We start from the raw sequence: 57035 nt of genomic DNA, 5'->3' as shown, positions 1-57035 counted from the left end.
GCCTGTCGCTCGACGAGGTCAAGGAGATGGCGGAATCGCTCGACCCGGGCACGGCCGCGGCCTTCGTCCTCCTGGAGCACGTCTGGGCGAAGTACCTGCGCACGGCGATCCGCGACGCGGGCGGGGTGCCCGTGGCCGAGGGTTTCCTCACCGAGGAGGCGCTCGCCCCCGTGGCGCTGGAGATCGCGGCGGCGGCCGAGCGGCTCGGCGAACCCGCCGCGCCCGCGTCCCCGCCGGACAACACGCCACGCAACCACCGGAGGAGTACCTGATGGCCGATCTCGTCGTGCTCGGATTCTCGGACAAGGAGAAGGCGGAGAGCGTGCTGCGGCTCGCCAAGGACCTGTCCAAGCAGGAACTGCTCGACCTGGAGGACGCCGCGCTCGCCTGGCGCACCATGGACGGCAAACTCCACATCCACCAGACGTACAACACCACGGCGACCGGCGCGGCGGGCGGCGCCCTGTGGGGCTCGCTGTTCGGGCTGCTCTTCCTGATGCCGGTGTTCGGCGCGGCCGTCGGCGCGGCGACCGGCGCCGTCGCGGGCAAGCTCACCGACATCGGCATCAACGACGCGTTCGTCAAGGAGACCGCGGCCACCCTGGAACCCGGCCGCGCCGCCGTCTTCGCCCTCGTACGCCGCTCCACCCCCGACCGCGTCCGGGAGGCCGTGCGCCCCTTCAACCCCACCGTGATCCGCACCTCGCTCACCAAGGACCGCGAGGAAGAACTGGTCGCGGCCCTGCACTCGGCCTGAGCACCCGCCGGGGGGCCGGAACCGCGCCCCCCCGCAACGCGCCGTCTCACCCCGCAACTTCACCCGGGTGAGATGGCGCCGCCGCGTGCGCCACCCGCGCGCCCCCGGCCCACACTGGCCTGGCACCCGTCCCCGCGGCATCCCACATCCGGGGCGGGTCGCACCCGGCCGCCCGTGCTGTTCCCGGTCCCCGAGCGGGGCGAGCGCCGCCGCAGGCCGTCCTGCCGGGCCCCGCGACCGCGGCACGCATCTGTCCAGCCGGGCCCTGAGCCGCACCACCGTGCCCCGAAGCGAGGTGCCGTGATGGCCCAGCAGGCCCAGCCCCGCTCCCGCCCACCGCGGGCCGCTCCCGCGCCGCCGCCGGCGCCGACCGTCCCGGCCCTGCCCAGCTGGCTCGTGCCGCGCCCCCGCCTGACCGACCGCCTCGCCCGGGGGGTACGCGGGCCGCTGACCGTGGTCCTCGGCCCCGTCGGCGCGGGCAAGACGGCCGTCGCCCTGGAGTGGGCGCACACCCGGCCGCCGCCGGGGCCCGTCGCCTGGGTGACCTGCGACGGACCCACCGAACAGCCCGGCGTGTTCTGGCCCCGGGTGACCGGGGCGCTGCACGACGCGGGCGTGGAGGTGCCCGAGGCCGTCGCGACCGGCGAGGGCCCCCTGCTCGTGGCCGCGCTCGCCGCCGCCCTCAACAAGCGGGCGGAGCCCGTCGTGCTCGTCCTCGACGACTTCCAGCCCGCCCCCGGCTCCCCGCTCGCCGACGGCGTCGGCAGCCTGCTGCGGCACGCGCCCGGCGTCCTGCGCCTGGTCGTCCTCGCCCGCCGCGATCCGCCCCTGCACCTCCGCCGGAACCGTCTGACCAGCGAGGTCACCGAACTGCGCACCGCCGACCTCGCGTTCGACGACCGCGAGACCGCGGCCCTCCTCGCCCAGCACGGCGTCGACGTGCCCCGGCAGACCGTCAGCGTCCTTCGCCGGCGCACCGACGGCTGGGCGGCCGGGCTCCGGCTCGCCGCGATGTCCATGGAGAAGCGGCGTGAACCCGAGCGCTTCGTCGCCGACTTCGCCGGGGACGACGAGGCGATCGCCAGCTACCTCGTCGAGGAGGTCCTGGACCTGCAACCGCCCGGTATGCGCCGCCTGCTGCTCATGACGAGCGTCCTTGACCGGCTCAACGCCGAACTGGCCGTCGAGATCGCGGGCGAGGACGTGGGCCGCCACTTCGCCGACCTCGTCCGCGAGAACTCCTTCCTGCAGCCCGAGGGCCAGGGCTGGTACCGCTGCCACCAGATGTTCGCCGACGTGCTGCGGATGCGGCTGCGCCACGAGTCCCCTGGCCTTGTCGCCCCGCTGCACCGCCGCGCCGCCGGCTGGCTCGACGCCCACGGCCACCTCGCCGACGCCGTCCGCCATCTGCTCGCCGCCGACGACTGGGAACCCGCGGGCGCCCTCGTCGTCCGCCGCCTCGCCATCGGCCAGGTCCTCGGCCTCACCCGCGAACGGCTGCCCGCCGAACTCGTCCGCGGCCTCCCCGAGGAACCGGCGGGCGACAGCCCCGAACCCGCGCTGCTCGCCGCCGCCGTCGCCCGCCTGCGCGGCGACGACCCCGCCTGCCGCCGCCACCTGGACCGCGCGCACCGGCTGCTCGCCGAACTCCCGCCCGAGCAGCACGAACGCGCCGCCCGCAGCCGCTGCGCCCACGCCATGATCCGCATGGACCGGCTGCGCTCCCGCGACCTCGCCCAGGCGCACGCCGCCGCCCTGGACGCCGAGGAGGTCATGCCGCTGCTCCCGCACGCCCTGCTCGCCCAGCACCCCGAGATCGCCGCCCTCACCCTGTCGGTGCGGGGCAGCCGCGAGGTGCAGACCGGCAACCTCAAAGGCGCCGAGGCGCTCCTCACGGGCGCGCTCAAGGCCGCGGGCGCCGCCGGGAACGGCGCCCTGCGCCGGGACTGCCTCGTCGAACTCGCGCTGCTCGAAGCGGTCCGGGGGCGGTTCCGCGCCGCCGACGAACTCGCCGCGCACGCCACCCAGCCGCCCCTGCCCAGCTGGAGCGCCGCCGAACGCTCGCAGGCGACGCTGCACCTCGTACGGGCCTGGGTCGAACTGGCCCGCGGCGGACCGGGCCGCGCCCGGCACGAACTGGCGCGCGCCGACGCCGTGCTGCGCGGCCGCCCCGACGTCTTCCTCGCCGAGCTGCGGGCCGTGGCGGCGAGCCTCGCGACCGCCCTGGAGCAGGGCAGCCCGGCGACGACCGCCGACGACCTGACGCGCGGCTCACGCCTGCCGCGCCCGGTCCTGCGGGCGGTCGGCCCCGCCTGCGCCGCCGTCCTCGGCGCGTCCCGGCACGGCCGGATCGCCGTGACCGCGACCCCCGACCACACCGGCGGCCGCCCGGCCCCCACCGAGCAGCTGAGCGCCCGCGAACGCGACGTGCTCGCGCGCCTCGCCCAGATGATGACCACCGAGGAGATCGCGACGGAGCTGTACCTCTCGGTGAACACGGTGAAGACCCACCTGAAGAGCGTCTACCGGAAACTCGCCGTGACCCGCCGCTCGGCGGCGGTCCGCAGGGCCCGCGAGCTGGAACTGCTGTGACGTGTCAGTGCGGGGTGGCGGGCAGCCGCCTGACCTCCAGGAGTTCGAGCCCGAGGGACTGGATCCGGTCGAGGATCGCGTAGAGGGCGGCCTGGTCGAGGCCCGAGCCGAGCAGCACCGTCTCGGCGGGCCGCAGCACCACCGTCAGCTCCCCGAACGCCGAACGGAAGGCCTCGCCGATCCTGCCGCGTACCCGGATCTCGAAGTCGCCCATGGCGACACCTCCTGTGCGACGGCTCGGCCACCGTCCGCACCCTCCCGCCGCCGGACCCGGCCGACATCACCTCATGCGGGTGACGGTGCCGTCCCCGGACGGCGGGATGCTCCGGACCCACCCAGAACAGGAGGAGGTGCGGGATGGCGGACCCGAGCTCGCGGCAACAACCCCGCCCCGGCGCACAGGAACCGGAGCCGCAGGTCAACCCGGTAGCCCTCGGCGGAGTCGTCTTCGCCGTGTGCCTCCTGGTGATCGTCGGCGCGTACCACACGATCGCGGGCCTCTCCGCGATCCTCGGCGAGAACTACTACCAGCAACAGAGCGACTACGCCTTCGACTTCGACGTCAACGCGCGCGGCTGGATCGAACTGGGCACGGGCTTCCTCGTCCTCCTGGCGGCCCTCAACCTCTTCGCGGGGCGCGTCTGGGCCCGCACCATCGGCATCCTGGTCGCCATGTTCAGCGCGATGCAGAACTTCTTCTTCACCCCGTACCAGCCGGTGTGGTCGGCCATCATCATCGCGCTCGACGTCCTGGTGATCTGGTCCCTGGCGATGTACGGGCACCGCGTGGCCCACAAGGTGTACGGGGCATAGCGCCTCTTCCCGGGATCAGCTCCGGCTGGTCAGGCCGAGGCGGCCGATCACGCGCCAGTCGAGCGCGGGACGCTCCCGGTAGGCGCCCGGCCGCTGCCGGGGCACGAGGACCCGCAGCGCCCCCGGCCGGATCTCGCACCGGACCGGTACGGGCAGCCGCACCGCCTCGCCGTCGATACCGGCCGGGACCGTGTCCTGGTCGGCGTCGACGCGTACCGTGGCGGCCGTCGTCCGGTGCAGGCCCGTGGCCCGGCTGCCGCGCAGCAGCCCGGTCGCCTGCGCGGCGCTCGTCACCCGGACCCCGACGCAGCCGAGCACCCCGGTGTCGAGGCGGGTGCGGCGGCCGAGCCCGGCGATGTCCCGTTCCCCGTACGGGTTGCTGCTGACGAGGAGCGCCTGCGGGTCGGCGAAGGTCTGCCGGCCCGCCCGCGCCGTGAGGCGGGCCCCCTTGTGGCCCATGAGGAGGTCCGGCAGCAGCCCGAGCGTGGTGCGCGTCTTGCCGTCGCGGTACGCGGGGCTCTGCACGACCTCGGCGTACGCCCCGAACGACACGTTGTTGACGAACGGGCGCCCCGCCGCGAATCCGAGATCCACCCGCAGCTCCCTGCCGTCGCGCAGGGCGTCCAGGGCCTTCGCCGGGTCGTCGCGGTCCAGGCCGAGATCGAGGGCGAAGTGGTTGCGGGTGCCCGCCGGGATCACCAGGAACGGCAGATCGAGGTCGGCCGCCACCTCGGCGACCAGCGCCTGTGTGCCGTCGCCGCCCGCGACACCGAGCAGATCCGCGCCGTCCCGCGCGCACGCGCGTGCCAGCGCCGACACGTCCGTCTCGCCGGGCCCCTCCAGGAGCACCACCCGGGCGCCGAGCGCCTCGGCCCGCTCCGGCAGGGTGAACCGGCGGACCTTCCCGCCGCCGGAGCGCGGGTTCATGATCAGGACGGCGCGGTGGAACACCGGCGCCGGGCGCTCCTCCACCGGCGCCGGGGCGGTGCGCCGGGCGAGCGCCGCGCGCCCCGCCCCCGCCGCCAGGAGCCACAGCGCGCACGAGACGAGGACGACCCAGGTGAGCCGCGCCCTGGTGAACGTCACCAGGACCCAGACGGGCGCGGCGAGCGCGAGCAGCACGGCCAGATACCGGGTCACCCCGCGCCGGCTGACGACCCACCAGACGGCGGCGACCGTCACCAGGAGCCCCGCGATCCCCACCGCGAGCAGCGCGAAGGTCTTCAGGCCCGCGAACACGCCGAGCACGACGACCGCGGCCGACGCGGCGGCCAGCGAGGCGCGCGCCAGCCATCGTTGTCCGCGCAGCGCGTCGGCCGGTGTCCGCGTCATCGGTTCCATGGACGGGAGTCTGTGACCTCCGCGCACCCCGGGTCCTCACCCCTGGAAGGGGATCCGCGCGGCGGCTCACACCGGCGGGGTGACGCCGTGGCCGCGTCGCCCGGCGCACAGTTCCCGCACCGGGAAGGAGCCCGCCATGACCGACACCACGTCCCCCGAGGGGATGCCGCCGCGCGACGGGAGCCCGCGCGAACGGGCGGACCTGGGCAGGGCGGCCCGCGCCCGCGTACGCCGCTCCGCCCACGCCGAGTACACACCGTCGGCGGACCGCCCCGACCCCGTCGGCATCCTCGAACGGCAGTCGGCGAGCAGGGTCTCCGACCTCGTCCCGATCCGCTACGGGCGGATGCTGGAGTCCCCGTTCCGCTTCTACCGCGGCGCCGCGGCGATCATGGCCGCGGACCTCGCGGCCGCCACCCCTGCGACCGGACTGCGGGCCCAACTGTGCGGCGACGCCCACCTGTTGAACTTCCGTCTGCTCGCCTCGCCGGAGCGGCGCCTGATGTTCGACGTCAACGACTTCGACGAGACCCTCCCGGGCCCCTGGGAGTGGGACGTCAAACGCCTCGCCGCGTCCCTGGTGATCGCCGGGCGCGGCAACGGCTTCCGGGACGTGGAGCGCGCCCGCGTGGTGCGGGCCACCGTCGCCGCGTACCGCACGTCGATGGCGAGCTTCGCCGCGATGCGCACTCTCGACGTCTGGTACGCGCGCATCGAGGCACAGGAACTGTTCGCCACCCTCTCCGAACGGCTCGACGCGTCCACCCGCCGCAGGATGTCCCGCGCCCTCGACAAGGCCCGCACCCGCGACCACCTCCAGGCACTGTCCAAGCTGGCGTACACGGTCGACGACGCGCTGCGCCTCGCCCCCGACCCGCCGCTGATCACACCCCTGGACGAGTTCCTGCCGGACGTCGAGCGCAAGCACCTGGAGGAGCAGCTGCGCGAACTCATCGAGCGGTACGCGCGCACGCTGCCCGCCGACCGGCAGGCGCTGCTCGCCCAGTACCGGGTGGTCGACATGGCCCGCAAGGTCGTCGGCGTCGGCAGCGTCGGAACCCGGTGCTGGATCGTCCTCCTGCTCGGCCGGGACAACGACGACCCGCTGCTGCTCCAGGCGAAGGAGGCGCAGCGCTCGGTCCTGGAACCGGCCGCGGGCCCGAGCCTCCACGACAACCAGGGGGAACGCGTCGTCGCCGGACAGCGCCTGATGCAGGCGGCCGGCGACATGTTCCTGGGATGGGAGCGCGTCGAGGGGTTCGACGGACTGCAACGCGACTTCTACGTCCGGCAGTTGCGCGACTGGAAGGCCATCCCGCAGGCCGAACTCATGGCGCCCGACGTCATGGCCCTCTTCGGCCGCACGTGCGGCGCCACCCTCGCCCGCGCGCACGCGCGCTCCGGCGACCGCATCGCGATCTCCGCCTACCTGGGCCGCTCCGACACCTTCGACAAGGCCCTCGCGCGGTTCGCGGAGTCCTACGCGGACCAGAACGAGCGGGACCACCGGGCGCTCGCCGAGGCGGTCCGCGGCGGACGGGTGATCGCGACGTCAGCGTGAGGGCGCCGGCACCGTGTCCATGTCCGCGTCCGCTTCCACGCCGCCGAGCCGGTGGCGCAGGAACTCCTCCTGGGCGAGGGTGCGGCCCACCGCGATGGCGAACACCAGGACCGTGAAGTACACGATGAGCCAGGACAGCAGCGTGAACACCGAGCCGAGCGTCCCGTACCGGTCCATGCTCATGCGCAGGGCGCGCGGCAGATAGAGCTGCGAGACCAGGGTGAGGCCGACCACGCCCACCCCGGCGAGGACCGCGCCCGGCAGCAGCGGCGGCCAGGGCACGCGGCCGACGAGCAGCAGGTGCTGCGTCCACCAGCAGATCAGCGTCGCCGTCAGCCACTGCAACGCGATGCCGAGACCGGGGCCGAGACCGAACGCATGGTGCACCGCGCCCTGCGCGAGCAGCAGCCCGATCCACGCGAGCAGCCAGATCGCCCACCGCCAGGCCGTGAGCCGGACGGCCGCCCGCGGCAGATGCCAGGCGCGCTCGCACAGCCGTTGCAGGGCGCGGGTGAAGGACGTGGCGGAGAGGAGGGCGACCAGGAGGCCCACGGCGCCCCAGTTGTGCAGGGTGCTGTCCCCGCCGTCGGTCAGCTGCGTCGCCTGGGCGACGAAGGGCCCTTTCGTGCCGGCCAGGCTGTGCATCGAGCGCAGCAGCTCGCGCCGCACCGGCTGCGGGCAGAACGACGCCACGGCGATGAGCATCGGCAGCGCGGCGAGGAACGCCTGCGCCGCGAGCCGGGTCGCCATGTCGAGCAGGTTGACGTGCACGAGCTGCTGGAGGACGCGCCCGATGAACGGCGGGACGGCACGGACGATCGCCATGACGCGGTCCTCTCGCGGCGGGACACCTTCGTGCCCGCCACCGTGCGACCGGCCCGGCCGCGGCACGTCACCCGGGGCGGGCGACGTGCCCCGCGCTCACGTCAGCGGCGCGCGAGCCGCCGTTCGCCGCGCGCGCCCGGCTCGAACGGCAGCTTGTAGTGGTCGAAGACGGCCCACTCCTGGTCGGCGAGCAGCTCGCCGTCGGTGTCGATCGACGGGGCGTCCTTGACCTGGTCCTTGCCGTAGTTGAGCTTGAGGTGCCCCGGGCCCACCGTCGCCCCCATCAGCGGCGCGAAGACGAGACGCTTCCTGGTGGGCAGGCCGACGGTGACGGTGACGAAGAAGGGCGCGTCGGAGACGGTGTCGACGTAGACGGACTCGAGGGTGCCGATCTTGTGACCCTCCTCGTCCACCACGTCGTGTCCGCGCCAGTCCCGGATGTTCTCTGCGGCGATCATGGGTGACCTCTCGTGGTGCGTGGCCGTGTCCGGCACGTCGAACGTCTTTCTGTCCTACCCGTACCCGGTCCGGCCGCGATCACGTGCGCCGGGCGGGGGATCGGCGTCAGGCCCTAAGCTGGCGGTCATGCGCACCCGCCCCACGCTGACCTGGGAACCCGTCGAAGGACTGCCCCCGGCCTCGACCGACCTCGCGCCCGTCGCCGACGCCCTGCGGGCGGGTGGCGTCCTCGTGCTGAGCGGCGCGGGCCTCTCCACCGAGTCGGGCATCCCGGACTACCGCGGGGAGCACGGTTCGCTGCGCCGCCACACCCCGATGACGTACCAGGAGTTCACGGCCGACGCGTGGGCGCGGCGGCGCTACTGGGCGCGCAGCCAGGTGGGCTACCGGGCCATGACACGGGCGCGGCCGAACACCGGGCACCGGGCCGTCGCGACGCTCGCCGGGGCCGGGCTCGTCACGGGCGTGATCACGCAGAACGTGGACGGGCTCCAGCAGGCGGCGGGCCTCGCGGACGTCGTCGAGCTGCACGGCAGCCTGCGCCGGGTGATCTGCCTCGACTGCGGCGACCTCAGCGACCGCGACGCCCTCGACCGGCGCCTGCGCGCGGCCAACCCGGCGTTCGAGGAGGCGGCCGAGCGGCACGCGGCGGCGGCCCGCGTGAACCCGGACGGCGATGTGGAGCTGCCCGACGAGGCGGTCCGGGAGTTCCAGCTCGTCCCCTGCCACGTCTGCGGCGGGGTGCTCAAGCCGGACGTGGTCTTCTTCGGCGAGAACGTGCCGCAGGACCGGGTCGCGGCCTGCCGCGCCCTCGTGGCGGCGGCCTCGTCCGTCCTGGTCCTCGGCTCCTCGCTCACGGTCATGTCGGGCCTGCGCTTCGTCCGCCAGGCGGCTCAGGCGGACATCCCGGTCCTGATCGTCAACCAGGGCGCGGGCCGCGGCGACGCGCTGGCCACGCACCGGGTCGCCCTGCCGCTGGGCGAGGCGCTGACCGACGTGGTGGCGCGGCTCGGTCTCTGACCTCGCAGGGTCGAGAGGGCGGGAAGGAGCCGGGAGGGCGGGAAAACACCTGCGGGAGCGCTCCCACCGCTGGAATCATGCCCGGCATGACAGCCACGCCCCAGGCCCCCTTCATCCGCCCCTACCGGCCCTCCGACCGCGCGGCCCTGGCGGACATCTGTGTGCGCACGGCGGACGCCGGCGCCGACGCGTCGTCCCTGTACCCGGACCCCGACGTGCTCCCGACGCTCTTCGCCTACCCGTATGTGGAACTGGCCCCGGAATGCGCGTTCGTCCTGGACGACGGGGCCGGGCAGGCGGTCGGTTACGTCCTGGGCGTGCCGGACACGGAGACGTTCGTCAAGCGGTTCCGCGCCGAGTGGCTGCCGAAGGCGGGGGAGCGCTACCCGGCCCCGCCCGGTGAGCCGGGCACACCGGCCGAGGAGATGGCGGTCCTCCTGCACACCCCGGAGCGCATGGTCCGCGCGGAGCTGCGGGACTTCCCCGCCCACCTGCACATCGACCTGCTGCCGCCGTGGCAGGGCAAGGGACACGGCCGCGCCCTGATGCGCACGCTCCTCGACGCCCTGCGCCGGGCGGGCGTCCCCGGCGTCCATCTGTGCATGCTCCAGGCGAACACCGCCGCCAGGGCGTTCTACGACCGCCTCGGCTTCGAGCCGCTGCCCGTGCCGGACCCGGGCCCGGTCTGGTACCTGGGCCGTTCGACGGCGCAGCCGCTCTGAACGGGCCGTGACACCGCTCAGGCGTGGGTGAACTCCCGCAGGGCGCGGGCCAGCGCGGCGGGCTGGTCGAGCGGCACCAGCGTGTAGGAGTCCGGCACCTCCACGAGCCGCCCCTGGGGCAGGGCCCCGGCCAGGCGCCGCCCGTGCGCCGGAGGCATGACGCGGTCGTCCTTCGCCCAGACGACCAGGGCGGGCCGGTCGAAGGAGGGCAGCCGCGCGGCGGCCTCGGTGAGGGCCGTGCGGTGGGCGGAGATGCCGCGCAGCACCTTGACCGTGTCGCGGCGGACCGGCGGCAGCTTCAGGACGGGGCGCAGCCAGGCGGCGGTCACGGCGTCGCCGCGCTTGGTCAGCCGCCCGAACGCGAACGGCAGGCGGCGGGCCGGTTTGAGGCGCAGCTGCTGCATGAACGCGCCGAACAACGCGGGCGGCAGCTTGCCCGTGCGGACGACGGTCCTCCCGGTCAGCCCTGGCGGGAAGTTGTCGTAGGCGTCGCAGGAGACGAGGACGATCGCGCCGAGCCGGTCGTCGAGTCCGCCGAGCATGAGCTGCACGAGGGCGCCGCCGGTGTCGTTGCCGACCAGCGTCACGTCCCTGAGGCCGAGGTGGTCGAGGAACTCGGCGACGAGCCGCGCGAGCCCGCGCGGCGAGAGGTCGGCGTCCTCGGGCATGGCCAGGGTGTGCGCGCCGAGCGGAAGGACGGGCACCACGCAGCGGTGATCGGCGCGCAGTTCGCCGACGACGTCCGTCCACAGCGTGGCGTCCATCAGCAGCCCGTGCAGCAGGACGAGGACCGGGCCCTCCCCTCCGGTGTCCTCGTAGACGAGGGTCCCGGACGGCAGTTCGGCCGTGTGCGTCGCCATGGCGCTCCTGCTCCTCCTCCCGCGGCCTACCCCTTCACCGCGGGTCCGGTGCGGCCGAGCGGGTCCCGCCCGCCCCAGCGCCCCTCGCTCGCGTAGGGGCGCAACCGCACGAACATGGTCTCGTGGTGGAACTCCTTCTCCTGGTGCTTCCTCATCGCCTCCGCGTGGCCGCCGGGACAGGAACCGACGGTGTACTGGCGCATCTCGCGGGCGGTGCGCCACAGGGAGAGCGTGGCGACGCTTCCGGGCGGGCGCAACAGGGAGGTTCCGGCCAGGAACGCCGGATGGCGCCGGGCCTCGCGCTCGGCGGGCCCGGCGGCCGCGGCGAACGGGCCCCAGCGGTGCAGCCGTATCCGCGCCATGGTGAGGACGGCGACCGGGTCGTCGTCGGTCGGCTTCTCCTGGCGCGGCAGATCGGGCAGTCCGGGCCAGGCGCCCACGGTGCGCACGATCTCGCAGCGGGCGTTCCATCCCTCCCGGTAGACGCGCGCGCTCGGATGCCCCAGATACCGGTCGAGGGACCGCTCGTCGTCCCAGGCCGCGATCAGGGCCACCCCGGTGACCTTGGCCGAGGGCAGGGCGCCGGCGCGCAGCGGGCTCGTCAGCCAGGTCTGCGCGTAGCGCAGCCCCTGGAGCTCGGCCGGACCGGGCGCCGAGCGCACCGCCCTCAGCGCCTGGACGGGGGAGGCCTCGGCGAGGTGCAGCGACATCAGCGCGGGCCGGTCGTACACGGGGAACCGGGGTACTTCGTGCATCGGTTGACGCCTTTCGTACGGGCTCAGGCGCCGTCGCGCAGGACGACCTCGGCGGGCAGGGGAGCGGGGCGGCCGTTCTTGATCATCTCGGTGAGGAGGTAGCGCCGGGCCTTGACCGTCGCGGTCCTGCGCAGCTCCTGCGGCGAGACCTCGAAGGGCGCGCCGAGCCCGGTCAGGCCGGCCGCGGCGGTCTTCCATGCGACAGGGTCGAGGGCCTTGCCGTCGCGCATGCACACCACCGGCACCGGACGGCCCTCCCCGTCCGGCACGACGACGATCTCCTCGGCGTCGGGGATCCGCGTCATGAGCACGTCCTCCAGCCACAGGCAGCTGTCCACGCCGTCGATGCGGTCGGCGACCCGGTCCAGGATCTCCAACTGCCCCCAGCGGCCCCGGCGCCCCCAGTCCCCGGTGTCGAACCACCGGCCGTGGCGCCGCTCGGAGAACTTCTCCGGGGCGCCGACGAACGAGAGCGCCCGTGCGCGCGTACGGGCCTGGATCATCCCCGGCTCGGACTGCGAGCCGCGCCGCTTCCCGGTGTCCGGATCGGCGATGCGGGCGCGCACGCCGGGGATCTCCCAGCCGACGCTGCGCGAGTCCCGCTCGCCGAGCCGGGCCGCGGAGCGCCGCGTGTACGGGCGTACGGAGACCGCCTGGGTCTCGGTCATGCCGTAGCACTGCCACCACACCGGCATCGTGCGCGTCGAGGCGTTCAGGAAGCGGCGCACGGTGCGCGGGTGGATGGCGTCGAAGGTGTTGATGAAGACGCGGACCCCGGCGAACGGCCGCGCCGGGTCGTCGATGAGCCGCTCCCAGCCGACGTAGGCGTTCGGGTGCGCCTCCAGGATCGTCGGCCGGTGCTCGCGCAGCAGCCGGAGCATCGTCTCGTCGTCGGCGCGGCCGATGCCGAGCAGCGGGGTGCCGCGCGAGAACGCGGCCTGCTGGGTGATCGCCCCGCGCACGTGCACATGGGAGATGGCGCTGGCGAACAGCTCGTTGCCGCCGTGCACGAACGGGAAGACGGACTCCAGGAACGCGGAGAACGACACCGCCCGCGCGGACGTCTCCGCCAGCTTCGACACGCCCGTCGTGCTCGACGTGTGCGTGATCATCATGGGGTCCTCGTCCTTGAGCGGCGCCGGTGCGGGCACCGCCGCGCCCCACAGGTCCTCGACGGGGACACCGCCGTCGATGTCGGCGATCGCCCGGATGCCGAGCGCGTCGAGGCGGGCCCGGTCCAGACGCGCGTACGCGGCCGTCCGCGCGTCGGTGATCAGATACCGGGCCTGGAGGCGCTCCAGGAGGACGTTCAGGATGTCGGGGTCCAGGCCCGCGGAGAGCAGCGCGGGGATCGCGCCGATCCGGGCGGCGGCCCAGGCGAGCGCCTGCACATCGTAGTTGGGGGTCTTGAGGATGACGACGCGGTCCCAGCGGCGCACCCCCGCCGCCGCGAGCACGGCGGAGAACTGCTCGACGAGCCGGGCGAATTCGACGTAGTCCGTCTCGGTGCGCTGCTGCGGGTCCCAGGCGAAGGGCCTGTCGAGGTGGATCGGGACGGGCCCGTGCCGCTCGGCGGCCAGCTCGGCCATCAGACCGACGTTGACCGGCTTGTTCAGGGCGACGCGGCGCGGCTCGAACTGGCCGCGCAGCACCTTGCCGAAGGTGGTGCGCCGGACGGGGCGGCCCGGCTGCGCGCCGGGCCCCCCGGAGCTCGGGATGTGGGGCATGACTGGTCAGTCCTTCCTCGCGGGTTCGGCGCGTTGGGAGGTGCGTTGGTAGGCGCGTTGGGAGGTGCGTCAGGAGGTGCGTCAGGAGGTGCGTTCAGCGGTGCGTTCGGCCTTCATGAGGCGTTCGTACTCGTGCGGGTCCACCAGGAGGTGCCCGGAGGAGTCGTAGAAGCGTTTGTCCTGGCGGCGCCGCTCCTGGCGGACCCTGGCCCACATCCGCTCGCGCGACGGGAGCCGGACCGCGCCGGTGAGCAGGTCACCGACCCATTCGGACTGCGCCTCGGCGAGCGGCATGAGCGCGGTCATCGAGTGCAGCAGGCCGATGAAGTACAGGCCCTCGGTCTGCGGGGGCACGACCTGGTGGTAGAGCGGGGGCGCGTCGTCGCCGTCGCCGACGTGTTCCCGGTCGAGGAACGGGACGGCGATCCGGTACCCCGTGCAGTGGATGACCGCGTCCGCCTCCGCGCTGCTCCCGTCGGCGAAGCGCAGCGTGCGCTCCTCGGCGGAGACGACCACCGGCCGGGGCGTGATCCGCCCGTGCACGATCGCCGGGAGCAACTCGCTGCTGGCCACGAACGGGCCCTGACCCACCTTGTACGGGGGCGCGGGCAGCCCGTAATCGGTCATGTCCCCGTGGACCAGCTTGAGCATCAACTTCACCAGGGGACGCCGCTGTTCGACGGAGAGCCGCCGCATCAGCGGCGAGAGCCGGTCGATGGGCCGCCCTTCGAGGATCTTGGGGACGACGTAGTGCCCCGTGCGCACGGACAGGTACGTCGTCTCGGCGACCCGCGACACCTCCGTGGCGATGTCGGCGGCGGTCGCCCCGAGACCGAGGACGACGACCCGCTTCCCGGCGAAGCCGTAGGGGCCGCGGTACTCCATGGAGTGCAGTTGCTCGCCGGTGAACTTCCCCTCGAACCGGCCGTGCACGGGCTCGCCGTGGCGGCCCCCGGAGGCGACGAGGACGGCGCGGTAGCGGTGCGCGGAGCCGTCGGCGAGCGTCACGTCCCAGCCGCTGTCCGGGGCGGGCGCGGCGCGGGTCACCTCGGTGCCGAAGCGGATGTGCTCGCGCAGGCCGTGGTGGTCGGCGTAGGCGTCCAGGTAGCGGGCCACCTCGGTGTGGTGGGGGTAGTCCGGGCAGTCGTCCGGCATCGGGAAGCTCGGGTACTGCATGACCGTCTTCGACGTGTTCGCGTGCAAGGAGGCGTAGGCACAACCGCGGTCACCGGCCGACGGGTCCGGGGGGAAGCGCCACAGGCCGCCGATCGCCGGGCCGCGCTCGTAGCAGTCGAACGGGATGCCGCGCACGACCAGGGCGCGGGCCATGGCGATGCCCGCGGCGCCCGCCCCGATGACGCAGACCCGCTCGCTCACCGTCCGCTCTCCCCGCGCGCGGAGCGGGCACCGGCCACACCGATCGCGGTGGCGGTCAGCGCGGCGAGGGTGTGCACCGCCGCCCCCGACGCCTTCTTGCCGGTGCGCAGCGCGTCGAGCCCGGCGGCCGTGTCAAGCGCGTCGCAGACGGCGCCCGCCTGGAACCACAGGCGCCGCGCCGGGCCCTTGCTGAGCAGCAGGCCGCCGGCCACGGCGAGGTTGCGGGCCGCGAACAGCCGCACCAGGTAGACGCCTTCGGCGTCGTCCTTGATGCCGAAGTTCTTCGTGCCGAGCGTCGGGGCGAGGAAGGCGGCGCCGCCGACGGTGCGCAGGGCGGCCAGGAGCAGGGCGGCGGTCCGGCCGTCGGCCGGCTTCTTGTCCATCATGTGCGGTTCCTTTCGTGGGCGGGGTCAGGGTGCGTGGGTGAAGCCGGTCGTGCGGACCTGGACGAGGGCCTGGCGCAGCAGGTCGAAGTCGGCCTTGGGGTGCGCCGACTGCTCCGGGTAGGAGACGCCGGGCGGCAGAGCGGCGCCGAGGACCCGCTCGGCGGCCAGGGCCGCGCCCACGGCGCTGAGATGCGCCTGGCCGCGCGGGTCGAGGAGGTCGACGGCGACGCCGCGCCCCGAGCCGCGCGCGGTGACCGTGAGCCCGGCGAAGTCCCCGGCGCCCGGCCGCTCCAGGAGCGCGGAGCGGACGCCGTGCAGGGCGGGCCGGGCGAGGGCGCGCAGCGTCCCGGACCGTTTCAGGGCGACCAGGGCGCGCAGCGACGCGGGGCTCTGCAACGCGAGCCGCGTCTGGACCGTCGGCACGCCGAGCGTGACCGGCAGCGTCGTCTGCTCCAGGGTGCCGATCAGCGCGGCGGGCCGTACGGCGCCGTCCGCGCACCGCGCCGGGCGCGGGTCCGTCATGGGCTGCGCGGGGACCCGGCGGCCGTCGCGCATCGGGTGGAAGGGCCAGGCGAGCCGCTCGGCGAAGCCCCAGGAGTCGGGGCCCACCCGGTCGTCCGACGAGGCGAGCACGGTGAGGTCCACCCGGTCGGCGGCGCCCCCGAGTTCCCCCACCGTCGCGGCGGCCATGAGCGCGGCGAGCCCGCCGAACCAGCTGCCCGCGAGGAGCACGGCCGCCGTGGGCCGTGCGCGGGCCGCGCCCACGCACACGTCCAGGACGTCGGCGTGCCCGGCCCGGTGGATGTCCGCGACCGGGACGCCGCGCCGCATCGCGTCGGCGACGAGGTGCCCCCACCCGTCGCTGACGACCCCGAGCACCGCGGCGGGCCGCTCGTCCAGCGCGCCGAGCGGCGCGGGCCGCCCGACGTCGACGGCGACGGCCCGCGCCCCGATCGACCGGGCGAACTCCGCGGCCCGCTCCGGGTGGCGGCCGCCGATGAGCAACCGCAGCCCCGGATCACGCTGCCGCAGCAGCCGCGCCGCTTGCGCGCCGACGAGCCCGTAGCCGCCGACGACGAGGAGGGCGCCCGGGGGCGTGGCACGGTCAGCCACGGCCCACCATCCCCAGGATCGCCACCCGCGGGTCCCGGTCGCCCACCGCGCGGGCGAAGACCTCCCGCGCCGCCCGGACGCCCGAGTCGACCGCGCCGCCCATCGAGCCCATCTGGTGGACGCCCGTCTCGGTGCCCGCCCAGTGGATGCGGCCGATGGGGGCGCGCAGGGCGGGGCCGTACGACGTGTAGACGCCGGGCGGGGCGAAGCCGTGGTAGCAGCCCCGGGTGAACTCCTCGTCGAGCCAATTCTGTTCGACGAAGTCGGCGGGGCGGGCGGCGCGCGGGCCCAGGGCGCGGGCCAGGGCGCCGAGGACGGCCGTACGGCGTTCCGGTGCGGCGAGGCGCGTCAGGCGGCGCGCCGCCGAGCCCGTGACGAACGCGGAGAGCACGCCCGGCCTCCCGTCGGGCGGCGACGTGTCCAGGGCCACCCGGAACGGGCCGTCGCTCGTGGTCACCTGCCCGCTGAACCCGTCGGCGCGCCAGAACGGCTCGTCGTAGACCGCCAGGCACTTGAGCGCGGCCCCGGCGGGCATCCGCTGGGTGAGCTGGTCGCGGTAGCCGGGCAGGGCGGGCGCGTATTCGATACGGCCCGTGAGGGTCAGCGGGACGGCGACGATCACCCAGCGGGCCCGAACCGTGAAGCCGGCCCCCGAGACCGTCACCGAGTCGGCGCGCTGCTCGATCCGGCGGACGACCGCGCCGAGCCGGATCTCGTCCGTCAGGCCCTGCGCGAGCTTCTCCGGGATGCTGTGCGCGCCGCCCTCGAAGCGGTAGCGCTGGATACCGCGGCTGATCTCCAGGAGGTAGCGGAACCCGCCCGAGGCGTTGGCGTAGTACAGGACGTGCAGCATCGACAGGTCGGCGGGCGATGCGCAGTACGCCGCCTCCGTCACCATCGCCAGGAACTCCCGGGCCGTCGGCGTCGCCACATTGCGGCGGCACCAGGACCAGAACGTCTGGCTGTCCAGCTCCTTCGCGTGCGGCGCCTGCCACGGCGCCTCCGGCGGGACGGTCCGCGCGAGCCGCTCGACGCGCAGCACGGCCTGCCCGAAGTCGGCGAGCGTGGTCGGCGCGAGCTTCCACGGGAACAGGCCGGAGTACGCGTGGCGGCGGCCGCCCACGAAGCTGAGGCGGCGCCCCTCGTCGTACGTCCGGAAGCCGCGCACCCCCAGCGAGCGGCCGGTCTCCGCGATCAGCGTGCTCTTGTCGCCGAAGTACTCGCCGCCGAGGTCGGCCGTCTTCCCGTCGCCCAGGTCGAGACCCTTGAGCCGGCCGCCGACCCGGTCACGGGCCTCCAGGACGCGTACGGTCCACCCCGCCGACGTCAGTTCGCGGGCGGCGGTCAGTCCGGCGAGACCGGCCCCGACGACGACGATGTCGGCCTCCGCCCGGGGCTCATCCGTTATGTGCCGCATCCGCGGTCTCCCTCCGGTCCTCATGGGTGGTGCGTGGGGTACGGGCGGCCGGCGGGGCCGTCAGGTCGGACGTGGCGAACGCCGGGCGGCGGTTGATCCACCGGCGGCGCGGCTCCCGGGCGAGGAGCCCGAGCGTCTCCTTGAGCAGCGGCCCGCGCGGCTGCGCGCCGGACAGGAAGCGGCGCGCGGTCGCCAGGCCCATGTCGCGCAGCGGGAACACGTCGTAGTAGTCCGAGCGGTGCGCGTAGAGGTCGAAGAACCGGTCGAGCCGCCCGCGTTCGTCGAGCCGCCGCAGCGCCTCGGGGACGGCGCCGGGCAGCGGCCCCGCCTCGCCGAGGATCGTCGCGAGCCAGTAGTGGCCCTCGAAGCGGCGGTCGCGCCACACGCCCCAGCGGCGCATCGCCTCGTCGGCGCCGCCCCGGGCCGTACCGTCGAGGGCGCCGACGATCGCCGGGACGAGCGCCTCGACCTGGAGGAACGCGTCGCCGATGCCGCGCCCGGCCGCCGGGTCCTTGAAGTGCCCCGCGTCGCCGACGAGGACCCAGCCCGGCCCGGAGGCCTGGCGGAGGTAGCCGTCGAACTTGACGATGCCGGAGATCTTCTGCGCGATCCGGGCCCCGTCGAGCGCGGCCGCGGTGGGCTCGCACGCCCGCAGATGGGCCCAGAGCCCGGCCTCGGTCTCGCCGCGGAAGTACTCCCGTTCGTGCTCCTCGGGCGAGACGCCGCACAGGTACAGGCCGTTGTCGGCGGGGCCGGCCCACACCATGCGGTCGCCCCAGCGGTGGAAGACGAACAGGTCGTCGTAGGCGGGGTCGGCGTTCTCGAAGAAGGTGAAGTAGTAGGAGCGCTGGTTGGGGTTGACGTTGTACTTGTGCGAGCCGCACGCGTAGGCGACGGTCGAGGCGCGGCCGTCCGCGCCGACGACCAGCGGCGCGTGCAGCCGTGTCGTGACGCCCTTGCGTTCGGCGCGCACCCCGCACACCCGCCCCCGGTGCCACAGGATTTCGACGACCCGGGTGCCCATCCGCAGGTCCGCGCCGGACGCGGCGGCCTCGTCGGCGAGGATCGCGTCGAGGAGGTGGCGCTGGAGGAACGCGGCGCCGCCGAGGTCGTCGAAGGCCAGCGGGAAGCGGGTGCGGACCCGGAAGTCGCCGAGCCGGGTGTCGGTGTGCTTCATGAACCGCACCCCGGTCCGCTCGACCGGCCCGAGCACGCCGAGCCGGTCGAGGAACTTCAGCCCGTCCGCCTCGAGGAGGTGCGAGGAGAGGGTGGGCCGGGGAAAGGTCGCCTGCTCCAGCACGGCCACCTTCAGCCCGGCGCGCGCGAGCAGCGTGGCGAGCGGCGAGCCGGCGCAGCGGGCGCCCACGATGATGACGTCGAAGCGTTCGACGGCCGTGGGGCCGCCCGTGGTGGTCGAGCCGTTGACGGCCATGGAGTCAGCCCTGTGCCCTTTCTCCCGCGGCGAGGACCCGCGGGTCAAGCGGCCTCGGATCACCGTCGCCCCACGAGATGCCTTGCAGGTGGGAGGTGCGAAGCCCGGCGTAGTTCAGTTCGCCGTAGGGGCCGCCGGTGCGGCCGGTGCCGCCGTGCGTGGACAGCACCGAGTTGAAGCCGATGTGCGAGTCGTTGATCTTCAGCGTCCCGCCGTTGGTGGCGCTCTCGGCGAAGTGCCGGGCCAGGTCGGGGTCGCCGGTCCACATCGAGTTGCGCAGCCCGTAGAGGTTGTCGTTCACGAAGTCGACGACCCGCTCGAAGAGCTGCTCGTCCGGCGCGGCCTCGGGCACGACCAGGGGCAGGAGCGGGAAGAACGTCTCCTCCCGGACGATCGAGAGGCCGCCCGCCCGCTCCAGGCCGTCGACGCGGACCACGGTCGGCTCGCAGAACATGCCGCGCGTCGACGGTTCGCCGTCCACGTCCACCCGGTTGCCGCCGCACAGCACCGCGCCGCCGGCCTCGCGGGCCTCGGCGATGAAGTCGAAGAACTTGTCGACCTTCAGGACGGGGCTGAGCAGCGTCTCCGGGTCCTCGGGATAGCCGGGCCGCAGCGTGCGGACGCGTTTGAGGAAGATCTCGGTGAACTCCTCGGCGATCTCCGGGTGCAGGACCGCGTACTTGGGGACCATGCAGATCTGGCTGGAGCCGTAGAAGCACTCCTCCAGGGCGCGGGCGGCGGCGTCGAGGTCGGCGTCGCGCCAGACGACGAAGCCGTCGTTGCCCGCGAGTTCGAGGATCGCCTTCTTGCCGTGGGACAGGCACTCCTCGCCGAGTTTGAGCCCCGCCTCGCTGTCGCCGAAGAACAGGATGTCGTCGACGAGCGGGCTGGTGACCCAGGAGCGCAGGATGCCGCCCGCGTTGCCGCAGACCACGTTGAGGGTGCCGGGCGGGGCGCCGTGCCGCTCCAGGATCGGGGCGAGCACGTCACGGAAGACGAACATCACGCCGAGCGGCGACGAACGCGGCGCCTTCACGACGACCGCGTTGCCGACGAGCAGCGCGAACACGGCCATCGTCGAGTTCGAACCGGCCGCGTTCTGCGGCGGGTTGACACAGACGACACCGTCCGGCTTGCGGACGAGTTCGAGCTGTTTGCCCTCCACCTCGAAGGACTGCCGCAGCTGGCTCTCGTACCAGCGGATCGTCGCCTCGTCGGTGCCCCGCAGCATCCCGCTGACCTCCCACTGGGCGAGGCGGCGCGGGTGGCCCTCGGCGATCAGGAGGTCGATCAGCTCGTCGGCGCGGGCGGTCAGGGCCTCGTTGAACTCCAGCATGATCCGGCTGCGGGTCTCCTGCGGGAGCAGCCGGTAGGCGCGGCTCGCCCGGCGGGCCGCCTCCAGGGCGCGGTCGCTGTCGGCGACGGTGCCGACGGCGCAGCGCGCGACGACGTCGTCGGTGACTTCCGTGGTGCGGCCCAGCTCCAGGCCCCGCTTGAGGTTGAAGGCGCTGTCGACGTCGCGAAGGAGCGCGGAGGCGCGCACGACGTACGTCCAGCGCTGCCCCTCCACGTCCTTGCCGTCGATGTACTGGGTGTAGGAGATCATGACGCCCGCCCCTGCAGTACGGGGGCGAGGCTCGGGGCGGAGAAGTCCTCCTCCTCGACGTCGCGCAGCAGGCCCGCGTTGTACCGGCCGTACGCCTCCAGGTCGAGCAGGCCGTGGCCGCTGTAGTTGAAGACGATGGTGGCCTCGCGCCCCGTGCGCCGGCACTCCAGGGCCTTGTCGATGACCGCGCGGATCGCGTGCGCGCTCTCGGGCGCGGGCAGATAGCCCTGGAGCCGCGCGAAGGTCGTCGCGGCGTCGAACACCTGCGTCTGCGGATAGGCGGCTGCCTCAAGGAGGCCCTCGTGGCGCATGAGTCCGACCAGGGGTGCGCAGCCGTGGTAGCGCAGGCCGCCCGCGTGGATGGGCGGCGGCACGAAGTCGTGGCCGAGCGTGTACGTGTAGACGCCGGGCCCGCGACCGCCCGCGTCGGCCCAGTCGAGGCGGTACTCGCCGTGCGTGAGCGGCGCGCACGCCTCGGGCTCGGCGGCGAGGATCTCGATGTCCGCGCCGTTCAGCTTGTCCTCCAGGAACGGCATCGCGAAGCCGCCCAGGTTGGAGCCGCAGCCCACGGACGCGATCAGGTAGTCGGGGCTGCGGCCGATCAGGGCGAGCTGCTCGCGCAGCTCCTGGCCGATGACGGTGTGGTGCAGCAGGCAGTGGTTGGAGAAGGCGCCGACGGCGAGCCGGGTGCCCGGGTCCGCGTCGACGAGTTCCAGCGCCTCGCTGACGGCGGTGGCCTCGCTGCCCGGGTGGTTCGGGTCCTCGGCGAGCAGCTTGCGGCCGAAGGCCGTGGTGTCGCCGGGGCTGGGCAGGACCGTGGCGCCGTAGGTCTCGATCAGGTGGCGGCGGTAGGGCTTCTGGTGGTAGCTGGCCCGCACCATGAAGACGGTCAGGTCGATGCCCATCAACTGGCAGGCGAGCGCGAGGGCGCTGCCCCACTGGCCCGCGCCGGTGTCGGTGACGAGCCGGGTGTGACCGTCCCGCTTGGCGTAATAGGCCTGTGCGATGGCCGAGTTGAGCTTGTGGCTGCCGGTCGGCGAGGTCGCCTCGTACTTGAACCAGATCTGCGCCGGGGTGTCCAGCTCCCGCTCCAGGGCGACGGCGCGCACCAGCGGGGTGGGGCGCCACAGCTTGTACGCGTCGCGCACCGGCTCGGGGATCTTGATCCAGCGTTCGAGGGAGCTCTCCTGCGCGGCCATCGCCTTGACGAAGAGCCGCTCGAGCCACTCCTGCGTCACCGGCTTCCCGGTGGCGTTGTCGATGTAGCGGTCCGGAATCCGGGGCAGATCCGGAATCACGTTGTACCAGCGGGTCGGGATGCGGTCGATCGGCAGGTCGACGCGCTCGGATATGCCCTGGTGCTTCATGCGGGGTTCCCCCAGAGAACGTGGTGCACGTGGATGGACGGTCTGGTGCTGATGGAGCGTCAGGAAATGCCTGATGGAGCGTCAGGAAAGGCTGTGGGTGCCGGTGCTGCCGCGCTCGTCCGCGGCGGCGTCCTCGTCGGGCAGGTCGGGCGGTACGCCGGTGAGGGCGCTCTCGTGCAGGTCCTTCTGGCGCAGGAAGCCGAACGCGATGACCGCGGCGGCGAAGGCGAGGGCCGCGCACAGGGTCATGGCCTGGTGGAACCCCTCGGTGAACGCCGCGCGCCCGTCCACCAGGACCTGGTCGCGCAGGGCCGGGCCCGCCGAGCGCGCGGCGGGTTCGATGGCGCCCGCGCTGATCGCCGACGCGACCTCGTGGCTCTTGTCGCCGATGCTCGCGGCGGCGTCGGAGCGGGCGAAGGTGTCGGCCACCCGGTTCTCGAAGAACGCCCCGGCGACCGCGATCCCGAGCGCGACCCCGACCTGCTGGAACGTCTCGTTGATCCCGGACGCCACCCCCGCCTTCGCGGGTTCGGCGACCCCGATGGCGAGCGCCGCCCTCGTCGGCTGGAAGAGGCCGAACGCCGCGCCGGTCACGAGCAGGCTGGGCAGCAGCGCCGTCCACGAGTCGCCGGGGCCGCTGCGGTGGGTGAGCAGCAGCGCGCCGGCGAGGGCCAGTTGTGAGACGCCCATGATGATCCGGAAGGGCACCTTGTTCGTCAGCGCGCCGGTCACCGCGCCGAAGACGAACATGCCGAGGGACAGCGGCAGGAACCGCAGACCCGCTTCCCAGGCCGAGTTGCCGAGGACGCTTTGCAGGTACGAGGTCTCGATGAAGATCGCCGGGAGTCCGGCGGCGTTGGCGAGGAAGGTCACCGCGCACAGCGCGACGAAGGTCCGGTTGCGGAACATCCGCAGGTCCATCATCGCGTTCTCGCCGCGGGCCCGCGCCAGGACCAGGAAGACGACCAGGCCGACGGCCGCGACGGCGTACAGCGCGATGTTGCTCCCCGAGAACCAGCCGTCGGTGTTGCCCCGCACGATCGCCAGGACGAGCGCGGCGAGCGCGACGGTGAACACGGCCATCCCCGCGAAGTCCGGGGCGGCGCTGTGTGCCAGCCGCGACTCGCGCAGCCGCCGCACGGCGACCAGCAGGGTGGCGATGCCGACCGGCACGTTCAGGAAGAAGATCCAGCGCCAGCCGGGCCCGCTGGTCAGGGCGCCGCCGATGAGCGGCCCCGTGGCGGCGGCGATACCGACCGCGGCGCCGAAGACGCTGAACGCGGCGGCCCGCTCCTTGCCGTGGAACTCGTGCCCGAGCAGCGCGGGCCCCACCGCGAACATGATCGCCGCGCCGACGCCCTGCACACCCCTGCTGATGTTGAGCACCTCGATGGAGCCCGCGAGACCGCAGGCCAGCGAGGCGACGGTGAAGACGACGAGGCCGACGACGAACACGACCTTGCGGCCCCGCCGGTCGGCGATCGAGCCGGAGATGACGAGGAAGGCGGCGAGGGTCAGCGCGTAGGCGTCGAACACCCACTGCATCTCGCTGAAACTCGCGTGCAGATCACCGCGGATACCGGGGAGCGCCACGGCGACGACGCTCAGGTCGAGCATGAGCATGAACGTGCCGACGGACACGACTGCGAGGGTCCACCAGCGCAGTGCGCCCGGTGGGCGGAGCATGGTCATGCTTCCTCCAGAAAGAGGGTTCACGGATAGAGAGCGGAAAGGGCGCCGGCATACTCCTCGCGATCACGCCCCTTCTCGTGTCGGGGGCCGGATCCGTCCGGCCGCGCGGTGGCGGGCGAGGACCAGATCGACCAACTCGCCTGCCGCGCCCGTGTAGTCGGCCGGATCGCACCAGGCCCGCAACTGCCGTGCGTCGTGGCGGCCGGCGAGTTCGGGGGCCTCGGCGAGGACGTCCGCGAGGTGCCGGCCCTCCCCGGCCGCCCGCGCGGACGCCCGGGAGACCAGACCCTTCGCGGCGCTGCGGCCCAGCGCGGGCGACAGCAGTGCGGCGAGCCGCTCGGACACCACCAGGCCGTGGGTGAGGTCGAGGTTGGCGTACATCCGCCCGGGGTGGACCACAAGCCCCTCGGCGAGTTCCGCGGCCGTGTGCGCGGCGCCGCCGACAAGGCGCAGACACGCCCGCAACGGCTCCCACTCGGCGTGCCAGGCGCCCGCGGGCCGCTCGTCGTCGACGACCGCCGCCTGGGCGAGCCCCGCCACGAGCCCCGGCACCTGGAAGCTGGCGGAGCGGATCAGGGCGGCCAGCGCAGGGTTCCGCTTGTGCGGCATGGCGGACGAGGCGCCCCGCCCCGCCGCACCCGGCTCGGAGACCTCCGCGCACTCGGTACGGGACAGGAGCTGGACGTCGGCCGCGAAGGTACCGAGCCCGGCGGCCGTGAGGGAGAGCGCGGCGGCGAGGTCGGCGAGCGGCGTACGGACGGTGTGCCAGGGGACGCCGGAGTCATCGAGGCCCAGCTCATCGGCGAAGGCGGCGGACAGACTCCGGGCGTAGTCGCCGACCGCCGCCTCGTCCGGCCCGTACAGACGGGCGTACGTGACATACCCGGCCAACGTGCCCGCCGCGCCGCCGAGTTGCACCGGCAGACCTCCCGCGCGGACCCGGCCGAGCCGCTCCCGGGCGTCCAGGACGGCGTGCAGCCAGCCCGCCGCCTTCAGCCCGAACGTGGTCGGCACCGCGTGCTGCCCCAGCGTCCTGGCGGCCATCGGGGTCGCGCGGTGGACCTCCGCAAGGCGGGCCAGGGCGGCCGCCACCCGGTCCAGATCGCCCAGGACGAGATCGGCGGTCCGCGCGCCGACCAGCATCAGGGCGGTGTCGAGCACGTCCTGGCTGGTCGAACCCTGATGCACGTAATGCGCGGCCTCCGGGTCGGCGCGCCCTACGGCCTCGGCGACCATGCCCACCAGGGCGACGACCGGGTTGGCCGCCGCGCGGGCCCGCAGCGCCACCTCCCGCAGGTCGAAGCGTTCGGCCCGCGCGGTGTCGGTGATCAGCGCGGCCGCAGGCGCGGGCACGGTGCCGAGCCGCGCCTGCGCCCGCGCCAGCCCCGCCTCCGCGTCGAGCATGGCCTGAAGGAACGCGACGTCGGAGGTCGCACCCTCGGCCGGGGTACCGGCCCGCACGGGGGAGAAGAGCCCGGCGTCCGTCAGCTCCACCGGTGGGAGGGCGCGGGCAGGCGGAACGAACTCGCTCATGAGGTGTTCCTCTCGGGGGCGGGGGCGGCTGACGCCGGGCTGGGCGGGGGCGAGGTGGCCAGGGCCGAGATGGTGGACGCCGCCGTGCCGGGCACCGGGGTGGCCGACGCCGACGCCGACGACGTGCCCGGCGTGGGTGTGGTCGGTGCGGCCGTGTCGGGCGCCGAGCTGGTGGGCGCTGAGGTGGTTGCTGCCGCAGTACCGGGCGTCGAGGTGGCCGACGTAGACGAGACCGGCGCCGCGGTGCCCGGCGCCGTGGTGCCCGGTGCCGACGTGGCCGGTGCCGACGTGGCCGGTGCCGACGGGGGCGACCCCGTAGCACCCGGCGCTGCCATGCCCGTTGCCGCGGTGCCCGGCGCCGACGTGGGTGACCCCGCCGCGCCCCGCGCCGACGTGCCCGGCGCCGCCGTATCCGGCCCCGCAGAGGTGGACCCCAGAGCCAGAGCGGCCAGCGCTATCGCGTCGGAGTCGCCCAGGGTTACCGAGTTCACGCCCGGGCGGATGCCGGCGGCCGTCACCCAGTGCACCGACTCGGTGGGGACGCCGTAGGCGAAGCGGCGCGGGTGGGGCGTGCCGGCGGCGGTGATCACGCGGTAGGGGCGGCCGGTCACCGCGAGGCCGCCGGTCTCGTAGTCCCCGTGTTCGGCGTCGCGGATCACGTACGGCCTGCACTGGCCGGTCGCCAGGAGATGGCGGAGCAGGGGGTCCGCGGTGCGCCGCAGGTCGGGCTCGGGGAGCCGGGCCTCCACGAGGCCGGTCGCCGCGACCCGGTGCCCCGGCACGTCGGCGGACTCGGCGACGAAGACCCCCTCCCGCTCGTCGGCGCGCACGGTCATACCCGGGCCGATCAGATGCAGCACCCCGGCCTCGACGAGCGCGATCATCTCCTCGACGCGTTGCGGCGGCGGCCCGATGGACAGGAACGCGTTGAGCGGGGTGTACCAGCGCCGCAGGTCGTCGCGGTGCGAGCGGCCCGCGAGACCGCCGTGGTCGACGACGAGCCGGATCTCGTTGCGCAGGTCGCGCAGTACGTCGAGGGCCGCCTTCAGCGGGCTGTCCACGTTCCCGGCCGCCGCCTCGGCGAGGTCGCGGCGGAGCGTGCGCAGCAGCCAGGCCCGGTGGGCGACCGGGGTGGGGAAGCCCTCCTCCCCGTAAGGGCGTTGGACGCGCTGCCAGTCCCACCGCTCGCTCTCGGCGATCCCGAACTCGGCGAGCAGCGCGGCCTCCTGGGGCGAACGCCAGGGCGTGCTCAGGGTGCGTGCGGTGAACCGGCGGGCGGCCCGCGCGCTCCCGCCGCGGGTGAGCAGGGCCACGTAATAGACCGTCTCGACCTCCTTGGCGATCAGCGGCCACAGGTCGCGCGTGAAGTCGAGGCCGCGCCGGTCCGCGGCGCGCCGCAGCTCGGCCAGTTTCGCGGGGGTCAGCAGGAGGGGGCGGTGCCGGCCGTGCGCGCCCTTCTGGTTGTGGCCGCGCGCGTGGTACGGGACGCCGCGCCGGGACCCCGCGTACAGGACGGGCTCCTGGCCGGAGGGCCGGTAGCCGAGGCGGCCGGTGGCGGCGTCCCGCTCGAAGACACCGCCGCGGCCGACGGTGAACAGCGCCACGTGGTCGAAGAAGTTGAGGCCGAGCCCCCGCAGCAGGACGGGGGAGCGGGGGAGTATCGCCCGCAGATCGAGGTCGGCCGGGTTGGCGGGCGGCAGGTAGACGAGGCCGTGCCGCGCGGCGAACCCCGCGAACCGGCTCTGCGCCGGGTCGGCGCGCAACGGCAGATGCCCCTGGGCGAGGACGACCGCGTCGAGGTCACCGATCCGGGTGCCGTCGGCGAGGGTGACGCTCTGCAGCCCGCCGGGACCGTCCTGGAGCCGGACGGCGCGCCGCCGGTGGACGACGACCCGCACGCCGGGCGGCGCGCCCCGCACCACACGCCGGAACACCCACTCCAGGTAGTGGCCGTAGAAGGCGCGGGTCGGATACGAGTCCGGGGTCAGCGCCCGCGCCTGCGCCCGTACGTCCTCGTCGACGGGGCCCGCGTACGCCGGGGACGCCAGGTGCCGGGCCCACTCGTACAGACTCGGGCCGGGCGCGATCTCCCCGGCCATTTCCACGCTCTGGTCCGTGAACAGGGTGACCTGCGAGGCGACCGTGTTCATCAGCAGGTGGCGGGACTGTCCGGTGCGCCAGACGCGGCCGGGCCCCGGCCGGTCCGGATCGACGACGTGCACGGTCACGGCGACCCCGGCGGCATGTGTACGGGCGTCGGCGCACAGCCGCTCGAGGACGCTGAGGCCGCGCGGCCCGGCCCCGACGACGCAGACCCGGAGCCGTCGCCCGCCCGTGTCCGGATCCGCGGCGTCCTCGGCGGGGACCGGCGCCCCGGCCCCGTCGGCGGCGGAGTGGAACGCGCCGGTGCCCATCAGTTCGGCACTGGCGGCGCACCGGCCGCGGCGACGGCCTGCCCTCCCGTGCCGTCCTCGGCATCGGTGACCGCGGCGACCGTCTCGACGGCGCGGAGCCCGAGGTGCTGTGCCAACCGGGCGCGGATCGCCTCACCGAGCGCGGCGGCGGCGTCCGCGTCGGGTTTCGTCTCCCAGCTCACGACGACGCACTCCTTTCCGGTAATCAAAGGCCGACAGGGAATAAGAGCCGCCGCGGCGCGTGCACACTCCACCGCGGCCGGGGAAAATTTCGGAATTCTGATCGGCGCGGAGTGCGGCATGAAGTGAATGCGCGTGAAGCATGGGGCGGCAGCGTTCGGAATTACCGGAAGTTTTTTGCCTGGGCTTGACCGCTCACCATGAGGGTGCGAATCTCGTGCACACGACACAGAGGGGGACGGAATCATGACGGGTGCCGCGCGTGACGGCTGGCCGACAGCCGATCTCGACCCGCTGCGAAGACTGCGGGTACTGGCGTCGGCCGCCGCCCGTCCCGCCTACGCCGAGCGTCACTTCGACGTCCCCTTCGACACCCTGTGGTCGGTCGTCTCAGACCTGGAGCGCGAACTCCCGCACCTGCTGCCGGAGGTGCGCTCCTTCACGCTCACCTCCGCGCCCGGGGGCGGCGACGGCGGGCGTCTCACGGGGGAGGCGGCCGGCGCCCTCGGCCGCCGCGAGCGCTTCGAGGTGGTGCTGCGCCCGGGGTGGTGCCTGCTGCAGAGCAAGGCGCTGGTGAGCGGAGTGGCCGCCGTGCCGGACGGGACCGGCTGCACGGTCGCCGTCTTCACCAGCCCCCGTGTCCCGGGCGCGGAACCGGCCGGAGAGTTGGGCGGCCCCGCGGCCGAACGGTGCGCGAGCCGGCTCCTCGACCGGCTCGCGCGACGCCTCGCGGCCCGGTCAGTCCCAGGCGGTCCGGAAGGACTGCCGTGCCCGGAACAGCCGTGACCGCACGGTCCCGACCGGTATCCCCAGCACCTCGGCGACCTCCAGCTCGCTGAGCCCCTCCACGTGCCGCAGCGTCAGCACCACGCGGTGCTCCGGCGCGAGCCGCCCCAGGGCGTCGGCGATGTCGGAGGCGAGGAGCGTGTCCCCGGGGAGCGCCCGGTCCTCGAACTCCACCGGCACGGTCGGCCGCCCCTGGCGGCGCTTGGCGAACTTCACCGCCTCCCGCGCCGCGATCACCCGCACCCAGCCGAACAGCGCGGCGGGGGACTTGAGCTGCCGGATGCTGCAGAAGACGGCGATGAGCGCCTCCTGCGCCGCGTCCGGCCCGTCCTGCAGCGCGACGGGGCCGCAGATGCGGCCCACGTACGGTTCGAGCACGCCGAGCAGCTCGTCCATCGCCAGGAGGTCGCCGCGCTGCGCGCCCTCCACCAGACCGGCCAGGACCTCCGGGTCCCGGTCCGTCGCGTACACCCTCTCCGCTTCCGTCACAGCGCCTCCGTGGCCCTCATGTGGGGATGCACGAATGGGCTGCGCGCAACTGAAGAAAAATCCGTGTCCGCGAAATCCGATGCCGCATGTTCCACATGATCTGCGTTGTCCGCTTGTGCAAGATCTGCGTTTGTGTCGAATTCGCGGGTCCCGCCATCGTGAGGAGACCTTCGCTCCACGATATCGACCCCCGTCGATGCCCCCGTTGACGGCGAATACCTCTCGATACACGCCGCAACGAACCCTATCAGCAGGGTGAAGATTCCCGAGGCAATTCCCGCCCTTTCCCGGCGGCCGAGGAGTATCGGCCGCCAGCGCCCCCTCTATCAATCCACCTGAGGCACTGCCTCGGGCCACGGGGGCTTGCAGACAGGTTCTTGGACCACACCGTCCGATGCCGAAGGGCGTGAGCACGATGACCGACTGGCCCGTCACCGCACTCGACCCCGTGCGCCGCCTGCGCGTCCTGGCGCGGGCGCTCAACACGACGCTGTACGCCGACGCCCACGTGGACCTGCCGTTCGCCGACGCGTGGGCGGAGGCCAGCCGCCTCCTGCCCGGCCCGCTCGACCACCGCGAAGGCTTCGACATCGTGCTGCGCCCCGGCTGGTGCCTGCTGCGGTGCGGTCACGTCCTGGGCGGCATGGCCGCCGCCCCGGAGGGCACCGGCACCCGCTTCGCGGTCCTGGGCGGCCTGCGCGCCGCCACCGCGACGTAGCCCACCGCCGCGTCGTCCGACTCCGTCGACGAGGCTCACCTGCTCGACCTGCTCATGCCCGTGTTCCGGGAGAAAGGCTTCGAGGGAGCCCTGATCGGCGACCTCTCGGCGACCTCTCGGCGGTCTCGGGGCTGCAACGGGCAAGCCTCTACCACCGGTACCCCGCGGGCAAAGAAGGGATCGCGGAAGCGGTGCTCACCAAGGTGGGCGAGCGCTTCCTGTGGATCCTGGAGCCGATGAGGACGGACACCGACATCGCGCGGGGCACGGCCGAGACCGCTCGCCGGCTCAGCGATTTCTACGGTGCGGGGACATTGTCGTGCGTCCTCGACACGATGACGCTGGCAGGCGCCCCCAAAAAGGTCCGCGAACACGCCCGCTCGCTCGCCCAGGAGTGGATCGAGGCGATGGCCGAGACCGCGCGCCGCGCGGGCCGGCGCCCCGAGGACGCGCTGCGCGCCGCCAAGGACGTCTTCCCGCGGATTGAGGGGGCGTTGGCGCTGGCCCGCGTGCTGGGTGACACCGAACCGTTCGCGGAAGCCGTCGCCCTGATGCCGGGCCTGCTGGCGGCCGAGCAGGACTAGGAAACCCGGGGCTCCCCCTCGAGGAGCATCCGAGATGAGCAGCAAGACCGCAGTCGTGGTTCTGTCCGACCCGTCGACCGGCAGCGACGAGGCGCTGGGGCGCGTCTTCGACGCCCTCGCCACCGCCTGGGAGTTCGCCCAGGGGGACAGCGAGGCCCTGGTCCTCTTCCAGGGGACCGGCACCCGCTGGCCCGCCGTCCTCGCCGACCCGGGCCACCCCGCCCACGAGCTGTACACGGCCGTGAAGGAGCAGGTCGCCACGGTGGCCTCGTCCGGCTGCACCACCGTCTTCGGCGCGAACAAGGGCATCGAGGACGAGGGGATCAAGCAGATCGGCCAGAACCAGGCGCCGGGCACCCCGGGGGTCGCGAGCATCCGCGAGCTGGTGGAGTCCGGCTACCGGGTCCTCACCTTCTAAGTTCCGGCCTTCCGACGCCACCGCGTTCCGGCCGACCGCACGCCCGGCCGGTTTCCGGCGGCCGCCCCCGTGAAAGTCGCGGGCGGCCGCCGGAGCGGGCCTCGTCAGCCTCCGGCCGCGCCCTCCAGGAGTTTCGATGTCAGTCTCTGATCTGTTCGAACCGCTCACCCTCGCGCACGGCCCGGCCATGCGAAACCGCTTCATGCTGGCGCCGCTCACCAATCAGCAGAGCGAGCGGGACGGTACCGCGTCCACCTTCGACCAGGAGTGGTTCAGGCAACTCGCGCAGGGCGACTGGGCCTTGCTCCAGACCTGCGCCGCCACCGTCGAGGCCACCGGCATAGCGTTCGACCGCCAACTGGGCATCCACGGTGAGGAACACCTCCCCGGCCTGACCGAGATAGCCGCTTCGGTACGCGAGGGAGGGGGCCTTTCGGCGGTGCAGCTGCATCACGCCGGCCACCGCGCCCGCCCCGAACTGGGAGGCGTCCCCGCACCGGCTTCCGGTGCCACGGTCCCGGGTATCAAAGCGCTCTCGACGGAACAGGTCGAAGGAGTCCGCGACAGCTTCGTCGCGGCCGCCGTGAGGGCCGAGCGCGCCGGGTTCGACGGTGTCTCCGTGCACGGCGCGTTCGGCTGGATCCTGTCGGAGTTCCTGTCACCGATGCTCAACGACCGCACGGACAGATACGGCGGGAGCACCGAGAACCGCGCCCGCCTCACCCTCGAGGTGATCGAGGGGATCCGCGCGGCGTGCGGCCCCGACTTCCAGATCGGCTGGCGTCTGTCCGTCGAACGCTACGGCCTGCGCCTGGCGGAACTGCGCGAGATCGTCGCCGACGTCCTCGCCCGGGAGCTGATCGACTACCTCGACCTGGCCCTGCGGGACTCCGCGCAGATCGTCCAGGAGGGAGAGTTCCGCGCTGGAGGAGGGCTGTGACTTCGTGCTGATCGGCCGGGCCGGCATCCTCCAGCGTGATTTCCCGCGGCGAGTGAGGGCCGATCCGCTGTACGAGAGCGCGAAACTCCCCGTGACGGCGCAGTATCTGCGAGCGGGAGGACTGAGTGAGCGGTTCATCAACTACGTGAAGGGGTGGCAGACCTTTGTCTACTGACATCAACTTCTACTTCGATCCCGTCTGTCCCTTCGCGTGGATGACGAGCAAGTGGGTCCGCATCGTCCAGACGCAGCGCGACTACACCGTCGACTGGCGGTTCATCTCCCTGCGCCTCATCAACGCGCACCTCGACTACGACACCCACTTCCCCCCGGAGTACGAGGCCCAGCACGCCGCCGGCCTGCGGCTCCTCCGCATGGCTTCGGCGGCCCGGGAGGCGCATGGGCGCGCAGCGGTCGGCCCGCTCTACGCGGCGCTCGGCGCGCGCATCATGGAGGCCGGACCCGACGAGGGCCGGGCTCCGGGGTGGCAGGCCGACCCGGCCCTCGCCGCCGATGCCCTCGCCGAAGCCGGTCTGCCGGCCTCGCTCGTCGGCGCCCTCGACGACGCGAGCCGTGATGCGGGGATCCAGGCCGAGTCCGACGAGGCGCTGTCCCTGACGGGCAAGGACGTCGGCACGCCGATCGTGCACTTCGAGCCGCCCGGGGGCGTCGCGTTCTTCGGCCCCGTGATCAGCCGGCTGCCCGACGAGGAGCAGGCGGGCGTCCTCTGGGACCACGTCATCGGCCTCGCCCGCTTCCCCGGCTTCGCCGAACTCAAGCGCAGCCTGCGCGAGCGTCCGCAGCTCGCGTCGTTCGGTGTCACCGCGCAGGCGACGGGCAAGACGGAGGACTGGCACGCAGGGAGCCGCAGGCTCAAGAAATAGCCGCGCGAAGGGGCGGCCGGAGTCCCGGAGTGAGCCAGCGAACAGTCCCCGGCGACGCGCCGCGTTGTAAGCTGTCGGGACCGCCCTTGACCTGCAAAAACGCAGGCAGGGAGCCGTCTTTCGGGAGTCCGACATGCTGCGCACCATGTTCAAGTCCAAAATTCACCGCGCCACCGTCACCCAGGCCGACCTGCACTACGTCGGCTCGGTCACCATCGACGCCGATCTGCTGGACGCCGCCGACCTGCTGCCCGGGGAGCTCGTCCACATCGTCGACATCGACAACGGGGCGCGGCTGGAGACGTACGTGATCGAGGGGGAGCGCGGCTCCGGTGTCATCGGGATCAACGGGGCCGCCGCCCACCTCGTGCACCCCGGCGACCTCGTGATCATCATCAGTTACGCTCAGGTCGACGACGCCGAGGCGCGGTCGCTGCGGCCCAAGGTCGTGCACGTCGACCGGGACAACAAGATCGTGGCGCTCGGCGCCGACCCGTCGGAACCGGCCCCCGGCGGGGACACCGAGCGGAGCCCGCACTCCGTACCCGCCTGATCAGCGCAGTCAGCCCAGCGAGGAGCGCCCCGTGAGCGACATCGACATCCGCGACGACCGCGAACGGGGCCTTCTGTCGGCCCGGCTGGACGGGGAGACCGTCGGCCGTATCCAGTACTTCGTCCTCGACCACGGCTCACGCGGCGCCCTCGTCGCCGTGCACACCGTGGTCGAGCCCGCCCACGAGGGCAAGGGCATCGCCGGGTCCCTCGCCCGCGAGCTGTACGCGATGGCGGCCCGCGAGAGTCTGGCCGTCGTGCCGCTGTGCTCGTTCGTCGCGCGGTGGGCCGAGCGGCACCCGGGGGAGGCCCCGGCCGCGCCGGAGGACCTGGTGGAGGCGGCCAGGGAGGCCCTTGCCGCCGACCCCGAGAAGTGGTGAACCCCGGACCGCTCCGCCGCCGTCGCTAGGGTGCCGGGCATGATCCTCGCCCTGCTCCACACCTCACCCGCGCACATCCCCGTCTTCGACGCCCTGCGCGACGCCGCTCACCCCGGCCTCGCCTTGCGCCACGTCGTACGCGAGGACCTGCTGGTGCGGGCGGGGGAGAGCGGGCCCGAGTCCGTCGCCGGCGACGTGCTCGCGCTCCTGGAGGGGGCGGCTCGGGACGGCGCGCACGCCGTGCTGTGCACCTGTTCCAGCATCGGCGCCGTCGCCGAGGGTCTTGCGCCCGTGCTCGGCGGCGTTCCGGTGCTCCGCGTGGACCGGCCGATGGCCGCGCGGGCGGTCGCGACGGGGGCCCGGATCACCGTCGTCGCCACGGTGCGCAGCACGTTCGGGCCGACCGTCGCCCTCGTCGAGGAGGAGGCCGCGCGTGCCGGGCGCGCCGTCGACGTGCGCACGCTGTACGTGGAGGGGGCCTGGGAGCGGTTCCTCGCCGGGGACCGGGACGGTTACCTGGAGCGGGTCGCGGCCACGATCGACTCCGTCGCGGATACGGGCACGGACGCCGTCGTGCTCGCGCAGGCCTCCATGGCCGACGCCGCCGACCGTGCCCGCGTCACCGCCATCCCCGTCCTCTCCAGCCCCGGACTCGGACTCGACGCCGCCGCCCTGGAATGCGTGGCCGCCAAAAGGGCTTAGCTTGAGCACAGTTGGCGCGCAGTACCGCATGCGTCGAGCGAGAGGAGCCGGTATGACCGACCAGGACCACGAGGTCGCCATCAGCCCCACGGGGTGGGTCGCGGACCAGGCCCGTACGTACGAGGAGTCAGGCGGCACGAAGGGCACCACCATCCAGGGCGTCCCGTGCCTGCTGCTCGACTACAAGGGGCGCAAGTCCGGGCAGTGGCGGCGGACCGTCCTCATCTACGGGCGGGACGGCGACGACTACCTGATCGTCGCCTCGTACGGCGGCTCCGACAAGCATCCGCAGTGGTACCTGAACCTCCAGGACGAGCCGGACGTCCGGCTGCGGGTGGAGACGGAGCGCTTCACCGCCCGAGCGGAGACGCTCTCCGCCGAGGAGAAGGCGCGGGTCTGGAACTCCCTGGTCGAGCTGTTCCCGAACTACGCGGAGTACCAGAAGAAGACCGACCGGGACATCCCGGTCGTCCGCCTCACCCGCACGGCTGTCTGACCCGGCCCCCCGCGCGAACGGCCACCGCCGCGCGCACGAGCGACCGATGACCTTCGTACGGGGCGGAGGACATCCCGCGCGCGGCGGGCGACCGCGTTCTTCACGGGCGCACGGCGGGTCGGCAGCACCCGCGACGGCGGCCGGCGGCACCCCGCGTGGGCCGCCAACCGGCCCACCCCGTCCAGCCGCACGCGTGAGCCCGGCAGGCGTGGGCACGCGGGGCGGGAGACAGTGGACAACGATCCCCTCCGAACCGATGGAGGCAGTGCGATGACCCAGCCGTTCCCCGACCCCGTTCCGCCGAGCCCGGTGCCCGGCCCCGATCCGGTGCCGCCGAATCCGACACCGGTGCCCGGTCCCGGGCCGGACGTGCCGGATCCGGCCCCGCCGTCGCCCGGCCCGTTCCCGACGCCGCAGCCCCCGCCCGCCCCGCCGTCGCCGGGCCCGGGTCCCGACCCCGACCCGACGCCGCCGGAGCCGGAGCCGTCACCCGTCTGACCCCGGCGAACCGCTGAGGATCAGGCGTCGACCTCCGACCGGTCGCCGCCCCACAGCGTGTGGAACGAGCCCTCCCGGTCCGTCCTGCGGTACGTGTGGGCGCCGAAGTAGTCCCGCTGGCCCTGGGTGAGGGCGGCCGGGAGGCGTTCGGCGCGCAGCGCGTCGTAGTACGCGAGCGCGGCGGCGAAGCCGGGGGTGGGTACGCCCTCGGTGGTCGCGGCGACCAGGACGGCGCGCCAGTCGTCCTGGGCCGCCGCGATCTCGTCGGCGAAGCCCTTGTCGGAGAGCAGCGAGACGAGGCCGGGCTCGGCCTCGTAGGCGGCGGTGATGCGGTCGAGGAAGGCCGCGCGGATGATGCAGCCGCCGCGCCAGATGCGGGCCACGTCGCCCGAGTCGATGTTCCAGTCGTACTGTTCGCTGCCCGCGGCGATCTCGTGGAAGCCCTGCGTGTACGAGACGATCTTCGAGGCGTACAGGGCCTGCTCGACCTTGTCGGCGAAGGCGCCCGCCTCCGACTCGCTCAGCGCCCGGGCCGACGGACCGGCAAGGTCGCGCGACGCGGCGCGCAGGTCCGCGTGGCCGGACAGGGAGCGGGCGAACACCGCCTCCGCGATGCCGGAGACGGGGACCCCGAGGTCGAGCGCGATCTGGACCGTCCAGCGGCCCGTGCCCTTCTGTTCGGCCTGGTCCTGGACGACGTCCACGAACGGCTTGCCCGTCGCGGCGTCGACGTGGGACAGGACCTCCGCCGTGATCTCGATGAGGTAGGAGTCGAGACGCCCGGTGTTCCAGGTGCGGAAGATGTCGGCGATCTGCGCGGGGGAGTACCCGGCGACGTCGCGCAGCAGCTGGTACGCCTCGCCGATGAGCTGCATGTCGGCGTACTCGATGCCGTTGTGCACCATCTTCACGAAGTGGCCCGCGCCGTCCGGGCCGACGTGCGTCACGCACGGGGCGCCGTCCTTCGCCTTGGCGGAGATCTTCTCCAGCATCGGGCCGAGCGACTTGTACGACTCGACGCTGCCGCCGGGCATGATGCTCGGCCCGTGCAGAGCGCCCTCCTCGCCGCCGGAGACGCCGGTGCCGACGAAGTGGATGCCCTGTTCGCGCAGCTCCTTCTCGCGGCGCCGGGTGTCGGCGAAGTGCGCGTTGCCACCGTCGACGATCATGTCGCCGGGTTCGAGCAGCGGCGCGAACTCCTTGATCACCGCGTCCGTCGGCTCGCCCGCCTTCACCATGACGACCAGGCGCCGCGGGCGTTCGAGCGCGGCGACGAAGTCCTCCGCCGACTCGGTCGGCACGAAGATGCCCTCCTCGCCGAACTCCTCCACCAGCTGGTGCGTACGGGACGCCGTGCGGTTGTGCAGCGCGACCGTGTACCCGTTCCGCGCGAAGTTGCGGGCGAGGTTGCGCCCCATGACAGCGAGCCCGGTGACACCGATCTGGGCTGTAGTGCTCATGCCTGTCGCTCCTGGAGTCGGAAATTGAAAGATCTTGTTCAGTTGTCGAACGCTACGGCGTAGCCTTGCCTTCCGCACTCTCTACGATGCAGGAGCCGCGCGTGCCTCATTTCGACCTGCCGCTCGACGAACTGCGCGCCTACAAGCCACCGTTGACGGCCCCCGACGACTTCGCCGCCTTCTGGGAGAAGACCCTGGCAGAGGCCAGGGACCACGACCTCGACGCGCGGTTCGCGCCGGTCGACACCCCGCTCACGGCGGTCGACATCTTCGACGTTACGTACGCGGGCTTCGCCGGGCATCCCGTGAAGGGCTGGCTGATCCTGCCCGCGAACGCCACCGAGCCGCTCCCGGTCGTCGTCGAGTACATCGGCTACGGCGGCGGCCGGGGCCTGCCGCACACCCACCTCACGTGGGCCGCCGCCGGGTTCGCGCACTTCGTGATGGACACCCGCGGCCAGGGCAGCGGCCACAGCGTCGGCGACACCCCGGACCCGGTCGGCAGCGATCCGGCCGCCTCCGGGTTCATGACACGCGGCATCCAGGACCCGGACACGTACTACTACCGGCGGGTCTACACCGACGCCGTGCGCGCCGTCGAGGCCGCCCGCTCGCACCCGCTGGTCGACGCCTCCCGGACCGCCGTGACGGGCGGCAGCCAGGGCGGCGGCATCACCATCGCGGTCGCCGGGCTCGTGCCGGACCTGAAGGCGGCCGCGCCCGACGTGCCGTTCCTGTGCCACTTCGGGCGCGCGGCCACGCTCACGGAGCGGCACCCGTACCGCGAGATCGCCCTCTATCTGAAGGCACACATCGGCGCGGACGAGCGCGTGTTCCGGACGCTCTCGTACTTCGACGGCATGAATTTCGCGGCGCGCGCCACCGCGCCCGGACTGTTCTCCGTGGCCCTGGAGGATCTGACCTGCCCGCCGTCGACCGTGTTCGCGGCGCACAACCACTGGGCAGGCACGGAGCGCTCCATGGAGGTCTACGCGTTCAACGACCACGAGGGCGGCGGACCCTTCCAGCAAGCCGTGCAACTGCAGTGGCTTCCTGGCCACTTGAGGGGCTGAAAGCGGCCAAGGAGGGTTCCGGCACTCTTGTCACCGCGGCGCGGGGGCGGCTAATTTGCCGCTTCAACGTATGCCTGTGCGGCAGGTGACAGAGGGGGCTTCCATGGCGTTACGCGGCCGGCACCGCCGGTACCAGCCGAGCCGGGTCAACCGGGCGTCGCTCACCGTCACGGTCGGCGGCGCCGGAATGGCGATCCCGCTCATCGGCGCCGGCACCGCGCAGGCCGCGGACATGCACACCTGGAACAAGGTCGCCGCGTGCGAGTCCAGCGGCAACTGGAGCATCAACAACGGGAACGGCTACTACGGCGGCCTCCAGTTCACCGGCTCCACCTGGGCCGCGTACGGCGGCACGGTCTACGCGGCCCGCGCCGACCTCGCCACCAAGGACCAGCAGGTCGCGGTGGCCGAGAAGGTCCTCAAGGGGCAGGGCCCCGGCGCCTGGCCGGTGTGCGGGCAGCGCGCGGGGCTGAGCCGCACAGCAGAGGCCGCCGTCACGACCGAGAGCGTACGGCCGCAGAGCGGGCCCCCCGTGCGCACGGTCAAGGACGTGAAGCCGGAGGTGACCCCGCAGTCCACCGCCGGACGGGCCGAGATGTACACGGTCATCAGCGGCGACACGCTCTCCGGCATCGCCGAGACCCGCCGGGTCGCCGGTGGCTGGTCGCGGCTCTACTCGGCCAACCGGACGACGATCGGCGCCGACCCCGACCTGATCCTGCCCGGTCAGCGGCTCTCGATGCCGGGCGGGTCCACGAAGAGCGCGCCGAAGGCCGACAAGCCCGCGGCCGAACCGAAGAAGGCCCCGCAGCCGCAGAAGAAGGCCGAGCGGCACCAGAAGCCCCAGCCGCGGCAGACGCAGCCGAGGAAGGCCGAACCCGAGAAGACCGAACCGAAGAAGACCGAGGTCAAGAAGGCCGCGCCCCGGCAGGCCCAGCCCCGGCCCAAGAAGACGGAGGCGGCGCGGCCCGCCGCGCACGGCGTCGTCGCCCCGGTGAGCGCGGGCATCGGCACCCCGTACCACGCGGCCGGGTCCTCCTGGTCGAAGGGCTATCACACGGGCGTGGACTTCGCCGTGCCCACCGGCACCTCCGTCAAGGCCGTCGCCGCGGGCAGCGTCGTCTCGGCGGGCTGGGGCGGCTCGTACGGCTACCAGGTGGTGATCCGGCACGCCGACGGCCGCTACAGCCAGTACGCGCACCTGTCGGCGCTCTCGGTCCGGGCCGGGCAGGGCGTCGTGGAGGGCCAGCGCATCGCCCGCTCCGGGTCCACGGGCAACAGCACGGGCCCGCATCTGCACTTCGAGATGCGGACGGGGCCCGGCTTCGGCAGCGACATCGACCCGCTGGCGTACCTGCGGGCCCACGGGGTCAGGATCTGACGTTCCGGTCCGCCGACTCGCCGCCCGACGCCTCGGGCCGCCCCGGCATGGACTCCAGGCCCGCCGGGCTGTCCGGCACCGTCGGCGTGTGCTGGGCGATGACGTGCGCCGTGCCGCTCTCCCGGCCGATGCGCTCGGTCGTCAGCAGGATCAGGCCGCCCGCGGCCACGACGCCGCAGCCCAGGGCGAGCACGGTGCCGATCGTGCCGTGCCGGAACGTCTCCCCGAACAGGGTGAGCCCGACGGCCGCCGCCACCACCGGGTTGACGACCGTCGCGGTCGCCAGCGGCGCCGCGAGGCCCGCGCCCCGGTAGGACGCCTGGGAGAGCAGCATGCCGGCCGTGGCGAGTGCCGCGATCGCCAGCAGCGTCGTGAGCTGCTCGAACGGTTCGCCCGACCAGTCCACCGTCACGGACTTCGTGAACACCGACGCCATGCCGAACGCGCTGCCCGCCGCGACCGCGAGCAGCACCGCACGCACCACCGGGTGCCGGTGCGCGGCCCGCGCCGACATCATCAGGACCAGGACGCCGCCGGCCGTCGCGAGCCCCACGAGCAGGCGCTCCGCCCCGTCGAGCGAGTCCTCGGAGGCCGACCCCGTCAGCGCGAGCAGGCCCGCGAGCCCGACCGTCGCCATGATCGCCCCGCGCCACGCGGTGGCCCCGGCCCGGCGCCGTACGAACAGGGCCGCCATCGGCAGCGCGAGCACGATCGTCAGCGCGCCCAGCGGCTGCACCAGGCTCAGCGGACCGAAGGCGAGGGCGACGACGTGCAGCAGCGCGCCCGTGCCGTTCAGGGCACCCGCGCCCCACCAGGCGGGCCTGCGCAGCGGAGCGTACGCCGACTCGGGCGTCGTCTGGGCGACCCGCTCCTGCACGATCGCGCCGCCCGCGTAGGCGACCGCCGAGACCAGGGACAGCAGCACGGCCAGCGCGAGGGCACTCATCCGGTGCCCCCCGGGGTGCGGTGCGGCGCGTGGTCGGTTCTCATACTCTCCACGATCTCTCGCCGCCGCCCCTTCTGTCGTCCGACCTGAGCACGCATTGGGTCCTACTGCCGATGGAGTACGCCGCCTCCTGAGTCATCCCCAGGACGGGTGGCACCAGGGGCGGCTCAGGAGGCCGCGGCCTACGACGTCGGCACTCTTCCGCGCGGGCCGTCCATGGGTGACCATGAGATCGAAAGCGAGCACGACCGACCCGAGAGCCTGTGCAAGAACGACCGGAGACGGGGGCCCGCGCGTGCGAGTGGGACTGCTCAGCAGGGAGTATCCGCCGGACGTCTATGGCGGCGCTGGAGTCCACGTCGAGTTCCTCGCGAGGGAGCTGCGACCGCTCGTCGATCTCGACGTGCACACCTGGGGCGAGGGCTCCGGCGACGGCGTGCGCCGCCATCGCGCCTGGCCCGCGCTCGACGGCGCCAACGACGCGCTGCGCACCCTCTCCGTGGACCTCTCCATGGCCGCCGCCCTCGAAGGCCGCGAACTGGTCCACTCGCACACCTGGTACACCAACCTCGCGGGCCATCTGGCCGCCCTGCACCTGGGCATCCCGCACGTGATGACCGCGCACTCCCTGGAGCCGCTGCGCCCCTGGAAGGCCGAGCAGCTCGGCGGCGGCTACGCGCTGTCGGCCTGGGCCGAACGTACGGCGATCGAGGCGGCGGACGGCGTCATCGCGGTGTCCCGGGCGATGCGCGACGACATCCTCGCCTGCTACCCGGCGCTCGAACCCAAGCGCGTGCGCGTCGTGCACAACGGCATCGACGTGTCGCTGTACCACGCCGACCCCGGCACCGACGTGCTGACCCGCTACGGCATCGATCCGAGCCGCCCGTACGTCATCTTCGTCGGCCGTATCACCCGTCAGAAGGGTGTGCCTCATCTGCTGCGCGCCGCGCGGGAGTTCACGCCCGACGCGCAACTCGTGCTGTGCGCGGGAGCCCCCGACACACCGGAGATCGGGCGGGAGTTCCGCGAGCTGGTGGAGGAGCTGAAGCGGACCCGCGACGGCGTGCACTGGATCCCGTCGATGCTGCCGCGCGCCGAGGTCGTCCAACTCCTCACGCACGCCGCCGTGTTCGTCTGCCCCTCCGTCTACGAGCCGCTCGGCATCGTCAACCTGGAGGCGATGGCCTGCGGCACAGCGGTCGTCGCCTCCCGGGTCGGCGGCATCCCGGAGGTCGTCGCGGACGGGGAGAACGGGCTGCTCGTGCCGTACGCGGAGGCCGACCCCGACGCGTTCGAGGCGGGCCTGGCCCGCGTCGTGAACGAGGTGGTCGGCGACCCCGGCGCGGCACGCCGCATGGGCGAGGCGGGCCGGGAGCGGGCGGCGGCCGAGTTCGGCTGGGCCGCGATCGCCCGGCGCACGGTCGAGGTGTACGGGGAGATCCTCGACGGCGCCTGAGACGCCGTACGGCTGAGACGCCACAGGGCGGAGACGCCACAACTCTGAGTCGCCACAACATGGAGGGGGCGGTCATGCGCGGTGGTCCTTCGGTGCTCGGCATCGTACTGGCGGGAGGGGAGGGGAAGCGGCTGATGCCGCTGACCGCGGACCGGGCGAAGCCCGCCGTCGTCTTCGGCGGCACCTACCGGCTCGTCGACTTCGCCCTGTCGAACCTGGTCAACGGCGACATCCTGCGGATCTGCGTCCTGACGCAGTACAAGTCGCATTCGCTCGACCGGCACGTCACCACGACCTGGCGGATGTCGAGCCTGCTCGGCAACTACGTGACCCCGGTCCCGGCCCAGCAGCGCCTCGGGCCCCGCTGGTACTCCGGCAGCGCCGACGCGATCCTGCAGTCCCTCAACCTCGTCCACGACGAACAGCCCGATTTCATCGCGGTGTTCGGCGCGGACCACGTGTACCGGATGGACCCGCGCCAGATGCTCACGCAGCACATCGAGTCCGGCGCGGGCGTCACCGTCGCGGGCATACGTGTGCCGCGCGCGCAGGCCCCGTCGTTCGGCGTCATCACACCTGCCCGCGACAGCACACGTGTCGAGGCGTTCCTGGAGAAGCCGACGAACCCGCCGGCGCTGCCGGGGAGCGCGAACGAGGTGTTCGCCTCCATGGGCAACTACCTCTTCACGACGAAGACGCTCGTCGACGCGCTGCTCCAGGACGCCGAGGACGACGACTCGGCGCACGACATGGGCGGTTCGATCCTGCCGATGCTCACCGAGCGCGGCGTCGCCCAGGTCTACGACTTCGACGCCAACCACGTCCCCGGCGAGACCGAGCGGGACCACGGCTACTGGCGGGACGTCGGCACCCTCGACTCGTACTACGAGGCCCACATGGACCTCATCTCGGACGAGCCGATGTTCAACCTCGACAACCGGCGCTGGCCGATCTACACGCACTCGGGGCAGTTGCCGCCCGCGAAGTTCTGCGCGGCGGGCATCGCGAGCGAGTCGATCGTCAGCCCGGGATGCGTCATCCGCGGCCAGGTCACCGGCTCCGTCCTGTCCCCGGGGGTGACGGTCGAGGACGGCGCGGTCGTCCAGAGCTCGGTCCTGCACGACAACGTGCGCATAGGCCGCGGCGCCGTGGTCCGCGGCGCCGTCCTCGACAAGAACGTGGAGGTCCCGGCCGGGGCGACGATCGGCGTCAACCCGCAGCGGGACGCGGAGCTCTACACCGTCTCGAAGAACGGCGTGATCGCCCTCGGCAAGGGCCAGGCGGTGCACTGACACGGTGTGCCGACGCGGGTGCGGGCGGCCGGATTCCGGCCGCCCGCACCCGTCTCACCGCTACGGCACACGTATGCCCGTCACAGCACCCGGCGCCGCCGCCCCAGCCACGTCTGCGCGATCACCACGACCGCCAGGAACGCCCCGCTGACCACCTGCTGATAGGCGGAGTCGAGCGAACCGATCTGGTTGATCACGTTCTGGATGACCTTCAGGAGGAGGACGCCCACGAGCGAGCCGCTGATGAAGCCGAAGCCGCCCGTCAGCAGGGTGCCGCCGATGACGACCGCCGAGATCGCCTCCAGCTCCATGCCCGAGCCGAGGATGGTCACGCCCGACACCAGCCAGGCCGCGTTCAGCGCGCCCGCCAGGCCCGCGCACAGGCCGGACAGCGTGTAGACGCCGATCTTCGTGCGGGCGACCGGCGCGCCCATCAGGGCCGCCGCGTCCTCGTTGCCGCCGACGGCGTACACGTACTGTCCGAAGCGCGTGCGGCGGAGCACCACCGCGCCGAGCACGAACAGGGCCAGCGTGATCCAGACCGGCAGGCCGATCCCGAACAGCTTCTCCTGGCCGAGCGAGGCGAACACCGTCGACTTGTCGACGAGGTACGTCTCCGAGCCCTCGTCGGTGATGGCGAGGAGGATGCCGCGCGCGCCGAGCATCGCCGCGAGGGTGACGATGAAGGGGGCGAGCCGGGAACGGGCGATGAGCAGGCCGTTGACCAGCCCGATCAGGCCGCATACCGCAAGGGGCAGCAGCAGTGCCACGATCGTCCCGTACCGCGAACCCCAGGCCGCGAGCACGCCGCCGAGGGCGAACAGCGAACCGACCGACAGGTCGATGCCGCCCGTGATGATCACGAAGGTCATGCCGAGCGCCACGATCGCGAGGAACGCGGACGACAGGGCCATGTTCTCCAGGTTGTCGCCGGTCAGGAACGTGTCGAAGGAGAGCGACGCGGCGATCACCGCGATCACCAACGTGACCAGCGCGCCGTGCTGTTGGGCGAGCGCGCTCAGGCGTTCCCCGCGCGTCGCGCCGAGCGCCTCGTCCTGCGCGGCCTCGGCCGGTTGTGCCGCTTCGACTTTCGTCATCGTCATCGCTTCCCCCGTTCCCTGGCCGCGTAGACGGCGAGCACGATCACCACGGCCTGGGCGATCTGCGTCCACGACGGCGGCAGGTCGTGCTTGATGAGCGTGGCCGTCAGGAGCTGGATGAGGACCGCGCCCGCGACGGTGCCGCCGATGCGGACCCGGCCGCCGGTGAGCGGCGTGCCGCCGACCACGACGGCGGTGATCGCGGAGAGTTCCATCAGGTTGCCGAGCGAGGTCGGGTCGCTCGCCGTGAGGCGGGCGGTCGCGAGGACGCCGGCGGTCGCGGCGAGCACGCCCGACACGACGTAGACCAGGATGAGTACCCGGCGCACCGGCAGGCCCGCGAGCTTCGCCGCCGGGCGGCTGTCACCGATCGCGAGGAGCTGACGGCCGAACGTCGTGCGCCGCACCACGAAGGCGACGAGCAGGGCGAGCGCCGCCGCGATCAGGACCAGGTACGGGATGCCGAGCACGTCGCCGGTACCGAGCGAGCGCAGACCCGGGTCGCGGACATCCTTGAGCTGCGGCAGCAGGACGAGCGCGAGACCCCGGCCCGCGACCATCAGCGCCAGCGTGGCGACGATGGGCTGGACGCCGATGAACGCGATCAGGGCGCCGTTCGCGACGCCGACCAGGGCGCCGCCGATGAGCGCGGCGATCAGCGCGATCCACACCCCGTACCCGAGGTAGAGGGAGATGAGGGAGGTGGCGAGCGCCATCACCGAGCCGACCGACAGGTCGACGCCCTCGGTGCCGATGGCGAGCGCCATGCCGAGCGCCACGATCAGGACGGGCGCCACCTGCACGGCCTGCGTACGGAAGTTCTCCGCCGACAGGAAGTGCGGGGTGAAGGCGATGTTGGCCAGGAGCAGGACGGCGACGCCCGCGTAGACGCCGTACTCCTGGAGCAGGCGCATCAGCCGGGCGCGGTCGACGCCGGCCCTGCCGAGGGACAGGTCAGTCAACGCTCGGCCCTCCAGCGGGTGTCGCGGCGATGGCACGCATCAGTCGGTCCTCCGTGACCCCGTCACCGGTCAGCTCCGCGACCACGGCGCCGTCCTTCAGGACGACGACCCGGTCCGAGCCCTCGATCAGCTCCTCCGTGTCGGAGGAGATCAGCAGGACGGCGAGGCCGTCGTCGGCCAGTTCGTCGATGAGTTTCTGCACCTCGGCCTTGGCGCCGACATCGATGCCACGGGTCGGCTCGTCGAGGAGCAGCACCTTCGGGTTCATCGCGAGCCAGCGCGCGAGCAGCACCTTCTGCTGGTTGCCGCCCGACAGCTCGCCGACCTTCTGGTGCGGGCCCGCCGACTTGATGCGGAGCCGCTTGACGAAGGTGTCGACGATGCGGTCGATGCGGCCCTCGTCGACGAGGCCGAAGCGGGACAGGGTCGGCAGCGCGGCGAGCGCGATGTTCTCGCGCACCGACAGGCCGGGCACGATCCCCTCGGCCTTGCGGTCCTCGGGCAGCAGGCTGATGCCGGCGCGGATCGCGGCGGGCGTGGAGCCGGTCCGCACCTGGGCGCCGGCCACCGTGACCCGGCCGCCGTCCGTCGGCAGCGCGCCCGCGATCGCCTTCGCGGTCTCGCTGCGCCCCGAGCCGAGGAGCCCGCCGAGACCGACGACCTCCCCGGGCCTGATGTCGAGGGACACCCCGTGCAACTGGTGCTGGACGGAGAGGTCCTGCGCGCGCAGGATGGGCTCGGCCGCCGTGTCGTGCTCGCCGGAGAACTTCGTCAGGCCCTCGTCCTGCACGTCGCCGATGTCGCGGCCCAGCATGAGCGAGACGAGGCGGAGCCGGTCCAGGTCGGCGAGTTTTCCGGTGTGCACGAGCTTGCCGTCGCGGAGCACGGTGACGGCGTCGCAGACCGCGTACAGCTCGTCGAGGCGGTGGCTGACGTAGACGACCGCGATGCCGCGCTCGCGCAGCATCCGGATCACCCCGAAGAGCGTCTGCACCTCGCGCGGTTCGAGCGACGACGTCGGCTCGTCCATGATGACGACCTTCGCGTCGACCGAGACCGCGCGGGCAAGCGCCACCATCTGCTGGGCCCCGATGCCGAGTTCGCGCAGCGGGCGCTGCACGTCGACCCGGACGCCGAGGTCGCGCAGGGCCGCGTCCGCCTCCCGGTGCATGCGCCGGAAGTCGATCAGGCCCAGCTTGGTGCGGGGTTCGCGGCCCAGGAACAGGTTGCGGGCCACGCTCATCAGGGGGACGAGGTTGACCTCCTGGTAGATGGTGGAGATCCCCGCGTGCTGTGCTTCGAGCGGCGTCGAGAAACTGACCTCGCGGCCGTCGTAGGTGAGGGTGGAGCCGCCCGCTTCGGCGGCCGGGTCGGGCTGGTACACGCCGGTGAGGACCTTGATGAGCGTGGACTTGCCCGCCCCGTTCTCCCCGATGAGGGCGTGCACCTCCCCGGCGCGCGCGGTGAAGTCGACACCGTCGAGTGCGCGCACGCCGGGAAACGTCTTGCTGAGATTCTTTGCCGACAGCATCAGAACGCCTTGTTCAGATCCGTCTTGGCGTTGGACTCGGTGTACGCGCTGTCCTTGATGACGATGTCCTGGCCGACCTTGTCGCCCTTGGTGAAGGAGTCCAGGGTCTGGAAGGCGAGCGGGCCGAAGCGCGGGTTGGACTCGATGACGCCGGAGATCCAGCCGTCGACGATGCCCTGGACCGCGTTGCGCGTGCCGTCGACCGTGACGATCTTGACGGCGCCCGCCTTCTTGCCGGCGCTCTTGAGCGCGTTGACGGCGCCCAGGCCCATCTCGTCGTTCTCGGCGTAGATGCCGGTGATGTCGGGCTTGGACTGGATGAGCTGCTCGGTGACCTGCTGGCCCTTCTCGCGGGCGAACTCACCGGTCTGCTTGAAGACGATCTTCAGACCCGGGGCCTTCGCCTTGATCTGGTCCTCGAAGCCCTTGGTGCGCTCGGTGGTCACGTTGTTGCCCGCGGCGCCGAGCAGGATCGCGACGGTGCCCTTGCCGCCGGTCGCCTCGATCATCTGGTCCGCGGCGCGCTTGCCCTGCTCCACGAAGTCCGAGCCGATGAAGGACACGTAGTCCTTGCAGGCCGTCGCGTTGATCTTGCGGTCGACGGTGACGATCGGGATGTGCTTGGCGCCCGCCGCGCGCAGCACGGGCTCCCAGCCGTCGGAGTTGAGCGGCGCGATGACCAGCAGGTCGGCGCCCTTCGCGATGAGGTCCTGGACGTCACTGATCTGCTTGGAGAACTGCGACTGGGCGTTGGCCGTGAGCAGCTTGATGCCGCGCTTGTCGGCCTCGGCCTTGATGGAGGCGGTCTCCGCGATGCGGAACGGGTTGGCCTCCTTCTCGGACTGCGAGAAACCGACGGTGGCGCCCTTGAGGTCGAGCTTCTTGCCGCCGTAGGCCGCTATGTCACAGGTCTGGCCACCCCCGGAGGAGGCGACCTCCTGCCCGGCGTTCTCGTCCTGCGCGCTGGAACTCGAAGCGTCCGAGCCGGATTTGTCGTCCTCGGACTTGGCGCATCCGGTGGCGAGCGCGAGGCTCGCGACGAGGCCGGCGGCGAGCAGGGCCCGGGAGGAGGTGCGGCGAAAGCGTGCGGTCTGCGTCATGTGGTGGTCCCCAAAACGGCACGGCCCGGCGCGTGAACGCGCTGACGGGGTAGGAGTGTTCGACCGGTGGAACGGCGGTACAGGGGAGGTTTTTACATCGTTGGAAGGGTGCTGTAAAGGCTTTTCACAGCTACTCGTCTCCGGGCGCCCGCCGAAAGCCGGCCCGGAGGGTCAGCGCCGCCCCAGGGTGCTTTCCCGCTCTATCAGCCGGTATGCGGCCGCGAGTTCACGCCCCGAGCGCTGCTCGGGATGCTCCAGACGGCTGAGCAGCGACCGCACCGCCAGCCGGGCGATGGCCTGCTTGTCCGGGGAGATCGTGGTCAGTGTCACCGCCCCGAACCTGCCCTCCGCGATGTCGTCGAAACCGACCACCGCCACGTCCCACGGCACCCGCAGACCCCGCTCGTGCAGCACGCGCATCGCGCCGATCGCGACCAGGTCGTTGTAGGCGAAGACGGCATCGGGCCGCACCCCCGCGTCCAGCATCCGCGCCATCGCCTCGGCCCCGTCGCCCCGGTCCCAGCCGCCCGTCGCCCCGACCTGCGCGTCCGGTGCCGGAAGCCCCGCCTCGGTCAGCTCGGCGCGCCAGCCCGCGAGCCGCAGATGCGCCGGCTGATTGGCCGAATCGGTGCGTTCGCCCAGGTACGCGATGCGGGTGCGGCCCCGGCTGATGAGATGCCGCACGGCGGTCCGGGCCGCCGCGACGTTGTCGATGGCGATGTGGTCGTAGGGCAGGGCGTACTCGCGCTCGCCGAGCAGCACGAGCGGCACGTCGTCGTCCCGGCCGCGCAGGTCCTCCGCCTCCAGTTCCAGGGGGCTCAGGATCAGCCCGTCGATCACCCGGGCCCGGAAGCCCTGACTGACCAGGACCTCCTGCTCACGGTCGCCCCGGGTGTGGTCGAGCAGCACGGTCACGTCGTGCTCTGCGGCCGCGTCGATCACGGCGCCCGCGAGCTCCGCGAAGTACGGGTTGCCCAGCTCGGGCACGGCGAGCGCGATGATCCCCGTACGCCCTTTGCGCAGGTTGCGGGCGGTGAGATTGGGCCGGTAGCCGAGCTCGTCGATGGCGGACTGGACGCGGGCCCGCATCGCCGGTGTGACGTGCTGGTAGTTGTTCACCACGTTCGAGACGGTCTTGATCGAGACGCCCGCGCGCTCCGCGACATCCTTGAGGCTCACCCGCACGGAATCTCCTTCGGCTCGGCGCACCCGCTCACCGGATGCGCGTGTCATGCCCCTGGACAGCACAGCGGAATGCGTGCTGTCATGCCAACTGCCGTTCCTTCCAACGTTGTACAGACGAGTTGTACCGACTGGAACGGCGAGCCGCCACCCTTCCTCGACGTGTTCCACCGGACGCGTCCCGCACTGGAGGAACGTTGCGCACCAGAACCCTCAGACGACAGGGCCGCCATCTGGCTCCGCTGCTCACCGCGGCGCTCGGTCTCACCGCACTCACCGTGGCACCGTCCGCCACGGCCGCGGACGAACCGGCCGTGCCGCACGGGCTCAAAGGCGAGTACTACACCCAATCCGCCCCGGGAGCCTTCGACTTCGACGAGTTGAAGGCCACCGGTTTCGATCCGCAGCTCGACTTCGGCAGCCTGGAGTCCAGGCTCCAGTCGGCGACGGGCCGCAATGACGACGTGAACGTCCGCTGGACCGGAAAGCTGGTGCCGGAGAAGACCGGCCTGACAACGTTTTCCATCACCGGCGACAACGGCTTCCGCCTCTGGGTCGACGACAAGCTCGTCATCGACCACTGGGTCGACGACTGGGACAAGGAACAGACCTCCCAGGCCGTCCAGTTGACCGCCGGGCAGGCGGTGAACTTCAAGGTCGAGTACTTCGAGCACTACGGCGGGTCCAACCTGCACGTGCGCTGGACCGAGCCGGGCGGGCAGAAGGAGGCGATCCCGTCCTCCGCGTTCCGCATCCCGGACGACTGGGCGTACGACGGCGCCATCGGCACCACCGTGCTCGGCGACGGCCGCACCCTGAAGCTTGACTTCGCGCAGAAGCTCAACGCCGTGCCGAGCGAGGTCGACGACCACCTCACCGCGGTGATCGGCGGCGCGAAGTGGCCGCTCAAGAGCGTCAAGGCGGACAAGAAGAACTCGCGGACGCTGCTCGTGAACCTCACCGAGCCCGTCGTCGGCAACAAGGACGGTGACGCACCTGGCCTCGCCGACGTCACCTACGACGGCAAGGGTGGTCTGACCGGCGGCGACGGCAAGGCCGTCGGCTCGTTCTGGTCCAGCGGCCCGAACCACTCGACGTACCAGCTGTCCACCAAGTGGGGCGACAAGGTCACCCCGGACAACGCCCACCGCGAGTACCCGCGGCCCCAGCTCACCCGCTCGGACTGGCAGAACCTGAACGGGACCTGGGAGTTCGCCGGCGCCAAGGACGGCGACCCCGTCCCGACCGGCAAGAAGCTCGGCGAGAAGATCCTCGTGCCCTACCCGGTCGAGTCCCAGCTCTCCGGGATCGAGCGCCACGAGGACCGCATGTGGTACCGCCGCACCTTCACGGTCCCCAAGAACTGGAAGGTCGGCAAGGACCAGCGGCTCCAGCTGAACTTCGGCGCCGTGGACTGGAAGTCCGAGGTCTACGTCAACGGCAAGAAGGTCGCGGACCACAAGGGCGGCTACGACAAGTTCAGCGCCGACATCACCGACGCGCTGAAGCCGGGCCGCACCCAGGAGCTGATCGTCGGCGTCTACGACCCGACCGACGCCGCGAACGGCGAGAACCCGCCGCTCGGCAAGCAGCGCCTCGACCCGTCCGGCATCTGGTACACCCCGTCGTCCGGCATCTGGCAGACGGTATGGATGGAGCCGGTCGCCAAGGACAGCGTCACCGACCTGAAGCTGACCCCGGACGTCAGGACCAGCAGCCTCGCCGTCGAGACGACCGGCGTGAAGGCGGGTCTCCCCGTCACCGCCACCGCGTACGAGGGCAAGCGCAAGGTCGGCACCGTCACCGGTGTCTCCGGCAAGAAGCTCACCCTCAAGCTGAGCAAGCCGCACCTGTGGACCCCGGACGACCCGTTCCTCTACGACCTCAAGGTGAGCGTCGGCAAGGACCGCGTCGGCAGCTACTTCGGGATGCGCTCCATCTCCGTCGAGAACGTGAACGGCACGCCGCGCACCGTCCTCAACGGCAAGCCCACCTTCATGATGGCCACCCTCGACCAGGGCTACTGGCCGGACGGTCTGCACACGGCGCCGAGTGACGAGGCGCTCGCGTACGACCTGAAGATGCACAAGGAGATGGGCTTCAACTCGGTCCGCAAGCACATCAAGGTCGAGCCCGACCGCTGGTTCTACTGGGCCGACAAGCTCGGCCTCCTGGTCTGGCAGGACATGCCGGCGATGACGGCCGGGGTGAACCCCTCGACGGCCGCCCGCGCCGAGTTCGAGCGCGAGATGAAGATCATGATCGACCAGCACGCCAACCACCCGTCGGTCATCATGTGGGTCACCCTCAACGAGGGCTGGGGCCAGTACGACGAGGCGCGCCTCGCCGACCAGGCCAAGGCCTGGGACCCGACCCGTCTCATCAACTCGATGTCCGGCATCAACCTCGGCCGTGACGGCGGCACCGGCGACATCCTCGACGAGCACGGCTACCCGAGCCCGGCGCTGCCCCCGAACCCGGACGGCAAGCGCGCCCTGGTCGCGGGCGAGTACGGCGGCCTCGGCCTCGCCGTACCGGGCCACGCCTGGTCGGTCCAGCAGTCCTACGTCGACGTGGACCCGGCGACGTACACGGACGACTACCTCACCAAGCTCGACGAGGTGCACGCCCTGGCCTGCAAGGGCGGCAACGGCGCCGTCTACACGCAGATCTCCGACGTGGAGGGCGAGCTGAACGGGCTCGTCACCTACGACCGCAGGGTCGTGAAGCCGGACGTGAAGCGGGTGCACGACGCACAGGTGAAGCTGATCAAGGACGCCTCGCAGGCGACCGTGCAGAACTGCGCCTGATCCCTCAGGCGCTTCGGGGCGGGCCCGGCGACTGCCGGTCCCGCCCCTCCCCTTGGCCCTCCTGGCTCCATCCACCCCCGTGAGGAGCAAGCAGATGACCGTGACACGACGTGGCGTACTGCAGGGCACCACCGTGGCCGCGGCGGCGACGGTGTTCGGAGTCCCTTCCTTCGGGGCCGCGAGCGCGGCCGGGACCGCCGTCGCCCCCGACGCCTTCACCCGCCTCCCCGTCGGCTCCATCACCGCCCGCGGCTGGCTCGCCGAACAGCTCAGGCTCCAGCTCGCCGGGCTCTGCGGCCGCTACGAGGAGAAGTCCCACTTCCTGAAGCCGGACACCAGCGGCTGGGTCCACCCCGAACTCGGCGGCTGGGAGGAACTCCCGTACTGGCTGCGCGGGTTCGTGCCGCTCGCCATCGCGACCCGGGACGCCGCGGCCCTGAGGACGAGCAAGCGCTGGATCGACGCCGTCCTCGCCACCCAGGAGGCGGACGGCTTCTTCGGCCCGCGCGCCCTGCGCACCTCGCTCAACGGCGGCCCCGACTTCTGGCCGTTCCTGCCGCTCCTCATGGCGCTGCGCACCTACGAGGAGTACACGCACGACGCCCGGATCGTGCCGTTCCTGACCCGCTTCCTGCGCTACATGGAGGCCCAGGGCAAGGGCGCCTTCGACACCAGCTGGGTCTCCGTGCGCTGGGGCGACGGCATCGACACCGCGCGCTGGCTGTACGACCGCACGGGGGAGGCGTTCCTCGTGAGCCTCGTCGAGAAGATGCACCGCTACGGCGCCGACTGGACGGGCCCGCTGCCCACCCCGCACAACGTCAACATCGCCCAGGGCTTCCGCGAACCCGCCCAGTACGCGCAGTGGGCGACGAGCGGCGCCGACGACCTGGTGCGGGCCACGTACCGCACCTACGACCAGGTGATCGCCGAGTACGGGCAGTTCGCGGGCGGCGGCATCGCGGGCGACGAGAACTACCGGCCCGGCTTCGGTGATCCACGGCAGGGGTTCGAGACCTGCGGCATCGTCGAGTTCATGGCCAGCCACGAGCTGCTCACCCGGCTCACCGGCGACCCCGTGTGGGCCGACCGCTGCGAGGACCTCGCCTTCAACATGCTGCCCGCGTCCCTCGACCCGCAGGGCAAGGGCATCCACTACGTCACCAGCGCCAACGGCGTCGACCTCGACAACGCCCGCAAGACGAACGGCCAGTTCCAGAACGGCTTCGCCATGCAGTCGTTCCAACCGGGCGTCGACCAGTACCGCTGCTGCCCGCACAACTACGGCATGGGCTGGCCCTACTTCAACGAGGAGCTGTGGCTGGCCACCCCGGACGGCGGGCTCGCCGCCGCCCTGTACTCCGCGTGCGAGGTGCGGGCCGAGGTGGGCGAGGGTTCCGTCCCGGTGACCATCACCGAGGAGACGGACTACCCGTTCGACGAGACGATCACGCTGACCGTCCGCGCGGACCGGCCGGTCGAGTTCCCGCTGCGGCTGCGCGTGCCGGGCTGGTGCGAGAAGCCGCGGCTCGCGGTCAACGGCCGCACGGTCGACGCCGGTTCCGGCCCGTCCTTCGCCGAGGTCCGCCGCACCTGGCGCACCGGCGACCGCGTCACCCTGCGCCTGCCGCAGCGCACCACCCTGCGCACCTGGGCCCGCAACCACGACAGCGTCAGCGTCGACCACGGGCCGCTCACCTACTCCCTGAAGATCACCGAGAAGTACGTACGGACCGGGGGCGACGACGCCTTCCCCGAGTACGACGTGCACGCCGCCTCCGCCTGGAACTACGGCCTCGTGCCCGGCAGCACACCCACCCCGCACCGCAGGCCGGGGCCGCTGCCCGGCAACCCGTTCACCCCGGACTCCACGCCCGTCACGCTCACCGCGCGGGCCCGCCGGCTGCCGGAGTGGATCGCGGACGAGGAGCACGTCGTGGCGCCGCTCCAGCAGAGCCCGGCCCGCAGCCGGGCGGCCGTGGAGACGGTGACGCTCGTGCCGATGGGCGCGGCGCGGCTGCGCGTCACGTCCTTCCCGACGGCGGCCCCGGACGGTGAGCCCTGGACGCCCGAGGCCCCGTACCACCGCGTCCAGAACAAGCACAGCGGCAAGGTCCTCGCCGTCGACTCCATGTCCACGGACAATGACGCGCGGGTCGTCCAGTTCGACAACTCCGGGACCGGCGACCATGCCTGGCAGCTGGTCGACGCGGGCGGCGGCAGGCTCCGTCTCCGCAACGGCCAGAGCGGCAAGTACCTGTCCGTCAAGGGCAGCTCCACCGCCGACAGCGCCTGGGCCGTCCAGTACGAGGACGACGGGCGCCCCGACCTGCTGTGGACCCGTGTCGAGCAGGGCGACGGCTGGTTCCTGCTGCGCAACGAGCACAGCGGCAAGGTGCTCGGCGTCGACGGGATGTCCACGGCCAACAGCGCCCAAGTGGTGCAGTTCGCCGACAACGGGACGGATGACCACCTGTGGCGGCTGACGTCTTGACGGACCCCCGGGACGCACGAAGAATGAGCGCGCCCGTTGACAACGTTGTCGAAAGGCTGAGGATGACAACCCGCACGACAGTCCGCAGAACCGGCCGCAGGGCCGCCCGCCTCGCGGTGGGCGTGCTCGGAGCCGCCGTCCTGCTCGGGACCGGGCTCGGCGCGCCGGTGGCGCAGGCCGCGGCCCACGACTCCGGCCGGCTCACGGACCTGGTCAACACCTTCATCGGCACCGAGAACGAGGGCAACACCTACCCCGGTGCCGCCGTCCCGTTCGGCATGGTCCAGTTCTCGCCCGACACCGGGCACAACACCGGCTACGACTACTCCGAGAACCACATCCGCGGCTTCTCGACCGTCCACATCTCCGGTGTCGGCTGCGGGCTCGGCGGCGACCTGCCCGTGCTGCCCACGACCGGGGACATCACGAGCACGGACTACGCGAAGTACGCGGCCGAGTTCAGCCACGACGACGAGACGGCCTCGCCCGGCTACTACAAGGTCGGCCTCAAGACCGGGATCGGCGCCGAACTGAGCGCCACCCCGCGCACCGGCGTCCAGCGCTACACCTTCCCGGCCACCGACAAGGCCAACGTCCTCATCAACGCGGGCCAGTCCCTGCACAAGTCCGTGCACACCAAGGTCGAGATCCTCGACAGCCGCACCGTGCGCACCGCCATCACGGGCAGCGGCTTCTGCCAGGACACCAAGCCGTACACGGTCTACACGATCACCAAGTTCGACCGCCCCTTCAAGACGTCCGGCACCTGGAAGGGCGACACCGTCACCGCGGGCTCCAGGTCCTCCGCCGCGGACGCCGAGCGCAACGGCGCCTACGTGCGGTTCGACACGAGCAAGGACCGCACCGTCGAGGCGACCACCGCCATCTCCTACGTGGACGCCAAGGGCGCGGCCCTCAACCTCCGCGCGGAGGGCGGCCGTTCCTTCGACAAGGTCCACCGCGCCGCGACCGCAGCGTGGGAGGACCGGCTCGGCGACGTCCAGGCGAAGGGCGGCGGCGAGACCCTGCGCCGCACCTTCTACTCCTCGCTGTACCGCTCGTTCCTCGCGCCGAACGTCGGCAGCGACGTGGACGGCCGGTACACCGGCTGGGACCAGAAGATCCACCGTGCCAAGGGGTACACGTACTACCAGAACTGGTCGCTCTGGGACACCTACCGCACCCAGGCGCAGCTCCTGGCGCTGCTCGCGCCGCGCGAGTCGCGGGACATGGCCCTGTCGGTCATCCAGATCGACAAGGACAGCGGCTGGCTGCCCAAGTGGGGCTACGGCACGGTCGAGACGAACATCATGACCGGTGACCCGGTCACCCCGTTCCTCACCAACGCCTACCAGCAGGGCCTGCTCAAGGGGCACGAGGAGGACGCGTACCGCGCGCTGAAGAAGAACGCCGACGGCGTGCCGCCGGCCGATTCCGCGCCCGTGGGCCGCGAGGCCAACAAGGAGTACCTGGCCGACGGCTTCGCCCCGTACATCAAGGGCCGCGCGCACGTGAAGCCCGGCGACTCCGACTACGACCACGGGGCCTCGGCCACCCTGGAGTACGCCCTGTCCGACGCCATGCTCGGTCAGATGGCGAAGGAGCTGGGCCACAAGGCCGACGCGAAGCGGTACGCCGAGCGGGCGCAGAACTACCGCAAGATCTTCGACAGCTCGACCGGTTTCTTCCGGGCGCGCGACGCCTCCGGCGCCTTCACCGGGCCCGCCGACCCCGCGCAGAGCGAGGGCTTCCACGAGGGCACGTCCTGGCAGTACCAGTGGCTCGTGCCGCAGGACCTGCCCGGCATGGTCTCCCTGATCGGCGGCACGGACGCGGCGAACAAGCGCCTCGACTCCTTCTTCGCCTACGACCAGCTCGTCGCCGACCCGGCGAAGACCGCCCGCGAGGTGTGGGTCAACGGGCCGTACGACTACTACAACGCGGACAAGTACAACCCGCAGAACGAGCCCGACCTCATCGCCCCGTACACCTACCTCTCCACCGGCCAGCCGTGGAAGACCACCGACGTGGTGCACGCCGCGCTGACCCTGTTCACCGACGGCCCGACCGGCATGACCGGCAACGACGACCTCGGCACCATGTCCGCCTGGAACGTCCTGTCGTCCATCGGCATCTTCCCGGTGCAGCCCGGCACCGACACCTGGGGCCTGTCGACGCCCGTCTTCGAGCGTGTCGACCTCACCCTGGACCGCCGCTACTACCCGAAGGGGAAGCTGACGGTACGGGCGCCGGGCACGTCCGGCACCGACCGGTACATCCAGTCGGCCCGCACGAACGGGGCCGCGTACGGCAAGACGTATCTGACCACCGAGGACCTGCGCGGCCTGCGCGATCTGTCGTTCACGGTGGGCAGCGCGCCCTCGGCGTGGGGGACCGGTGCGGACGCCGCGCCGCCCGCGCTGAAGTGACGTACTAGACACGCACCAGGAGTCACAGGAGACCCGCCTTTCCCGGAGAGTTCACGGAGAGGCGGGTCTTAACTTGTTGTTAACTGTGCGTGCCTAGATCGTACTTGACCGTAATCGGCGGCGGGCGATTGACTGTGCCCTTCTCGACCCCTGATGTCTTCCCCCGTCGTCGACGCGAGAGCACTCCATGACTGCCACAGCACCGGACCTGCTCGCCCCTCTCGACCTTGCCTTCTGGAACATCGAGACCGCCGAACACCCCATGCACCTGGGCGCGTTGGGCGTCTTCGAGGCCGACGGGCCGGGCGCCGCCCGCCACGCGTACGAACTCCTCGCCGCGCGCGCCGCCGGAGTGCCGGGTCTGCGGATGCGCATAGCGGGCGTACTGGTGCCCGTGGGCGGCGCCGCGCGCGTGGAAGT

At 72.6% G+C, this 57035-nt stretch carries 50 protein-coding genes and 2 pseudogenes (2 of these 52 cut by a window edge); 26 read left to right on the top strand and 26 right to left on the bottom strand.

Going from position 1 to position 57035, the window contains the following annotated elements:
* The 3 genes from C1N81_RS11815 to C1N81_RS11805 all read left to right on the top strand — a co-directional run.
* Nucleotides 1-272, top strand: the final stretch of a protein-coding gene (locus C1N81_RS11815; RefSeq protein ID WP_394428744.1) for a DUF1269 domain-containing protein. The gene continues 283 nt to the left of window position 1, outside the view; 272 of the gene's 555 nt are visible here — the last part of the coding sequence; its start codon lies off the left edge, out of view; its stop codon occupies nucleotides 270-272.
* Nucleotides 272-757: a DUF1269 domain-containing protein gene (locus C1N81_RS11810; RefSeq protein WP_394428743.1), complete on the top strand. Its 486-nt coding sequence runs from the start codon at nucleotides 272-274 to the stop codon at nucleotides 755-757. The genes C1N81_RS11815 and C1N81_RS11810 overlap by 1 nt, the downstream gene beginning before the upstream one ends.
* 303 nt (nucleotides 758-1060) lie before the next feature.
* Nucleotides 1061-3349, top strand: a complete 2289-nt coding sequence (locus C1N81_RS11805) for a LuxR C-terminal-related transcriptional regulator (RefSeq protein WP_394428742.1) — start codon at nucleotides 1061-1063, stop codon at nucleotides 3347-3349.
* A gap of 4 nt (nucleotides 3350-3353) precedes the next feature.
* On the opposite strand, the gene C1N81_RS11800 is transcribed toward C1N81_RS11805, so the two are convergent.
* Entirely contained in the window at nucleotides 3354-3563 is a 210-nt protein-coding gene (locus C1N81_RS11800) for a hypothetical protein (protein ID WP_394428741.1), read from the bottom strand.
* 143 nt (nucleotides 3564-3706) lie between these two features.
* On the opposite strand from C1N81_RS11800, the gene C1N81_RS11795 reads away from it, so the two are divergent.
* Nucleotides 3707-4162 (top strand): DUF7144 family membrane protein, encoded by a 456-nt coding sequence (locus C1N81_RS11795; protein ID WP_394428740.1) that lies wholly within the window; start codon nucleotides 3707-3709, stop codon nucleotides 4160-4162.
* 15 nt (nucleotides 4163-4177) lie between these two features.
* On the opposite strand, the gene C1N81_RS11790 is transcribed toward C1N81_RS11795, so the two are convergent.
* Nucleotides 4178-5503: a diacylglycerol/lipid kinase family protein gene (locus C1N81_RS11790; protein ID WP_394428739.1), complete on the bottom strand. Its 1326-nt coding sequence runs from the start codon at nucleotides 5501-5503 to the stop codon at nucleotides 4178-4180.
* 136 nt (nucleotides 5504-5639) lie between these two features.
* On the opposite strand from C1N81_RS11790, the gene C1N81_RS11785 reads away from it, so the two are divergent.
* Nucleotides 5640-7064: a DUF2252 domain-containing protein gene (locus C1N81_RS11785; protein ID WP_394428738.1), complete on the top strand. Its 1425-nt coding sequence runs from the start codon at nucleotides 5640-5642 to the stop codon at nucleotides 7062-7064.
* Here C1N81_RS11785 and C1N81_RS11780 read toward each other — a convergent pair.
* A complete protein-coding gene (locus C1N81_RS11780; protein ID WP_394428737.1) occupies nucleotides 7056-7889 on the bottom strand; it encodes a YhjD/YihY/BrkB family envelope integrity protein in 834 nt (277 codons plus the stop codon). The genes C1N81_RS11785 and C1N81_RS11780 overlap by 9 nt on opposite strands.
* Before the next feature lie 101 nt (nucleotides 7890-7990).
* Complete coding sequence (locus C1N81_RS11775; protein ID WP_394428736.1) at nucleotides 7991-8347, bottom strand: PRC-barrel domain-containing protein; 357 nt, start codon at nucleotides 8345-8347, stop codon at nucleotides 7991-7993.
* A gap of 127 nt (nucleotides 8348-8474) precedes the next feature.
* On the opposite strand from C1N81_RS11775, the gene C1N81_RS11770 reads away from it, so the two are divergent.
* Nucleotides 8475-9368: an NAD-dependent protein deacetylase gene (locus C1N81_RS11770; protein ID WP_394428735.1), complete on the top strand. Its 894-nt coding sequence runs from the start codon at nucleotides 8475-8477 to the stop codon at nucleotides 9366-9368.
* A gap of 86 nt (nucleotides 9369-9454) precedes the next feature.
* A complete protein-coding gene (locus C1N81_RS11765; protein ID WP_394428734.1) occupies nucleotides 9455-10090 on the top strand; it encodes a GNAT family N-acetyltransferase in 636 nt (211 codons plus the stop codon).
* Between the two features lie 17 nt (nucleotides 10091-10107).
* Here C1N81_RS11765 and C1N81_RS11760 read toward each other — a convergent pair whose 3' ends face one another.
* The 14 genes and pseudogenes from C1N81_RS11760 to C1N81_RS11695 all read right to left on the bottom strand — a co-directional run bounded on the left by C1N81_RS11760 (nucleotide 10108) and on the right by C1N81_RS11695 (nucleotide 27951).
* Nucleotides 10108-10950, bottom strand: a complete 843-nt coding sequence (locus tag C1N81_RS11760; RefSeq protein WP_394428733.1) for an alpha/beta fold hydrolase — start codon at nucleotides 10948-10950, stop codon at nucleotides 10108-10110.
* A 26-nt stretch (nucleotides 10951-10976) separates the two neighbouring features.
* Nucleotides 10977-11705, bottom strand: coding sequence for a spheroidene monooxygenase (locus C1N81_RS11755; protein ID WP_394428732.1), 729 nt, complete (start codon nucleotides 11703-11705; stop codon nucleotides 10977-10979).
* 23 nt (nucleotides 11706-11728) lie between these two features.
* Nucleotides 11729-13432 (bottom strand): class I adenylate-forming enzyme family protein, encoded by a 1704-nt coding sequence (locus C1N81_RS11750; RefSeq protein WP_394428731.1) that lies wholly within the window; start codon nucleotides 13430-13432, stop codon nucleotides 11729-11731.
* Between the two features lie 81 nt (nucleotides 13433-13513).
* Complete coding sequence (locus tag C1N81_RS11745) at nucleotides 13514-14809, bottom strand: flavin-containing monooxygenase (protein ID WP_394428730.1); 1296 nt, start codon at nucleotides 14807-14809, stop codon at nucleotides 13514-13516.
* Nucleotides 14806-15195 (bottom strand): hypothetical protein, encoded by a 390-nt coding sequence (locus C1N81_RS11740; RefSeq protein ID WP_394428729.1) that lies wholly within the window; start codon nucleotides 15193-15195, stop codon nucleotides 14806-14808. The genes C1N81_RS11745 and C1N81_RS11740 overlap by 4 nt, the downstream gene beginning before the upstream one ends.
* Nucleotides 15196-15219: 24 nt before the next feature.
* On the bottom strand, nucleotides 15220-16308 hold the full coding sequence (locus C1N81_RS11735) for a saccharopine dehydrogenase family protein (protein WP_394428728.1): 1089 nt from the start codon (nucleotides 16306-16308) through the stop codon (nucleotides 15220-15222).
* The gene (locus tag C1N81_RS11730; RefSeq protein WP_394428727.1) at nucleotides 16301-17725 is read right to left on the bottom strand and encodes a flavin monoamine oxidase family protein; all 1425 of its coding nucleotides are present in this window, start codon (nucleotides 17723-17725) and stop codon (nucleotides 16301-16303) included. The genes C1N81_RS11735 and C1N81_RS11730 overlap by 8 nt, the downstream gene beginning before the upstream one ends.
* A complete protein-coding gene (locus C1N81_RS11725; RefSeq protein WP_394428726.1) occupies nucleotides 17706-19157 on the bottom strand; it encodes an NAD(P)/FAD-dependent oxidoreductase in 1452 nt (483 codons plus the stop codon). Before C1N81_RS11725 ends, C1N81_RS11730 begins: the two co-directional genes overlap by 20 nt.
* Nucleotides 19158-19161: 4 nt before the next feature.
* Nucleotides 19162-20763, bottom strand: a complete 1602-nt coding sequence (locus C1N81_RS11720; RefSeq protein ID WP_394428725.1) for an aldehyde dehydrogenase family protein — start codon at nucleotides 20761-20763, stop codon at nucleotides 19162-19164.
* Nucleotides 20760-22130 carry a TrpB-like pyridoxal phosphate-dependent enzyme gene (locus tag C1N81_RS11715; protein ID WP_394428724.1) on the bottom strand — a complete coding sequence of 457 codons (1371 nt, stop codon included), beginning with the start codon at nucleotides 22128-22130 and terminating at the stop codon, nucleotides 20760-20762. Before C1N81_RS11715 ends, C1N81_RS11720 begins: the two co-directional genes overlap by 4 nt.
* 81 nt (nucleotides 22131-22211) lie before the next feature.
* Entirely contained in the window at nucleotides 22212-23822 is a 1611-nt protein-coding gene (locus C1N81_RS11710; protein WP_394428723.1) for an MFS transporter, read from the bottom strand.
* A 63-nt stretch (nucleotides 23823-23885) separates the two neighbouring features.
* Nucleotides 23886-25355, bottom strand: coding sequence for a nitrosuccinate lyase (gene pcaB, locus C1N81_RS11705; RefSeq protein WP_394428722.1), 1470 nt, complete (start codon nucleotides 25353-25355; stop codon nucleotides 23886-23888).
* 398 nt (nucleotides 25356-25753) lie between these two features.
* Nucleotides 25754-27769, bottom strand: a pseudogene (locus tag C1N81_RS11700) (FAD/NAD(P)-binding protein); the annotation flags it as partial.
* Nucleotides 27769-27951 (bottom strand): hypothetical protein, encoded by a 183-nt coding sequence (locus C1N81_RS11695; protein ID WP_394428721.1) that lies wholly within the window; start codon nucleotides 27949-27951, stop codon nucleotides 27769-27771. The pseudogene C1N81_RS11700 and the gene C1N81_RS11695, both read right to left, overlap by 1 nt.
* A 244-nt stretch (nucleotides 27952-28195) precedes the next feature.
* Here C1N81_RS11695 and C1N81_RS11690 point away from each other — a divergent pair, with 244 nt between their 5' ends.
* Nucleotides 28196-28735: an SRPBCC family protein gene (locus tag C1N81_RS11690; protein WP_394428720.1), complete on the top strand. Its 540-nt coding sequence runs from the start codon at nucleotides 28196-28198 to the stop codon at nucleotides 28733-28735.
* Here C1N81_RS11690 and C1N81_RS11685 read toward each other — a convergent pair.
* Complete coding sequence (locus C1N81_RS11685; protein ID WP_394428719.1) at nucleotides 28688-29224, bottom strand: RNA polymerase sigma factor; 537 nt, start codon at nucleotides 29222-29224, stop codon at nucleotides 28688-28690. The genes C1N81_RS11690 and C1N81_RS11685 overlap by 48 nt on opposite strands.
* Before the next feature lie 406 nt (nucleotides 29225-29630).
* Between C1N81_RS11685 and C1N81_RS11680 the strand changes: the two genes are divergently transcribed.
* The 10 genes and pseudogenes from C1N81_RS11680 (at nucleotide 29631) to C1N81_RS11635 (ending at nucleotide 34898) form a co-directional block, all read left to right on the top strand.
* Nucleotides 29631-29942 (top strand): hypothetical protein, encoded by a 312-nt coding sequence (locus tag C1N81_RS11680; RefSeq protein WP_394428718.1) that lies wholly within the window; start codon nucleotides 29631-29633, stop codon nucleotides 29940-29942.
* A gap of 191 nt (nucleotides 29943-30133) precedes the next feature.
* Complete coding sequence (locus C1N81_RS11675; protein ID WP_394428717.1) at nucleotides 30134-30526, top strand: LmrA/YxaF family transcription factor; 393 nt, start codon at nucleotides 30134-30136, stop codon at nucleotides 30524-30526.
* Nucleotides 30527-30560: 34 nt separating this feature from the next.
* Nucleotides 30561-30944: a hypothetical protein gene (locus C1N81_RS11670; RefSeq protein ID WP_394428716.1), complete on the top strand. Its 384-nt coding sequence runs from the start codon at nucleotides 30561-30563 to the stop codon at nucleotides 30942-30944.
* A gap of 136 nt (nucleotides 30945-31080) precedes the next feature.
* Nucleotides 31081-31884, top strand: a complete 804-nt coding sequence (locus C1N81_RS11665) for an oxidoreductase (protein ID WP_394428715.1) — start codon at nucleotides 31081-31083, stop codon at nucleotides 31882-31884.
* Between the two features lie 4 nt (nucleotides 31885-31888).
* The gene (locus C1N81_RS11660) at nucleotides 31889-32059 is read left to right on the top strand and encodes a hypothetical protein (RefSeq protein WP_394428714.1); all 171 of its coding nucleotides are present in this window, start codon (nucleotides 31889-31891) and stop codon (nucleotides 32057-32059) included.
* Nucleotides 32060-32099: 40 nt separating this feature from the next.
* The gene (locus C1N81_RS11655; RefSeq protein ID WP_394428713.1) at nucleotides 32100-32768 is read left to right on the top strand and encodes a mycothiol-dependent nitroreductase Rv2466c family protein; all 669 of its coding nucleotides are present in this window, start codon (nucleotides 32100-32102) and stop codon (nucleotides 32766-32768) included.
* Nucleotides 32769-32901: 133 nt separating this feature from the next.
* Nucleotides 32902-33321, top strand: coding sequence for an aspartate 1-decarboxylase (panD, locus tag C1N81_RS11650; RefSeq protein WP_394428712.1), 420 nt, complete (start codon nucleotides 32902-32904; stop codon nucleotides 33319-33321).
* A pseudogene (locus tag C1N81_RS11645) lies at nucleotides 33314-33700 on the top strand (GNAT family N-acetyltransferase); the annotation flags it as partial. The gene panD and the pseudogene C1N81_RS11645, both read left to right, overlap by 8 nt.
* 39 nt (nucleotides 33701-33739) lie before the next feature.
* Entirely contained in the window at nucleotides 33740-34402 is a 663-nt protein-coding gene (locus C1N81_RS11640; RefSeq protein ID WP_394428711.1) for an aspartate/glutamate racemase family protein, read from the top strand.
* A gap of 52 nt (nucleotides 34403-34454) precedes the next feature.
* Nucleotides 34455-34898 (top strand): nitroreductase family deazaflavin-dependent oxidoreductase, encoded by a 444-nt coding sequence (locus C1N81_RS11635; RefSeq protein ID WP_394428710.1) that lies wholly within the window; start codon nucleotides 34455-34457, stop codon nucleotides 34896-34898.
* Between the two features lie 518 nt (nucleotides 34899-35416).
* Here the strand turns inward: C1N81_RS11635 and gndA are convergent.
* On the bottom strand, nucleotides 35417-36856 hold the full coding sequence (gene gndA, locus C1N81_RS11630) for an NADP-dependent phosphogluconate dehydrogenase (RefSeq protein WP_394428709.1): 1440 nt from the start codon (nucleotides 36854-36856) through the stop codon (nucleotides 35417-35419).
* Nucleotides 36857-36957: 101 nt separating this feature from the next.
* Between gndA and C1N81_RS11625 the strand changes: the two genes are divergently transcribed.
* Nucleotides 36958-37929, top strand: a complete 972-nt coding sequence (locus tag C1N81_RS11625; RefSeq protein ID WP_394428708.1) for an acetylxylan esterase — start codon at nucleotides 36958-36960, stop codon at nucleotides 37927-37929.
* Nucleotides 37930-38032: 103 nt separating this feature from the next.
* The gene (locus tag C1N81_RS11620; RefSeq protein ID WP_394428707.1) at nucleotides 38033-39310 is read left to right on the top strand and encodes a transglycosylase family protein; all 1278 of its coding nucleotides are present in this window, start codon (nucleotides 38033-38035) and stop codon (nucleotides 39308-39310) included.
* Here C1N81_RS11620 and C1N81_RS11615 read toward each other — a convergent pair.
* A complete protein-coding gene (locus C1N81_RS11615) occupies nucleotides 39300-40256 on the bottom strand; it encodes a DMT family transporter (RefSeq protein ID WP_394428706.1) in 957 nt (318 codons plus the stop codon). The genes C1N81_RS11620 and C1N81_RS11615 overlap by 11 nt on opposite strands.
* 295 nt (nucleotides 40257-40551) lie before the next feature.
* On the opposite strand from C1N81_RS11615, the gene glgA reads away from it, so the two are divergent.
* On the top strand, nucleotides 40552-41715 hold the full coding sequence (gene glgA, locus C1N81_RS11610; RefSeq protein WP_394428705.1) for a glycogen synthase: 1164 nt from the start codon (nucleotides 40552-40554) through the stop codon (nucleotides 41713-41715).
* A gap of 74 nt (nucleotides 41716-41789) precedes the next feature.
* Nucleotides 41790-43007 (top strand): glucose-1-phosphate adenylyltransferase, encoded by a 1218-nt coding sequence (glgC, locus tag C1N81_RS11605; protein WP_394428704.1) that lies wholly within the window; start codon nucleotides 41790-41792, stop codon nucleotides 43005-43007.
* An 80-nt stretch (nucleotides 43008-43087) separates the two neighbouring features.
* Here glgC and C1N81_RS11600 read toward each other — a convergent pair whose 3' ends face one another.
* From C1N81_RS11600 to C1N81_RS11580, 5 genes are all read right to left on the bottom strand, one after another.
* Nucleotides 43088-44110 carry an ABC transporter permease gene (locus C1N81_RS11600; RefSeq protein WP_394428703.1) on the bottom strand — a complete coding sequence of 341 codons (1023 nt, stop codon included), beginning with the start codon at nucleotides 44108-44110 and terminating at the stop codon, nucleotides 43088-43090.
* On the bottom strand, nucleotides 44107-45021 hold the full coding sequence (locus C1N81_RS11595) for an ABC transporter permease (RefSeq protein WP_394437869.1): 915 nt from the start codon (nucleotides 45019-45021) through the stop codon (nucleotides 44107-44109). The genes C1N81_RS11600 and C1N81_RS11595 overlap by 4 nt, the downstream gene beginning before the upstream one ends.
* Before the next feature lie 40 nt (nucleotides 45022-45061).
* Nucleotides 45062-46600 carry a sugar ABC transporter ATP-binding protein gene (locus C1N81_RS11590; protein WP_394428702.1) on the bottom strand — a complete coding sequence of 513 codons (1539 nt, stop codon included), beginning with the start codon at nucleotides 46598-46600 and terminating at the stop codon, nucleotides 45062-45064.
* The gene (locus C1N81_RS11585; protein ID WP_394428701.1) at nucleotides 46600-47700 is read right to left on the bottom strand and encodes an ABC transporter substrate-binding protein; all 1101 of its coding nucleotides are present in this window, start codon (nucleotides 47698-47700) and stop codon (nucleotides 46600-46602) included. The genes C1N81_RS11590 and C1N81_RS11585 overlap by 1 nt, the downstream gene beginning before the upstream one ends.
* Nucleotides 47701-47871: 171 nt before the next feature.
* Entirely contained in the window at nucleotides 47872-48885 is a 1014-nt protein-coding gene (locus C1N81_RS11580) for a LacI family DNA-binding transcriptional regulator (protein ID WP_394428700.1), read from the bottom strand.
* Between the two features lie 194 nt (nucleotides 48886-49079).
* Here C1N81_RS11580 and C1N81_RS11575 point away from each other — a divergent pair, with 194 nt between their 5' ends.
* From C1N81_RS11575 to C1N81_RS11560, 4 genes are all read left to right on the top strand, one after another.
* Complete coding sequence (locus C1N81_RS11575; protein WP_394428699.1) at nucleotides 49080-51692, top strand: PA14 domain-containing protein; 2613 nt, start codon at nucleotides 49080-49082, stop codon at nucleotides 51690-51692.
* A gap of 94 nt (nucleotides 51693-51786) precedes the next feature.
* A complete protein-coding gene (locus tag C1N81_RS11570; protein WP_394428698.1) occupies nucleotides 51787-54186 on the top strand; it encodes a beta-L-arabinofuranosidase domain-containing protein in 2400 nt (799 codons plus the stop codon).
* Nucleotides 54187-54248: 62 nt separating this feature from the next.
* Nucleotides 54249-56615 (top strand): GH92 family glycosyl hydrolase, encoded by a 2367-nt coding sequence (locus tag C1N81_RS11565; RefSeq protein ID WP_394428697.1) that lies wholly within the window; start codon nucleotides 54249-54251, stop codon nucleotides 56613-56615.
* A 187-nt stretch (nucleotides 56616-56802) separates the two neighbouring features.
* Nucleotides 56803-57035, top strand: partial view of a wax ester/triacylglycerol synthase family O-acyltransferase gene (locus C1N81_RS11560; protein WP_394428696.1) — the 5' portion only. 1135 nt of this gene lie beyond the right edge of the window; only the first 233 of its 1368 coding nucleotides appear in the window; it begins with the start codon at nucleotides 56803-56805; its stop codon lies beyond the right edge, outside the window.

Source organism: Streptomyces sp. SGAir0957 (assembly GCF_043523415.1).
Note: the sequence above shows the minus strand (reverse complement) of the source record. Positions and strands in the feature narration are given on the sequence as shown.

Bases quoted from the DNA above. Each gene is read 5' to 3' on its own strand.
- C1N81_RS11620 (WP_394428707.1), top strand. From the start codon at position 38,033: ATGGCGTTACGCGGCCGGCACCGCCGGTACCAGCCGAGCCGGGTCAAC.
- C1N81_RS11665 (WP_394428715.1), top strand. From the start codon at position 31,081: ATGTCAGTCTCTGATCTGTTCGAACCGCTCACCCTCGCGCACGGCCCG.
- C1N81_RS11570 (WP_394428698.1), top strand. From the start codon at position 51,787: ATGACCGTGACACGACGTGGCGTACTGCAGGGCACCACCGTGGCCGCG.
- C1N81_RS11600 (WP_394428703.1), bottom strand. From the start codon at position 44,110: ATGACGATGACGAAAGTCGAAGCGGCACAACCGGCCGAGGCCGCGCAG.
- C1N81_RS11780 (WP_394428737.1), bottom strand. From the start codon at position 7,889: ATGGCGATCGTCCGTGCCGTCCCGCCGTTCATCGGGCGCGTCCTCCAG.
- pcaB (WP_394428722.1), bottom strand. From the start codon at position 25,355: ATGAGCGAGTTCGTTCCGCCTGCCCGCGCCCTCCCACCGGTGGAGCTG.
- panD (WP_394428712.1), top strand. From the start codon at position 32,902: ATGCTGCGCACCATGTTCAAGTCCAAAATTCACCGCGCCACCGTCACC.
- C1N81_RS11730 (WP_394428727.1), bottom strand. From the start codon at position 17,725: ATGCGGCACATAACGGATGAGCCCCGGGCGGAGGCCGACATCGTCGTC.
- C1N81_RS11565 (WP_394428697.1), top strand. From the start codon at position 54,249: ATGACAACCCGCACGACAGTCCGCAGAACCGGCCGCAGGGCCGCCCGC.
- C1N81_RS11670 (WP_394428716.1), top strand. From the start codon at position 30,561: ATGAGCAGCAAGACCGCAGTCGTGGTTCTGTCCGACCCGTCGACCGGC.
- C1N81_RS11770 (WP_394428735.1), top strand. From the start codon at position 8,475: ATGCGCACCCGCCCCACGCTGACCTGGGAACCCGTCGAAGGACTGCCC.
- C1N81_RS11750 (WP_394428731.1), bottom strand. From the start codon at position 13,432: ATGCCCCACATCCCGAGCTCCGGGGGGCCCGGCGCGCAGCCGGGCCGC.
- C1N81_RS11655 (WP_394428713.1), top strand. From the start codon at position 32,100: ATGACGAGCAAGTGGGTCCGCATCGTCCAGACGCAGCGCGACTACACC.
- C1N81_RS11710 (WP_394428723.1), bottom strand. From the start codon at position 23,822: ATGACCATGCTCCGCCCACCGGGCGCACTGCGCTGGTGGACCCTCGCA.
- C1N81_RS11755 (WP_394428732.1), bottom strand. From the start codon at position 11,705: ATGCACGAAGTACCCCGGTTCCCCGTGTACGACCGGCCCGCGCTGATG.
- C1N81_RS11800 (WP_394428741.1), bottom strand. From the start codon at position 3,563: ATGGGCGACTTCGAGATCCGGGTACGCGGCAGGATCGGCGAGGCCTTC.
- glgC (WP_394428704.1), top strand. From the start codon at position 41,790: ATGCGCGGTGGTCCTTCGGTGCTCGGCATCGTACTGGCGGGAGGGGAG.
- C1N81_RS11785 (WP_394428738.1), top strand. From the start codon at position 5,640: ATGACCGACACCACGTCCCCCGAGGGGATGCCGCCGCGCGACGGGAGC.
- C1N81_RS11590 (WP_394428702.1), bottom strand. From the start codon at position 46,600: ATGCTGTCGGCAAAGAATCTCAGCAAGACGTTTCCCGGCGTGCGCGCA.
- C1N81_RS11805 (WP_394428742.1), top strand. From the start codon at position 1,061: ATGGCCCAGCAGGCCCAGCCCCGCTCCCGCCCACCGCGGGCCGCTCCC.
- C1N81_RS11765 (WP_394428734.1), top strand. From the start codon at position 9,455: ATGACAGCCACGCCCCAGGCCCCCTTCATCCGCCCCTACCGGCCCTCC.
- C1N81_RS11615 (WP_394428706.1), bottom strand. From the start codon at position 40,256: ATGAGTGCCCTCGCGCTGGCCGTGCTGCTGTCCCTGGTCTCGGCGGTC.
- C1N81_RS11720 (WP_394428725.1), bottom strand. From the start codon at position 20,763: ATGATCTCCTACACCCAGTACATCGACGGCAAGGACGTGGAGGGGCAG.
- C1N81_RS11715 (WP_394428724.1), bottom strand. From the start codon at position 22,130: ATGAAGCACCAGGGCATATCCGAGCGCGTCGACCTGCCGATCGACCGC.
- C1N81_RS11640 (WP_394428711.1), top strand. From the start codon at position 33,740: ATGATCCTCGCCCTGCTCCACACCTCACCCGCGCACATCCCCGTCTTC.
- C1N81_RS11810 (WP_394428743.1), top strand. From the start codon at position 272: ATGGCCGATCTCGTCGTGCTCGGATTCTCGGACAAGGAGAAGGCGGAG.
- C1N81_RS11635 (WP_394428710.1), top strand. From the start codon at position 34,455: ATGACCGACCAGGACCACGAGGTCGCCATCAGCCCCACGGGGTGGGTC.
- C1N81_RS11795 (WP_394428740.1), top strand. From the start codon at position 3,707: ATGGCGGACCCGAGCTCGCGGCAACAACCCCGCCCCGGCGCACAGGAA.
- C1N81_RS11690 (WP_394428720.1), top strand. From the start codon at position 28,196: ATGACGGGTGCCGCGCGTGACGGCTGGCCGACAGCCGATCTCGACCCG.
- C1N81_RS11775 (WP_394428736.1), bottom strand. From the start codon at position 8,347: ATGATCGCCGCAGAGAACATCCGGGACTGGCGCGGACACGACGTGGTG.
- C1N81_RS11760 (WP_394428733.1), bottom strand. From the start codon at position 10,950: ATGGCGACGCACACGGCCGAACTGCCGTCCGGGACCCTCGTCTACGAG.
- gndA (WP_394428709.1), bottom strand. From the start codon at position 36,856: ATGAGCACTACAGCCCAGATCGGTGTCACCGGGCTCGCTGTCATGGGG.
- C1N81_RS11595 (WP_394437869.1), bottom strand. From the start codon at position 45,021: ATGCGCCTGCTCCAGGAGTACGGCGTCTACGCGGGCGTCGCCGTCCTG.
- C1N81_RS11740 (WP_394428729.1), bottom strand. From the start codon at position 15,195: ATGATGGACAAGAAGCCGGCCGACGGCCGGACCGCCGCCCTGCTCCTG.
- C1N81_RS11725 (WP_394428726.1), bottom strand. From the start codon at position 19,157: ATGGCCGTCAACGGCTCGACCACCACGGGCGGCCCCACGGCCGTCGAA.
- C1N81_RS11585 (WP_394428701.1), bottom strand. From the start codon at position 47,700: ATGACGCAGACCGCACGCTTTCGCCGCACCTCCTCCCGGGCCCTGCTC.
- C1N81_RS11790 (WP_394428739.1), bottom strand. From the start codon at position 5,503: ATGGAACCGATGACGCGGACACCGGCCGACGCGCTGCGCGGACAACGA.